The organism is Chitinophaga barathri (assembly GCF_003807585.1).
Taxonomy (GTDB): domain Bacteria; phylum Bacteroidota; class Bacteroidia; order Chitinophagales; family Chitinophagaceae; genus Chitinophaga; species Chitinophaga barathri.
In genome coordinates this window covers 115,343-173,013 of record NZ_RMBX01000007.1, presented here as the reverse complement: position 1 = coordinate 173,013, position 57,671 = coordinate 115,343, and the positions used below count along the sequence as shown (strand labels likewise).

Here is a 57,671-nt window from a genome sequence, read left to right as displayed (position 1 = left end):
CTACTGTTCCACCCGCACAGTACTACGAGGCGGTAATCGCTCCTTATAAGGGAGAACTGGAATTGTGGTATCAGCAGCATAAATCGCTTATCACCGATCTCAAGCTAATTTTCCTAACCGCCTGGGTCATCATTTTCCCCAACAGTAAGCTTCCGTACAAATTAAGAAACCTCCCTCAAAGAAAAATTTAAATGAAAAAAGCATTAATTACCGGTGTTACTGGCCAGGATGGCGCATATCTGACTGAATTGCTACTCAGTAAAGGATATGAAGTACATGGGGTAAAAAGAAGAAGTTCATTACTCAATACCAACCGCATCGATCATTTATACCAGGACCCACATGAACAAAAAGTAAATTTCAAGCTTCATTATGGCGATCTTACAGACTCCACCAACCTTATCCGTATCATTCAGGACGTTCAGCCTGATGAAATTTATAACCTCGGTGCAATGAGTCATGTGCAGGTTAGCTTTGAAGCACCTGAATATACAGCCGATGCGGATGGCATTGGTACGTTGAGGATATTGGAAGCAGTACGCCTGTTGGGGTTGACGCAAAAAACCAAAATCTATCAGGCGTCTACGTCGGAACTATACGGCCTTGTACAGGAAGTTCCGCAATCCGAAAAAACTCCTTTTTATCCCCGCTCCCCTTACGCTGTGGCAAAGTTATACGCCTATTGGATCACAGTGAATTATCGCGAAGCATATGGCATGTTTGCCTGTAACGGCATCCTGTTCAACCACGAAAGCCCTCTCCGCGGTGAAACATTCGTTACCAGGAAGATAACACGTGGTGTGGCAAAAATTGCCTTGGGACTGCAGGACAAGCTATATATGGGAAACCTGGACGCCAGACGCGACTGGGGTCATGCAAAAGATTATGTGGAAGCCATGTGGCTGATCCTCCAGCAAGACTCGCCTGAAGATTATGTAATCGCCACCGGCATAACAACACCGGTAAGGGAATTCATCAGGATGGCCTTTGCAATAGTTGGTATTGAAATTGAATTCAGCGGAACAGGCGTTGACGAAAAAGGTTTCATCAAGAGCTGCAGTGATTCTGACTTCAATGGTAAAATCGGCCAGGAAGTAGTTGGTATAGATCCACGCTATTTCAGGCCGACGGAAGTTGAACTGCTGATCGGCGATCCGTCAAAATCAAAAGCCAGGCTAAAATGGGAACCTAAATATGACCTGACTGCACTGGTAAAAGAAATGGTCGTTTCCGATGTGGAGCTTTTCAAACGTGAAAAACTGTTGAAAGAAGCCGGGTACAATGTTTTAAATCAGTATGAATAACACAGGCAAACGCCAGACAAGGATATATACGTCAGCCACAAAAAACGAATGGCTGAAATAAAGCATTTCATAAAAAATAACATCTTAAGGCTGGCAGAACATTCAACAATACCTGCTTTTCCCGATTAAGGCATACTTTTTGACGTTCCAAGCAACAAAACTCCGCTGAATGAAGCAATTTATCCTACTGGCAACAGGTTTTCTGTTTACTGTCAACGCTTTTGCGCAGGAGAAATTACCGGTAATTGTACCCTATAATGTGTATAACTACAGAGACCTTTATCTCGATTCAGTCAACAGGCATACCGCCCTTAAACCTATCCTTCACGAGGATACCAGTGCTTTATACCAAACAGACACCACCAAACGAAGCTGGTTCCACCGCAAACTTTTTAAAGAACATCTGTTCGAGTTCCGCCAGCCGGACTATAATGTCTTTATCGATTTTTTGCCGGATCTTCAGCTGGGCAAAAGCAATCAGAATAAAACACTTTGGTTGAACACCAGGGGAGCACGCGTACAAGCCAACATCGGAAAGAAATTTTACTTTGAAAGCTCTTTTTTTGAAAACCAGGGAATGTTCCCCGTTTATCTTGATAGTTTCGTTGCTCGCAAAAGGGTAATTCCCGGTCAGGGCGAAGTAAAGTTCGATCCGGGTGAAGTGCCCGGCGAAAGTTATGACTACAACTATGTAACGGCCTTTCTCTCTTATACTCCCAACCATTATTTGAATTTTACGTTAGGCTATGGCACCAACTCTTATGGCGATGGTTATCGCTCGCTCATTCTTTCTGACGTTGCCTTCAGCTATCCTTACCTGAAAATCACCGCCAACCTTGGCCAGTTTCAGTATACCTCCATGTGGTCGCAATTCATGGACCTGGCTACCAAGTCATTTGGACAGGCGTATGAAGGTATTGGCTACGACAAAAAATGGGGAGTATTCCATTTCCTCGACTGGAACGCTACTAAAAAACTCACAATAGGCCTGTTTGACGCCGTAATCTGGCCCGATGCCGATACATCAGGCCGAAAAAGAGGATTTGATTGGAGTTACATGAACCCGGTAATTTTCCTCCGTCCCGCCGAATACTCCACCGGTTCTTCAGATAATGCGTTGCTGGGAATGAATATCAAGTACAAAATTTTCTCTAAGACCACCGTTTATGGCCAAATTGTTTTTGATGAACTCAAAATAAAGGAACTGCTGAGCTCAGACGGCTGGTGGGGCAACAAATGGTCTGCGCAATTCGGTTTCCGCTCCTTCGATCTCTTTAAGATACCCAAACTGGATCTGCAGGGAGAGTTCAATGCAGTAAGGCCATATACCTATTCATATAGCAATACCAGAACAAACTACGCACATTACAACCAGTCATTGGCCCACCCGATGGGAGCCAATTTCAAAGAAATACTGGCAATCGCATCTTACACCTATAAAAGATGGTATATACGCGCTCAGCTAAACTATGCTAATTATGGGTTGGATGATCCTGCAACTGATATTAGTTATGGACAGGATATTTTTAAAAACTATATTAAGCGGCCCGGTGATTATGATATCAGATTCGGTCAGGGTGTAAAAACAGACTTTCTGTATGGACAAGGATCAATTGCCTTCATATTAAATCCAAAATATAATTTGCGGTTAGAAGCGTCCGCTGCTGCCCGCCGGGAAAAGAATTCCCTGGAAACAAACCAGGAATTCATTTTTTCACTCGGCCTGAGAAGCACCTTCCGGCAGTTTTATTATGATTTTTAAGCGCGCATCAAATCCTATAGCTTCTTCCGGCCCATAACTATTAGGTTATAAGGAGCTTCTTGCCGTACAAATAAAGTTTCGATGTTGAAGTAATCATATATTTCCTTGACCAAATGCCCGTCAAAAACATGATGATGCAGACAACGATTCTCGAAATTCCTCTTCGAACGCTCCTCGAAATCAATTTCTCTTGCTCCAGGGTCCCTGGAAAGATCGTGAAGTTTCAAAATCTCTTCCAAGTGTGTCAGATCATCCTCGCCGATATCTTTTTGAAAGTCTTCCTTGAGATGTTTCATTGTAGTTGTCGGCCGTAAGTGATCAAATGTGTAACGTTTGTCAGGAAGAATGACCAACATTGCGCCACCGGGTTTCAACACCCTATGCCACTCCTTAACTGCCTTCAGCGGGTTGGCAAAATGTTCAAGATTATGACTGCTTAATATAAAATCGTATTGATGAGGCTCTATTCTGGACAGATCATTCCCTTCGTTGATAAACTGGTAGCCCTGCTTATCTGTGGCATACCGGTACGACATCCCCTCTTCAATATTACCTTCCCATACCGTAGAATTTGAAAAATTAACTCCGTCTACCCTTTTTGCAAACTTATAAGCAGGCAAGTACCCCTTATCCTGAAATATACTGCTCGGCCCTCCAATTTCAAGACCAATTTTGTCCCGAAATAGATCAACAAAATGCATAAAAGCATCCTGGTTAGCACCTAGAACTTTTTTTTTGATCTGTTTTAATAAAAGTATGGGATGCGTAACGTAAACATGCATATAATAGAAAATTGAATTTATTAACAAATATAACATAAATAATTAGCCGATAACCACAACTTACCAAAACGCCCGCTTTCCAGCGGGCGTTTTTTATCTTAAAACCAGGGGAACCAAACAAAAGATACTTAACTGATGGATAAAGGCCGTGCAAATGGGGCAAATCACATGGGATGAAATAACCTCCCTTTCCTTCGCTCTCTTTTTCACTCACACAGGAAAGTATACACGCAATTATCAATTACGTCAGTCTCTTTTCAATAAATTCAAATGATTATTGGATAAGGTTCTCATATTCCCCGGTTGTTCATAGCGCTTACTGGTGTAACATTTTCCTTTATGAATATACGAAATAAATATTGAAAAAACCAATTTTAACAAAACAGGTTACCTTCGCACCATGCATTATGTTACAGTGGAAGGGCTTGCCAAATCGTACGGCATCACCCCCCTTTTCGAAAATATCTCCTTTCATATAGAAGAAGGCGACAAAATCGCCCTGGTGGCCCTCAACGGCACCGGCAAATCTACCCTCCTCAAGATCCTCTGTGGCAAGGAAACCGCCGACGCCGGCAAAGTATGGATTCATAAAGATGTTACGGTTGTTATGCTCGAACAGTCTTCGAACTTCAACATGAACCAGTCCGTTCTCGAAAACATCTTCGATCACGAACACCCCATCCTGAACGCCATCAAGGAATACGAGCTGCTCACAGACGATGACGCCGAACCGGACGCCACCCTGCTCACCGCCTCCATCGCCAAAATGGACGAGCTGAACGCCTGGCACTTCGACAGTAAAGTGAAACAGATCCTCGGCAAACTCAATATCCACCACCTGGACCAGCCCGTTGGAACCCTCTCCGGCGGCCAGCAGAAACGGGTGGCGCTAGCTAAAGTATTGATAGACATAGGGTTTGAACACAAACACACCCTCCTCATCATGGACGAACCGACCAACCACCTGGACGTAAGCATGATCGAATGGCTGGAAAATTACCTGGACCAGGAGAACGTAACCCTGCTGCTCGTTACCCACGACCGCTATTTCCTGGACAGCGTGTGCAACGAGATCATGGAGCTGGACAACGAACAACTGTATATCTACAAAGGCAATTACGAGAACTATCTCGAGAAAAAAGCCGCCCGCGAGGAATCCGACCGCTCCAGCACTGAAAAAGCCCGCAACCTGTACCGCAAAGAGCTGGAATGGATGCGCAAGCAGCCCAAGGCCCGTACCACCAAGTCCAAATCCCGGCAGGACGCTTTTTACGAAGTAAAAGAGCGCGCCGCCAAACGGATCGAACAGCAGCAGCTGGAGCTGAACGTGAAAATGACCCGGCTCGGCGGCAAGATCCTGGAACTGAAAAAAGTCTACAAAGCCTACGGGCCTCTGCAGATCCTTAAAGGTTTCGATTATACCTTCAAAAAAGGCGAACGCATCGGCGTAGTGGGTAAGAACGGCGTGGGAAAATCCACCTTCCTCAATATGCTCATGGGCACCGAAGCGGCGGATTCCGGGAAGATCAATGTGGGAGATACCGTCGTGTTCGGCAACTACTCCCAGCAGGGCCTGATCGTGAAGGAGGATATGCGGGTGATCGAGTTCGTAAAAAACATCGCGGAAAACTTCCCCCTGGCGGACGGTACCAAGGTGAGCGCGGCGCAGTTCCTGCAACTGTTCCTCTTCAGCCCGGAAAAACAATATACTTACATCTCCAAGCTCAGCGGCGGGGAAAAACGCAGGCTCCACCTGCTATCTATCCTCTTCCGCAACCCGAACTTCCTTATCCTCGATGAACCGACCAATGACCTGGACCTGCCCACGCTCAGCATCCTGGAAGATTTCCTGCAAGCCTACCAGGGCTGCATCGTGATCGTGAGCCACGACCGTTACTTTATGGACAAACTGGTGGATCACCTTTTTGTATTCGAAGGGGACGGCGAGGTACGCGACTTCCCGGGCAACTACTCCCAGTACCGCGAATGGGAGAAAGACCAGGAAAAACTCAAGACCATCCCCGAGCCCGTTGCCCCCAAACCCTTGGAAACGGAAGCCCCCGCAGCCCCGAAAGGCCGCAAGATGTCTTTTAAAGAGAAACGGGAACTGGAATTGCTTGAAAAGGAGATCGGATCCCTGGAGCAGGAAAAAAAGCTGCTGGAAACCCAGCTGGCCGAGGGCACCCTGCCTTACGACCAATTGCAGAAAGCCTCCAACCGCATCGGGGAGATCATGCAGCTGCTGGACGATAAAGGTATGCGTTGGCTGGAATTGAGCGAGCTTTTCTCTTGATTATTAAATGTTATCTTTGCGGGAAATTAAGAAAATCGATCAAATGAAAAAAGCATTAATCACCGGTATCACCGGGCAGGACGGTGCATATTTAACCGAATTATTGCTGAAGAAAGGCTATGAAGTTCACGGCATCAAACGCCGCGCTTCGCTTTTTAATACAGACAGAATAGATCACCTCTACCAGGACCCGCATGAGCAGAACGTCCACCTTAAACTGCATTATGGCGATCTGTCAGATTCCACCAACCTTATCCGCATAATACAGGAAGTTCAACCCGATGAAATATATAACCTGGGAGCCATGAGCCATGTCCAGGTTAGCTTCGAAGCGCCTGAATATACCGCGGATGTGGACGGCATTGGCACCCTTCGCATACTGGAAGCCGTTCGCCTGCTGGGCCTGACAAAAAAAACCAGAATATACCAGGCCTCCACGTCGGAATTATACGGGCTGGTGCAGGAAGTGCCCCAGTCAGAAAAAACACCGTTCTATCCCCGTTCCCCATATGCTGTAGCGAAAATGTACGCATTTTGGATCACCGTTAATTACCGGGAAGCTTATAACATGTTTGCCAGCAACGGCATACTCTTTAACCATGAAAGCCCTTTACGTGGAGAAACTTTCGTAACGCGCAAGATCACCCGCGGTGTAGCTAAGATCGCTCTCGGGCTACAAGATAAGTTATACATGGGCAACCTCGACGCAAAACGTGACTGGGGCCATGCTAAAGATTATGTAAAAGCTATGTGGCTCATACTCCAGCAGGATAAAGCTGAAGATTATGTGATAGCCACCGGCATCACCAATACAGTACGTGAATTTATCAGCCTCAGCTTTGCCGAAGTGGGCGTTGAATTGAGGTTTGAAGGAGAAGGCGTAAATGAAAAAGCCTTTGTTGCCAAAAGCTTCAATCCTGATTTCCCCATTCCTGTAGGCAAGGAAGTAGTGGCGATAGATCCCCGTTATTTCAGGCCTACCGAGGTAGACCTCCTTATTGGCGACCCTACCAAAGCGCAAACACAGCTTAACTGGAAGCCGGAATATGATCTTTACACGCTAGTAAAAGAAATGGTAGCGGCGGACGTGGAACTGTTCCGCCGGGAAAAACTCCTGAAAGACGCGGGATATAAAGTTTTAAACCAGTTTGAATAATCTTATGCAGTTACAGGACAGGATATATATCGCAGGCCACCGCGGCATGGTGGGCTCGGCCATCAGGAGAAGGCTGGAGAAAGAAGGGTTTACCAACTTTATCACCCGCACTTCCGCGGACCTCGATCTTCGCAACCAGGCCGCCGTGGAGGCTTTTTTCAAAGAAGAAAGACCGGACCACGTGTTCCTTGCCGCCGCGAAAGTAGGCGGCATTGTGGCGAACAATACCTACCGCGCGGAATTCATCTACGACAACCTGATGATCCAGAACAATGTGATCCATCATGCGTATATGAACGGCGTCAAAAAGCTGATGTTCCTCGGCTCTTCCTGCATCTATCCCAAACTGGCGCCGCAGCCGCTGAAAGAAGAATACCTGCTCACCGGACTGCTGGAGCCTACAAACGAACCCTACGCCATTGCCAAAATAGCCGGCATCAAACTCTGCGATGCATACCGCAGCCAGTATGGCGCTGATTTTATTTCCGTGATGCCCACGAACCTGTACGGCCCGAATGACAACTACGACCTGCAGACCTCACATGTATTGCCTGCCCTGCTGCGGAAGTTTCACGAAGCCCGGGTGAATAACACGCCCGAAGTGACCATCTGGGGCTCCGGCACGCCGCTCCGCGAGTTCCTGCACGCGGACGATATGGCGGACGCCTGTTATTTCCTCATGCAACGTTACAACGAGCCCGGCCCGATCAATATCGGCGTGGGGGAAGACATCAGTATCGCGGACCTCGCCCGCCTGATCCAAAAGATCACCGGCTACGAAGGGAAACTCACGTTCGATGCCTCCAAACCGGACGGCACGCCCCGCAAGCTGATGGATGTATCCAAACTGACGGCCCTGGGCTGGAAAGCCGGCATCCCGCTGGAGGAAGGCATCAGGAAAGTGTATGAAGAGAAATTCAGCTGATAGATACCAAAGTCCCGGTCGGTAGCCGCTTCCTTCGTTTATCATCACTCTAAAAATTCCCATGCGATTGAATTTTTATAGTAGATTTAAATGATAAACCTGACCTTAACTATATGAACCAAAATCAACGTTTCCTATCCCTCGATGTGTTTCGCGGGCTCACGGTGGCAGGCATGATCCTGGTGAACACACCCGGCAGCTGGAGCCATGTATACGGGCCTTTACTCCATGCGAAGTGGCATGGCTGCACGCCCACCGATCTCGTATTTCCCTTTTTCCTGTTCGCTGTAGGCAATGCCATGAGTTTTGCCATGAAAAAGTTTGACCAGCTGAGCAATGCGCAGGTACTGGGAAAGATACTCAAACGCACCGCCCTCATCTTTATCATCGGCCTGCTGCTGAACCTGTTCCCCTTCGTGAAATACGACGGCGATGGGAATATGGTCATGAAAAGTCTTGATACCCTCCGCATATTCGGCGTATTGCAACGCATCGCGCTTTGTTACGGCATCGGCGCGCTGCTGATCCATTACCTGAAACCAAAAGGCGCCTTTATTGCCACCTGCGTTTTATTGCTGGGTTATTGGGCTATCCTCTATTTCCTGGGCGGCAGCGATCCTTACAGCCTGGAAGGCCATATCGGCCTCCAGGTGGACCGGGCTATACTCGGTGAAAAACACATGTACCATGGCGAAGGCATCGCCTTTGATCCGGAAGGCCTGCTAAGCACTATTCCCGCAATCGGCAACGTGGTGTTCGGTTTCCTCGTGGGCCGTTTTGTGCAGCAGAACCGTCACAGCCGGAATATGCTGATGAAGCTGGTGCTGGCGGGTACGATCATGGTAGCCGTAGCGCTGCTGTGGAATACGGTTTTCCCTATCAACAAAAAGATCTGGACCAGTTCCTATGTGTTGTACACAGTAGGCATTGCCACGCTGCTGCTGTCTATATTTATCTGGCTGATCGAGCTGAAAGGGTTACGCGCGGGTACTTATTTCTTTGAAGTATTCGGTAAAAACCCGCTGTTCATTTACGTGATGAGCGGGGTGATCGTGAAGTTGTATTTCCTGTTCCGCATCGGGCCTGAAAATGAAAATCTTTACGGCTGGTTATATGGCCATGTGTTTCAGCCGGCTTTCGGGGATTATCCCGGCTCGTTGCTGTTCGGCCTGTTCCATGTGCTGATCCTCTGGCTGCTGGGCTGGTGGATGGACCGCAGGAAGATATATATCCGGGTGTAACCGGAACTTCCGTTTTGGAAAGGGCTGCTCAGTTGAGCGGCCCTTCTTGTCTGAATAGGTAGCTTTAGGATGGGCCATGCACCTTTAAAGTTTTCAGTTGAAACACTATCAGCTGCACCTGAAGCATATCAAAAGCATAGCAAGAGCATATCAAAAGCGTATCAAAAGCATACTTACCCCCACCCGCTGCCATTTTAACCGTCCCTATCAGGCAAAAATGGCAGGCTTCCCCTATTGGCCAACCTTTATGTAAAGGTGGGGAAAGGCATGGTTACTCCTACGATACTCCCAGGATACGCCTTGGATAGTGTATGGGAGTGTATGAAAACGCCACATTTGTCATGACCATGACAATTGGCTCTAAGAGTAGTCTAACAGTAGTGGTAGTGTAGTAGTAGAGTAGTCTAACAGTAGTGTAATAGTAGTAGTGGAGACACCGTCCGCCATCCGTACGATCTTCGGAAGGAAAGTACCGATCACATCCACCAGCGCGGTTTGCGCGGCCATCACTTCCGTGATGTTCTTATACGCGCCCGGCGCTTCGTCCAGGCCGCCGCCGATCAGGTGGACCTTATGATCCGCCAGTATCCTGGTCAGTTCGTGACGGGTAAAGCTCTGTGTGGCCTTGCTCCGGCTCATCTGCCGCCCTGCCCCGTGGGAAGCCGAGTCCAGGGACGCAGCTTCGCCGCGGCCACGTACGATAAAACCGGGGGCGGTCATGGAGCCGGGAATAACCCCTAATGCCCCTTTTCCGGCCGGTGTAGCCCCTTTCCGGTGCACGACCAGCTCTTCCCCTCCATGGGTCTCTTTCCAGGCGAAATTGTGGTGATTTTCCACCCTTGCCAGCAAAGTACCACCCACTGCCTTGATCAGCCTCCGGTGGATCTGGTGATGACAGGCGGAGGCGTAATCGCCCGCCAGGTTCATCGCCGTCCAGTATTCCTGGCCTTCTTCGGTATCCAGGCCCAGCCAGGCGAGGTGCTGCACTTCCCGCGGCAGCTGGCAGATCTCACGGGCCAGTTTGGTATAATGCCCCGCGATCTGCGCCCCCAGTCCACGGGAACCGGAGTGGGACAGCAGGCCCAGGTACGTACCGGTTGCCAGGCCGAATTCGTTCTGCGCATCCGTGATCTCCACCAGGCCCCATTCCACGAAGTGGTTGCCGGAGCCGGAGGTGCTCAACTGGCCCGCGGCTTTGGCGTGCAGGTGTTTCAGCAGCCCGATCTCGCTGAAGGCCGGGTGTTCCAGCACTTCATCGTCTATACGCGGCTTCCATTCCGCACCCGCGCCGAAAACAGTACCGGCTTTCAGCTCCCTTTTGAAGACTGAAGCCTGTTTTTCCAGCTGGGTATGCGGAATATCCAGGATGCTCAGGCACATCCGGCAACCGATATCCACGCCCACACCGTACGGGATCACGGCGTTTTTTACCGCCAGCACCCCGCCGATAGGCAGGCCATAGCCCTGGTGTGCGTCCGGCATCAGCGCCCCGGCTACCGTCACCGGCAGCCTCATCGCGTAATCCATCTGCCGGATGGCGCCTTCGTCGATGAACTCTTTTCCGTATACCCGGTAAGGCACCGCCTCCGCATTGATCGCGATCTCTGTGGGCTCTTCCACGATCAGTTTTCCCGCGATCTTCGAAAGCTGTTCGTCTTCCGTAAAGGAAGCCGGGGCTTCCAGTACCTGGTGCAGGAGGGCCAGTGCGGCTTCCTGCGTATAATGTTTGTAATGTTGTTCCATCACGGTGATGGCTACGCTGATCACCGGCCCCTCAGGGTAACCGATGTTCCGCAGGTCCTTGCCCCGTAATTTTAGTTTTGCCATTGGTCTAGGATTGCAGTGCAGCCCGGAATCCAATCGGCTGCACCTTTTTTACTTCAAATGTTCGTTCGTGCTGATTGGCGATTTCAGCGATGCTCATCGGCCGGCTGATCGCCGTATCGAAACCAAGGTGTGCGCTCAGCTGCTGTGCCTTTTGCACGGACAGCTCCCTGAATTCATACTGGGCTATCAGCCTTCCTTTACGCAATAATGCGCTGTCGATCTTAGAGAGGGCGCCGTTAAAGGTACAGATTACCTGTACGTTCAAACAGTCTGCCAACAATCCGTCGGACAGGTTGAGCAGGTTGGAAACGGAGGAGTTTTCCGACTGCTCCCTGTCTGCCAGGATGTTCTCCGCGTCTTCGATCACGAGCACGCTGTTGGGGTAACTCATCAGCAATTCAATGAATGAAGGGCCGGTTATTTCCTGTGCCACTGTGGGCGGAAGAAAAAGGATACGCTTTTTCAGCCGGCCGGTAAGGTGGCGCAGGTAGGTGGTCTTGCCCGTACCGGGCTTTCCGTGCAGCAACACCAGGCCCTTATCCTTGCTGGTGTTGAGGCGTTTGAGGATGAGCCTGTCGATGTCCGCAAAATCCGGTTCATAATACAGGCCCAGGTCCAGTTTCGTCCGTTTGATCTCCATGCTGCGCAGGGTCATGCTACCTTTGTTCTGCACCACGAGGTTTATTTCGTGGGCTTTCCGTTTTTGTCCTTGCCGGAAAGGCTGCAGGCCGGCGGTAAGTTCTTCCACCAGGGGAAGGTCATTTTCGCTGTGCAGTATTTCAATGAAGTTTTCGGCGAGTACCAGCATCACGGGTACATTTTTAAGGATGATGATGATGCGGTCGTATTCATACTTTTTATCAGAGCGGTCGTAATCCCTGTAGGTATAAATATCCTCGATCCATTCAGCGCGGTTTTCTTTGATCCAGCTAAATGCTTTCCTGAAATCCACCTGGTACATCGAGCTTACGCTCGGCATCTTCTGGTGGGTCTGGAGGTAAAGGGCATGTGCGTCTATATAAAAGTCATCGCACAGGTTCGCGTGTGCTACGATTTTTTGTAACTCTTTGTTTTCCACTGTCTGGAATTTTTTAATCGTCCAATGAACACATCCATTGCAGGGTGTTCTTTGGGACCTGGTTTTTTAATTGCATCTGCTGGCGGCGGGAAGGGCATTTAAATCTCCTCCTGTGGCCAAGCAGTTTATGCAAAACATGGCGGAAATGATTGCGCTCAAGATAGTTATCTATCCATGCCTTGCGCGCTTCCAGCGCTGTGCTTTCCACTTTTGCTTCCGTGATCATATTGGGCGTCACTTTCAATACAAAACGCCATTTCTCGCGGAATACATACACAAACCTTCCGCCCGCACCATCTTTAAAACGTTCTTCGAGGCAAAACTCTTTCAGTTCCGCTTCACTGAACTTGTATTTGTGAATGGTCCAATGGTAAGGGTCCGGGTATGCAAGCGGTTTTTCTATTTTCACTTTCCGGCCTTTTATCCTTTTGGTGGTTGTAAATTTCCGGCTGTGGTGATAATCGCACACATTGAGCTTGTCCAGTATTCCCTGGTAGAAAGCGGCCTTTGTACCCGCGGCCACATCGGCGCGCAGCACAAAGGTCCGCTTCCAGCCACGCATGATCGGCGGATCCAGGGGTACATAACCCATATTATGTTGGAGTGTGGAGATCGTACTTAGTTCCCGTTCAAGTCCCAGCAGTTGTTTCTCCCGGTCTTCCCGCAGCGCGCGTTTTTTTGCCCGCGGGGACCGTATGCGCAAGGATAGCAAGTAATCCTTTTCCTGCGCCGTTGTCATATAATCCATCATACCTGATGTTGTAGTGAGCTGATAAGACCGCCAGGCGGTCGTTTCTATCTGGCTGGTATGTGGATGTTAAACTCTTTTTCATTGTTGGCATGTTTAAAATAAAGAGATAAAAAAAAGCTCTCCCGCAGTGGGAGAGCCGGGTTGACTCTTTACCTCTTGCGTAATTAAAAATTCATATCAGCACCGCGCTTTCCTCAAAATTTTCCTTCAACTCCCTCATCTGCGCCTGGTGGCGTTCTATATGTCTTGTCAGGAAAAAGATATACTGGTATATATCCAGTTTCCCAAGATTGTTGACGGTCATTTCGGTTTTCACCAGCCTGCCTTCTCCGTTTTTAAGCAGGCTCAGGTTGTACATGCACTGTGCAAACTGTTGTTTGAGAAGGGTTCTTACTTCTTCCAGGCTCCTTTTGCCGCTTGGCTCCAGGTGCTCGGGGTTCACCCATCCGAATGATTTGCTGCTCACTATTTCTATCTGCCGGAATTTATCTTCATAATCATGCGGCGGCATGATTATCAGCCCTTCCAGCTTACGGTCCAGCGCCCTCCGGGTGCTTTTATTAATAGTGAGTAATAAAAAATAATTGGTAAGGCTGATATGCTCCAGTACCTCACGGATGTTCCACTGATCCCTTCCGGGTTTAAAATGGAGCAACACGTTATCTTCTTTGAACCACTGGTCCAGTTCCCGGAAGTTGTTTATCAGGGCCTCTCTTACGAATTGTACTACGTTTCTCATCGCTCTAATTTTTGGGGCAATCACTTTTGCATAAAAGCCATTACCAGGTGTTTGTGTTCGGTTTGTATATAGATGTCTCGTTTGTCATTTTTCCATATTTCATTAAAAAAGCCCGGCCTGCTTTTGCGTAGCGGACCGGGCTATATTCCTGATTTAAAACGTTCTTTTTTCGTTTATATCAAAACATACCTTCTCCGCCGGGACCATACCTTATAGTACTCCCCTGACGCTTTTGCCATGCATCGCTCTCCAGACACTGTTATTAGCAATTCTTTATTCATCAGCACCATAAAAAAAGGGCCCCGCTTCGTCTGCGGGACCCTTCTGTTATATCTTTTGGATAACTTTTGTCTTGTTAATTCCAGTTATAACCTGCCCGCATGAAATCTCCCGCTTGCTTGTGCATGCGCTTTGAGACCTTCATCTTATATGTACAATTGCGAGACATTATTACTACTGTTTGTTTACGCAACAAAGATAATTTTTATTTTTTTCCTTACATAATTTTTCTCATTAAAAAATTGTTTCCGACATAAAATTCTTTGAATTATGCCTTCCTGAGCAGGATCTTCTGCTGCTGGAATGCCTCAGCCGCATCCACCATTTCCAGCAACTGTGGCCACTTTGCGGCCGGCGCAAAGGCATTTTTATAGATCTTTTTTACAGACACGGTCAGTTTGCCTTCCGCCTGCTTCGTCGTCACTACAAAGCTTCCGCATTCATTATCAATGCTCCTCGCCAGCTTGTCCGCCCCTTCCAGCGTGTATCCGGCGGGTATCCGGAACTCCAGGTTGTACTCAAAAGAACGGGCAAAAGGCATGTACACATCCGCCTTCCGCTCCCGCTGAGACGGCTTGATGCTCATCTGTGGCCCTATCAGCCGGCCCGCGTCTATTATATAATTGCTCCCGGCCTTTTTAATATATCCGTTCATGGTAAAGGCCATGTTGTACGATATCTCGGGTTCGTTGTGCCGCAGGCCCATCTTCAGCACACTGAATTTGTCCAGGCTCTCGGGCTGGTTGTCAAACTGCGTTTTTACCTCGTCCAGGAAGGATTCTTTCACGTCTTTCCTCGCTTTCTCAAAGGCATTGCGGTATTCATCCGCCAGGGAACGGTTCCTTTTACTGTCCGCAAACTCGTCCATAAATGATTGTTTGATCCCCAGCGCCTGGCGCTCCGCGTCATAGTAGTCTTCGTACAGGAGCAGCTTTTGCTGGAGCGGCTGCTTAAAGTGCCCGGTGGCGCTGGAAGTACGGTCTATCTTCAATTGCTGGAGATCGTCCTGCCCGAAACTGATCAGCAGGTTCTCTACCTGCCGGTTCTGCTTCGCCTCGCTGTAAGGTATCTCTACGTTGCCTTTGATGCTTTCGTCCCTGGGCCCGCCCGTTACCAGCGGGGCTTTCTGGCCTTCAAACTCGGCCGGGATATATTCCGTATTGGAAAAGATGCCTTCCGCGCTCATGTACACCGGCTTTTTACCCACAGTTTTGAGCATCACCCGGAAATCGTCCGTCTCAAATACCTCGTTCTGCGAAGGCCCGTAACGGGGAGTGGCCAGCACAAAATCCGCGTCGATATCATTTTTCACCAGCATATAGTTCACATACCGTAGGAAGTTCCGCTCGCTCAGGCCCGCCCAGTTGCGGCGCTGGTCCACTACGATCTCGTCCTGCGGGTTCACCCGGTAAAGGCCCATATACCGGATCAGGTAATATATATAATGCGTCAGTTCTTCGTCCGAGGCGTTTTTATTAGTCTTTTTGAATTGTTTTACGTTGTCCCATACCTCGCCCAGGAAGGGCAGGGTGCCGGAGGATGTGGCGTTGCGCATGGCCACCAGTTCCGCTACGGCTTCATCGCGGGTCTTGAGGGCGTTGGGATTACTATAGATGGTGCCTTCCTTGCGGCGGCCCAGCTTTTCCCGGCGGGCGCCCACCCGCAGGTGCAGGCGCACCATGGGGATCTGCCTGAAAGGGTTCATCCAGAGCTTTACAGGCTGCGGCGGTACGTTTTTCACGAGCATGTCCAGCTGCATCATATGGTCCGCTATCTTCTGCTTGAAGTTCGGCGCCCCGTTCATACACCGGTATTCCAGGGCAAACACCTCTTCCCAGGCGGATACATGCACGGAATATTCCATCACCGGCTCCTCGTCTCCCAGTACAAACAGCTCTTCTGTATAGGCATTGGCGTGGTTGATAAATCTTTCCTCGCGTACAAAGTATTCGATCATATCGCCCACCTGCAGGTCCGGGATGGCCAGCTTGCGGGTCTTATGGCTCCGGCGGTTCACTTCGGTCACCACCGCTTCGTCCGAGTATATTTCGCGGGTGCCGCCGTCTTTTTTAAAGATGCGGGCGCCCATGTAGGTCACTTTGGTCATTTTATCGAACGGCTCCAGGGCGTACCAACTGCTGAGCGATTCGTACTGTTTGAAGGAAAACTCGGAATATTCTTCCAAGGCGGCCTTATCATTGATAGCTACCAGCACCCTGATGGAGCGATGTAGCTCCCTGTCTTTGTCCGGCGTAGTGAGCTCAATGTGTTTTGCCAGTACCACGGCGGATTCTTTGGCGTACTCCGCGGGCACGGTGCGGTTTTTAAAACCGGCCTGCTTCCAGCTCCAGATCTCCTCTTTTACTTCAGCCAGGCGCTTTTTGTATTTCACCTCGGCTTTGGCATCCCAGGGCTCCACTTTCCTTTCTTGCGCCATCATGCCTGTAATCAGCAGCAGCAGGCAGATCAGTATGGCGATATAGGTTTTCATAGGTGGTCTATTTTTTGGTAAGGGTTATTTGTTCCAGGTAAGTTTGACGTAGTTTTTTGATATCGTTGTTCCAGCCGGAAAACTCTTTTTTTTCCAGGTGGGTATTTTTGATGGTGATCTCTTTGCGGTACACTACTTTGTCCGCCTGCTGTTCGTACACCGCTTTGAAGGCATACTTGGGATGATCGATGTTCACCGCGGGTGGAAGCGATTTTACTTTGTAACCCGCGGGAATGGCCAGCGTGGTTTCCTGTACCAGTTGTCTTTTGAAGCTCAGCCACAGGTCATGCTCACGCAGCGTGGTATCGATGTTCCCGTCTTCCATTTCTTTGCGGAAATCCAGCTCGATGTACAGCTCGTCACCAAAATTGTTCACGGCGTCTTTGTGCTGGAGATCGTACTGAATGGTCATGTCTTTGCTCCAGTCGTGCAGGTCGGAGGTTTTTACGGAGGAGATGGCGTAGGCACGGTTCTCTTTTGTGAGGAACTGCTGCAATGCTTCTTCCAGTTTATCTTTTTTCACCTGGTGCGCCTGCGTGAGGATATATTCTGTGCATTCGCCGGTATAACGGTGGTCTACTGAACCTACGAGGTTATTGCCTTCCACATGCAGGATTCTTTTTTCCACCTGCCGGTTCTGTTCGAAGGTACGGGCGGGCACTTTGGAAAGCGTGTACTGGTCACCGTTTTCGATCAGCACCTGGCGGCCCTGTATACGTTCGGCATATTGGTCAAACCCGATATAGGTTTCCGTGGCGTCCAGGAAATATTGTTTGCCTTTGAGGTTCACGGCGCAGATCATATGATTGTCCACGGAGAGCGTGGGCGTGGAATAGTCGTAGGCGATGTGACGGGTACCTATCCAGCAAAGGCGCGCATCGAGGCCGAGGGCGTTGAGCATTTCCTTGGTGAGGTTGGCCATGCCTTTGCAGTCGCCGTATTTCTTCTGTAGTACATCCTGGGCTTTAGCAGGGCGGAAACCGGCTATACCGTCTTCGAAAGCGATATAACGGATGTTTTCCTGCACCCAGGTATACACGGCTTTTATTTTTTCGAGATCGTCTTTTTTGTCTTTGGTGATGTCCAGTGCGGTGGTTTTGATAGCGGCCGGATCGTTGCCGATCTCTTTTACAAGACTGCGGTACCAGGTATAGAGATCGTTCACATTGCCGAAGTAGGTGATCTTACCGGCGGGCGTTTCAGCGGCATGGCTCACTACCAGCAGGTGCGGGTACAGGTAGCTGGGGCCTGGCGCGTTCTGCTCCGATTTGGATGGTTTGATGCTTTTGGCGGTGTAGGTATAAACGTCCGCGTTATTTTTTTCGTCGTAGGTTTTGGAAGACTGCACGCCAGCTTTGCCAAAGTTCATTTCTTTGATCTCCAGCTTCATCCAGCGGGGCACTACGAGGGTTATTTCTTTTTGTTCCTGGAAAAATTCTTCCTGGAAAAACACGGTGGTGAAATAACGCGGGTCCAGCACGGTCTTTTGCAGCTCCACTTTGCTTTCGGTGCCTTTTTTCTCCAGCGGCAGCATAAAGCCGCATATGCGCGCATCTGAGTAAAAGAAACCTTCCACGGAGTAATAGTCATGCTCGACCTTTACTTTCATCCTGTCCCCGTTCACATAGGCTTTTACTTCATCCACACGGCTATAGTCGTCATAAAATTCTACAACGGGAATAGAACCGCGGTATTCGTCGCAGCGATAAAATGTGGTGAAGGATTGTTTAACCCAAACGGGGTGTTTATCATCGCCTTTAACGAATTCATAGCGTTCTTTTCTTTCGCGTATGACGATGTTTTTGTTTTCTTCGGTAAAAGGGGATGCCTCATGGAGAAAAGGAGTTCTGGCGGGAACGGAAACCTGTTGGTTCAAACCACCACCTGAAAACATCCGCGCGGCAACGACGCTTCCAGCCTTAGCAAGCGGAACAATACGCTTATGCTCAGCCTTTTCCGGCTTTTTTATTCCCCCAAAGGCCAAGGCCGGCAAGGTCAAACCGCAAAGGATTACATTGAGGTACAGGCAATTACGACTGTATGGCATAGATTATAGGTATAAGGAACATAAAGATACAAATAAAGATTATATGTTACTTCTTCATGTCCACCTAAAAATTCCACCTTTTTATTTTATCAGAACAATTTCAACTGACTGTTAGGCCGTTGGAACAGTTCCGTATTAAACTCGAACTTCTCCTGGTTTATGCCTAACCGCTTGGTTTGCAGTCTGAATTGTTGGCGGATGAGTTCCGCGATATTGCCTTCTCCCCGCATTCTCCTCCCGAAATCGCTGTCGTTCACTTTTCCGCCGTGCATGCTTTCCACCAGGTGCCATACTTTATCGGCCCTGTCCGGGAAGTTTTTATACAACCAGTCGTTAAAAATGATCTTCACCGCATCATTTAATCTTACCACCGTATATCCCGCAAACTTCGCCCCGTTTTCCGAAGCCTGTTCCAGCAGCCGTGGTATCTCATGATCGTTCAGCCCCGGGATGATCGGCGCCGTCATAACCCCTACGGGAATGCCCAGTTCAGACAGTTCCCGCACCACTTTCAGGCGCTGCGCCGCGGTAGCGGTGCGCGGTTCCATCTTCTGCCGCAGGTCTTCCTGCAAAGTAGTAAGCGATACGTACACGCATACCAGGTTATGCTCCGCCATCTTCTGAAGGATATATTTATCCCGTAGCACCAGCGCGTTTTTTGTTATGATCCCTACCGGCTGACGGTACTCCCAGGCCACTTCCAGCAGCTGGCGGGTGAGCCACATCTTTCTTTCAAGCGGTTGGTAACAATCGGTATTTCCGGAGAGGGAAATGGGTTTGGGCACCCAGTTTTTGTTGTTGAGGAATTTTTTGAGCAGCTCCGGCGCATTGTTTTTGGCAATGATCTTTCTTTCAAAATCAAGACCGGCGCTAAAGCCCCAGTACTGGTGGGTGTTGCGCGCGTAACAGTAGATACAGCCATGCTCGCAGCCCTGGTAGGGATTCATAGAGTACCACATGCCTACATCGGGACTTTCCACCTTGTTTACAAGGGTTTTGGAATGTTCCTCGAAGATCTGCGTGGGAACATCGGCCTGCCACCATTCGTCAATACCCTCAGGGTGTTCCTGGGCGTATTCGGCGGCCAGGTACTTGTTCTTAGGGTTTACCTGTGCGCCGCGACCTTTATAGTAAGGGTTTCCGGATGCGTTGTCGCTGAAAGGGAGCGTCATTTGCACTAATTATTTTAGTAAAAATACTAAATATATTAGTATTGCCAAATTTTTAAATGATCTCCATCTGTTTCATCAGGAAAGTCGCGTTTTTGTTCCGCGCTATACCCGGCCGCATACGGTAGTCGAAGTGAAGATGGCCGTTGTCCAGGCTGCTTTCGAAACAATAATTGCGGATCTGCTCTGGATATTCCTGCTCCAGCGTGCCCAGCTCCAGGTCATGGGTCGCGATCATACCAAGGCAGCGGTATTGGAGGAAATGCCGGATCAGTTCACGGGAGCCGGCCAGCTTGTCTTCGGAGTTCGTGCCTTTCAGTATTTCATCGAGGATGATAAATACCTGCTGCCCGCTTTTTAATACCTGGATGATATGTTGCAACCGCAGCAGTTCCGCCTGGAAATAAGACGTATGCCGTGCAATGGAATCCTTGATCCGCATGGACGTCATGATCCTGAGCGGGTTGCAGGTGAACGATTCCGCGCATACCGGGGCGCCGGTCATGGCCAGCAGCCAGTTGGTGCCCACGCTCCGCAGGAAAGTACTTTTGCCGGACATGTTCGAGCCGGTGATGATGTGAAACTGCTCCCCGCTTCCGATGCTGCAATCATTCACCACGCATTCCCCTTCCGGTATCAGCGGATGGCCCACTGCTTTGCCTGAAACACCCGGCTGTTCGCCGATTTTAGGGTATGTATAGGTTGGGTGATTAAACGCAAAGGTCGCCAGGCTGTTCGCCGTCTCCACCTGCGCGATCACTTCCAGCCATTCTTCCATATCCAGCCGGTGCTCCGACTTCCAGCGCTCCAGCCTGAAAATGCAATGTATTTCGTACAGGATAACGGAATTGAGCACAAGGCCCACAAGCAAGTTCAGCCGCTGGTCCAGCAGGTTGCTGATCGCCGCAAGTTTATGTAACGATTTATCCGCTTCCGCGGCCGTATGCTGCCGCGCTTCCAGCCATGGTACGCCTTTCCAGTCCTCCTGTTTGATCATCCGCAGCAACACCGCGAATTTCTTCAGCAACTGCTCTTTGTTGGACAACAAAATATGCTGCCCGTTCACCTTCTTTACATTCCCGAGCAATATCATCCAGTTCACAAACATGCCCAGTAGCATCGGCACATAGTTACCGCTGTAGATGTAATAACCAATAGCGGCAAGCACCAGCGCAGGCATCACGTAAGCAGCTATCCGCAAAGTCTTTCGTTGTAAAAACTGCAGGGGCGCCTCCTTCCATAAACGAATCTCTTTTACATCGTTCACGCCTTCCTTCGCCAGCTGTGCATGTGCGGTGAACAGCTGCCGGAATTCCAGCTGGCCGCCCAGCTTTTGCACGGCCGCCTGCATGGCTTTTATATCCGCGCTGTTTTGCAGCGGTCTTTGCAGCCATCCCGCCAGGAAATGTTTGCCGGTAAGGGTACCCGTACGGTTCAGGTATTGAAAAAGAGAAGAAGGGCCAAATACATCGAGGTCGCTGGTGAAATCATGCTGGTCGTTGATGAACTCTTCTCCGTTCTCAAAATCAGCCACATGATCCGTTACTACCCGCAGCTCTTTCTGGTTCAGCGAAAGCAGCGCCTGCAACAATGCCTGGTGGTCTTTGACGCGCTGGTACCGCACCAGGCTCCATACAAAACCGGCCAATAAGACCATCCCGCCCAGCAACCATCCCACCTGGAAATTGTGCCTGAAATATTGCACGCCCAAAAATAGGATACCCGCGAAACACAGGAGCCTGGATAGGCTCAGCTGTTTAAGGTAACGATCCGTTTGCCCCAACTGCCGGGTAAAATCATCGGTTCTTTGCTGATAAGTGGTTGCCGCTTGCATATCGGAAAGATACGTGAAATGGAAAAACGGTCGCATGAATTTTCCTATGGCTTGATAAAAAGCGGTATCAAATGCGCGCCTCCTCAAACCCGGCGTCACTTTTGAAAGGCTTACACTACCTGAAAACAAAAGGGCCGGCCTTGCAGCCAGCCCTTCCCTATGAAGCATGCTATTTTACATATTCCTGCGGTACTGCCCGCCCACTTCATAAAGGGCATGCGTGATCTGCCCGAGGCTGCAATATTTCACCGTTTCCATCAGCTCTTCAAACAGGTTGCCGTTTTGCACCGCCACCGCCTGCAAGGCTTTCAGTTTCTCCGCGCGCTGGTCCGCATGCCTTTCCTGGAACGCCTGGAGCGCATTGATCTGGAATTCTTTTTCCTCTTTCGTGGAACGGATCACTTCCGCCGGGATGACGGTGGGGGAACCGTTTTTGTTGAGGAAAGTATTCACGCCAATGATCGGGAACTCGCCGGAATGTTTCAGCGATTCGTAATACAGGCTTTCTTCCTGGATCTTGTTGCGCTGGTACATCCTTTCCATGGCGCCTAATACGCCGCCGCGCTCCGTGATACGGTTAAATTCTGTCAGCACGGCCTCTTCCACCAGGTCCGTCAGTTCGTCGATGAAGAAGCTGCCCTGGTTGGGGTTTTCATTCTTCGCCGTACCCAGCTCCCTGTTGATGATCAGCTGGATGGCCATCGCCCGGCGCACGCTTTCTTCCGTGGGAGTAGTGATGGCTTCATCGTATGCATTGGTGTGAAGGGAGTTGCAGTTGTCGTAAATGGCATACAGCGCCTGCAGCGTGGTGCGGATATCGTTGAAGTCGATTTCCTGCGCGTGCAGGCTGCGGCCCGATGTCTGAATATGATATTTCAGTTTCTGCGAGCGGTCGTTGCCTTTGTATTTGTTTTTGATGGCCTTTGCCCAGATGATCCTTGCCACGCGGCCTATCACCGCATATTCGGGGTCCATGCCGTTGCTGAAGAAAAAGGACAGGTTCGGTGCGAAGTCATCGATGTGCATGCCGCGGCTCAGGTAATACTCCACGTAAGTGAAACCGTTCGCCAGCGTAAAGGCCAGCTGCGTGATAGGATTGGCGCCCGCTTCAGCAATATGATAACCTGAAATGCTTACCGAATAAAAGTTGCGCACCTTTCGGTTGATGAAATATTCCTGTACATCGCCCATCAGCTTCAGCGCAAATTCCGTGGAGAAGATGCAGGTATTCTGCGCCTGGTCTTCCTTCAGGATGTCCGCCTGTACGGTACCGCGCACGGTGCTGAGCGCATAGGCTTTGATCTTTTCATATACTTCCGGCTCCAGCACATCGCTGCCGGAAACGCCCAGCAGACGGAGGCCCAGCCCGTTATTGCCATGCGGCAGGCCACCGCTGTAATGCGGCAGCGGGTGGTCTTTGAATTTCTTTTTGATGATAGCGCTCACCTTTTCTTCCAGCCCGTTCTGCGCAATGTATTTCTCACATTCCTGGTCTATGGCGGCATTCATAAAAAACGCCAGCAGGATGGGCGCGGGCCCATTGATGGTCATGGATACAGACGTTTTCGGATCGCAGAGATCGAAGCCGCTGTAGAGCTTTTTGGCATCGTCCACTGTAGCGATGCTCACGCCCGAGTTACCGATCTTGCCGTAAATATCCGGGCGGTACGCGGGGTCCTCGCCATAAAGCGTCACACTGTCAAATGCCGTGGAAAGCCGCTTGGCTGGCTGATCCACGGATACGTAGTGAAAACGTTTATTGGTCCTTTCCGGGCCGCCTTCTCCCGCGAACATACGTGTGGGGTCTTCGCCTTCGCGTTTCAGGGGGAACACGCCGGCCGCGTAAGGGAATTCACCCGGCAGGTTTTCCAGCAGCTGCCAGCGCAGGATGTCGCCCCAGTCTTTGTACTGCGGCAGCGATACCTTCGGTATGCGGGTGTGGGAAAGACTTTCGGAGAACAAAGGCAGTTTGATGGTTTTATCTCTTACCTGGAAAGCGTAATGATCCGCTTTGTATTTTTCCTGCAAAGCGGGCCAGCCGGTGATCAGTATTTTATTCTCCGGTGTGAGCTGTGTTTGCAGATGCTGGCTGATGTTCTTCAGCTCATCGGCATGTTTGAAACCGGGCACCTGCAGCACGCCTTCCACCTGGTACCATTGCGTGGCAATGGCGCATTGTTCGTTCACCCACGCACGGTAGTCTGTTATGCTGGTCACGATCTCGGAAAGGTAACGGACACGAGCGGGAGGGATAATGAGCGATTTGGTGGAAGTGGCGGTCACCGGTTTGTCCGGCTTATCGTCCCCGAAAAGCACTTCTGTTTTTTCCGCGATGAGGTGCATCAGGCGGCCAAACAACTGGTTCACGCCAGGATCGTTGAACTGCGAAGCGATGGTGCCTACCACCGGCAGGTCTTCATCTTTCGCTTCCCAGAGGCCGTTATTGCGTTTGTATTGTTTGCGTACGTCGTGCAGGGCATCCAGCGCGCCGGCTTTATCGAATTTATTGATGGCGATCAGGTCCGCATAATCCAGCATGTTGATCTTTTCCAACTGCGAAGCGGCGCCGTATTCGGGCGTCATCACATACAGGGACACATCGCAGTAATCCACGATGGCGGTATCGCTCTGGCCGATGCCGGAGGTTTCGAGGATGATAAAATCAAACTTCGCGGCTTTACAGATATCGATCGCTTCCTGGATGTGGAGGCTGATGGCTTTGTCGCTTTCGCGCGTGGCCAGCGAGCGCATGTACGCCCTCGGGTGATGGATACTGTTCATGCGGATGCGGTCCCCGAGCAGGGCGCCGCCTGTTTTCTTTTTGGAGGGGTCCACTGAGATCACGGCAATAGTGCGGTTGTCGTATTCGTTGAGGAACCTGCGTACCAGCTCGTCCGTCACACTGCTTTTACCCGCGCCGCCGGTACCGGTGATGCCGAGTACAGGCGCTTTATGGGCAGCCATGATCTTCAGGTCTTCCAGCTGTCCGTTCATCGCAAAGTTCTCTGCGTAGGTAATGGCTTTGGCTATTTCCGGTGAATCGTCCTGCGTGAGTTTGCCGGGGTTCAGCAGCCACTCGCCCTGCTTCACCGTTTCAAAATCACACTGCCTGATCACATCTTCTATCATCCCGCCCAGGCCGAATTTACGGCCATCGTCCGGGGAATAGATGCGGGTGATGCCATAGGCATGCAGCTCTTCTATTTCAGACGGGAGGATGGTGCCGCCGCCGCCGCCGAATATGCGGATATGGCCGCAGCCGCGCTCTTTCAGCAGGTCATACATGTATTTAAAAAACTCGATGTGCCCGCCCTGGTAAGAGGTAACGGCAATCCCCTGCGCATCTTCCTGCACGGCGCAGTCTACAATTTCAGCCGCGGAGCGGTTATGACCGAGGTGGATTACTTCGGCGCCGGTGCTTTGCATAATACGGCGCATGATGTTGATGGCCGCGTCGTGACCGTCAAAAAGGGCGGCCGCTGTTACAATACGGACCTTGTTTTGTGGTGTATAAGACATGTTTTTCAGCTGCTTAACGCCATACGCATGGATATGGCGGACAAGCATGCAAGATACGAAAATAGCACTGCTGGCGGCGGCCGGGAGGATATTTGAATCGGTGCAAGTTATAATGCGATTCGTTTGAAATTCTTTAACTGCAACCGGTTCTTTATGGATATTTGGAAAGAAAAATGGGAACGACCCAATAGATCGTTCCCATTAAGATAAAGACAGATGGTGTCTAGGTCATAACGTGGAATTTGATAAAATGCGATGTATAAAGTTATGTAAAGCCATTTGTGGCAAAATGGCAAATATGTATGCGTATACTGGGTTTTCTGTTCCTTAAAATTCTTGAATGTTGCGATTAGATGTCTGGTCTCTGGCTACTAATAATATACCCCGAAAATGCTAGTGTGTATATCTTACACAATCTTAATTAATATTTTGTTAAAAAACAATTTTTTCCCGCTACTTGTTGAAAATATACTTAAATAAGGAGTCCCCGCCTGTATTGGGCATGCACGCGGTAAACCTCATACGGCAAAGCAGTTAGGCGTTTAGTAATGGTTGATTGAACAGGTTAAAATCCTATCAAAAACCCAGGCTTTTTTTGTGCTGGAGGTTATACTTATCCTGGTTAAACTTATACAGGCGGGCCGGGCGGTGCCTTACATCCTGCTCTTCTTCGTTCAGGTCAATGAGATAGTCCATGGCGAAGAACTTCTTCCGGAAGTTCCTCCTGTCCAGCTTTACGTCCAGGATGGCTTCGTAGAGGTTTTGCAGATCGCGGAGGGAAAACTTCTTGGGCAGCAGGTTAAAACCCACCGGCTGGTCCAGTACCTTATGCTGAAGCCGCTGGTAACAGGTATCCAGGATGTCCTTATGGTCAAAAGCCATCTGCCGGATGTCTTTTACGGCATGCCAGTGCAGTTCGTTGTGATGGGTTTTTAATTCGGCATGCTGGATGTTCACCAGGGAATAATAGGCAATGGTCACCACTCTTCCGGCAGGATGCCGGTTGAGCCCGCCAAAGGCCTGCACCTGTTCCATAAATACGTCTTCCAGCCCGGTACGCTCCCGCAACACGCGGTAGGCCGCGGTTTCAAGGTCCTCGTCCGGGTGTACGATATCTCCCAGCAATGACCATTTCCCTTTGTATTCTTTCAGATCGGATTCTATCAGCAATACCTTCAGCTCGTTTTCATCGAACCCGAAAATGACACAGTCTATGGAAATAGCCGCTTTAAAATAATCCTTGATCTCGGTGAGATGGGTGTTGATGTTTTTGGTGTACATACTTGCATATCGTGGAATGTCAGGAAAAAGGCTGCTGCTGTCCGCGCTAAAGTCCTGCCCTGTGGTGCGCCTGTCCGTAAATATAAGTTGCTAAAACTTTAGTTGCTAAAATTTTCTCTGCCGGCACCTTCATGATGTCCTGGTCCAGTATCACGAAATCCGCCAACTTGCCGGGTTCCAGGCTGCCTTTCCTGTTTTCTTCAAAGGATGCCTTTGCCGCCCAGATGGTCATGCCCTTCAGGGCATCTTCCCGGCTGAGGGCATTTTCCGGCTGAAATCCGCCTTCGGGAAAGCCTGCCTGGTCTTTCCTGGCCACAGCGGCGTAAAACGTACGCAGGGGATCGATGTGCTCCACCGGAAAGTCCGTGCCCAGCGGTATCCAGCCATTCTGCCTCAGCAGGTCCTGGAAAGCATAGGCGTATTTCACCCGTTGCGGGCCCAGGCGGTCTTCGGCCCAGTACATGTCCGACGTGGCATGTGTGGGCTGCACGGAAGGCACGATATTGTTTTCGCCGAACCAGTGAAAGTCGATGGAATCCACCACCTGTGCGTGTTCTATCCGCCAGCGTTTATCATTTTTACCCTTGAGCACGTCGGCGTATATCTTCAGGATCGTACTGTTTGCGGAGTCGCCGATGGCATGCGTGCACATCTGGATGTCGGATTTAGCCAGCAGCGTGGCTTTTTCGGCAAAATAAGCGGCATCTTTCAGCAGGAAGCCTTTCCATCCCGGCCGGTCCGTATAATCATGTTTCAGGCAGGCGCCGCGGGAGCCCGAAGCCCCGTCCCCGTAGAACTTAATGCTGCGTACCAGCAGGCGGTCCTTTTCGTATATCCCGTTTTTCAGCAACCAGCTGATGTTCTCTTCATTGTCGCTCAGCATCACGTTCAGGCGCAGGTGCAGTTTGTTTTGTGCAAAAAGCGTGTCGAACAGGCGCACTTCAGGCAGGTTCAGCCCGCAGTCTGTAATGCTGGTAATGCCGGCAGCGATACAATTACGTTCAGCCGCTTCCAGTGAGGCGATGATCTCTGCCAGGGGCGCTTCCGGTATTTTGGAAGACACCAGTTCGTCCGCATTGTCCACCAGTATCCCGGTGAGTTTGCCGTTGCGGGTTTCCACCGTGCCGCCGGTGAGCGTTTGCCCGGCCTTTACGCCCGCCGCATCCAGCGCGGCCTGGTTGGCAATGGAGGCATGCCCGTCCACGCGCTCAAGAAGAACGGGCGTATGGGGGAACAGGCTGTCCAGCTTCGACTTGTCAGGAAAGGTTTTTACCTCCCAGTCATTCTGGTCCCAGCCCCGGCCCAGCACCCACGCGGACGGGTGTTTGGCCGCGAAGTCCCGAACACGGCCCACCACTTCGTCCCAGCTTTTGGCGCCTACAAGGTCCACCCGGCGCAATGAATTTGCGTAACCGAAGAAGTGGGCATGGGCATCGTTAAAGCCGGGGAACACGGCCGCCCCTTTGGCGTCCACTACGGAATCCGCTTCGAACTTCCCCTGTATCAGCTCGTTTGTACCAATGGCCATCACCTTCCCGTCCTTCACGGCCATAGCGGCAGCCACCGTATTCAGCGAATCGGCGGTGTAGATCACGGCATGATGAACGATCAGATCGGCTTTTTCTTTCCGGGCACAGGCGGATAAGAGTGTAACAAAAAGGGCAACATAAAGGCTTTGTTTCATAACAGGAAATTTGTACGTGCGTGGCAACTAAAGATTAAATTTACGGCAGACTTTTGACTTTATTCATACACGATGTATACGAAAGACACTGAAAGATCACTGGCCACGCTGGCCAAATCATTGTTGTCCGGCAAAACGCCGGGCTCGCCTGAAGAAACCGCCGCATCGCTGCGCCAGGTGATCCGCCACAGCGACTGGCGGTATTATATCCAGGACGATCCCGTGCTGAGCGACCAGGAATATGACCAGCTTTTTTCACAGCTGAAGAAGCTGGAAGAAACGCATCCCGAACTTGTTTCGGCGGATTCCCCCACCCAGCGTGTAGCCCAGGGGCTCACCAAAGTATTCCCCACCGTGCAGCACCTGGTGCCTATGCTCAGCCTCGAAAACTCTTACGATGCGGACGACCTGATAGACTGGGACCGCAAAGCCCGCGAGATCAGCGGACTGGCAGAGATCGAATATTGTATAGAACCGAAGTTCGACGGCGCGAGCATTTCCCTCATTTATGAAAACGATCTGCTGGCCCGCGGCGCCACCAGGGGAGACGGTGTGCAGGGAGACGAGATCACCACAAACATCCGGCAGATACGCTCCATTCCTTTGTCCGCAAAGTTTTCCGACTACGGCATCCAGCAGATAGAACTGCGGGGCGAAGTGCTGATCAACAAAACCACCTTTGCCAAACTGAACGAACAACGCGCGGCGGAAAACCTTCCCCCGCTTGCCAATCCGCGCAATGCGGCCTCCGGATCGCTGCGTATCGTGGACCCGAAAGAAGTAGCCAAACGCGGGCTGGAAGCGTTCCTGTACAACATGAGTTATCATACCATGAACGACGGCATTGCCGAACCACCCGCCATACAAACGCACAGCAATACCCTGGCCATGCTCTGGCAGCTGGGCTTCAGAAGCCCCGCGCGTGAGATGAAAGTAGTGAAAGGCATCCAGGCGGTGATAGATCATTGCCTCGATTTCGAAACCAAACGCGATGATCTTCCGTACGAGATAGACGGCATGGTGATCAAAGTGAACGATTACGAATTGCAGGACAGGATGGGCATGACCACGCATCACCCCCGCTGGGCGATCGCGTTTAAATTCAAAGCCCGCCAGGCCACCAGCATCCTCCGCGATGTGGAATTCCAGGTGGGGCGTACCGGCTCCATCACTCCCGTGGGCAAGATAGACCCTGTGCCCATCGGTGGCGTGATCGTAGGCTCCCTGAGCCTTTTTAACGAAGATGTGATCAAAGAAAAAGACCTCCGGCTGGGTGACCGCGTACTGGTGGAAAGAGCCGGAGACGTGATCCCCTATATCGTAAAATCCATTGCGGACCTGCGTACGGGCGAGGAAAAAGATATCGTGTTCCCGAAGAACTGTCCCGTGTGTAAAGATCCCCTGTTCAAGCCGGAAGGCGAGAGCGTATGGCGTTGTGTAAACATCAACTGCGAAGCGCAGGTGGTGGAAAGAATGATCCATTTTGTGAGCAAAGACGCGATGGACATCCGCAGCCTGGGAGAAAGCAACGTACGGAAGTTCTGGTCACTCAGTCTTCTGAAAGATGTGCCGGGCATTTACACCCTTGATTTTGAAGCCATCAGCAAGCTGGAAGGTTTTGGGCCTAAGTCCATTTCCAATTTACAGTCCGCTATAGAAACCTCTCGCAGCCAGCCGTTGCACAGGCTGATCTTCGGGCTGGGCATACGATATGTAGGAGAAACCACCGCAAAAACGCTGGCCAATTCCACGGAACACCTGCTGAAACTTGCGGATTATACGGAAGAACAATTGCTGGCGCTGGAAGATATCGGGCCGAAAGTGGCGGGCTCGGTAAGACAGTTTTTCCTCAACCAGGACAACATTCACATGCTGCAAAAGCTGGAGGAGCTTGGCCTGAACCTCAAAGGCAACACGGGCTCCCGCTCCGCGGAAGGCACACTCAGCGGGCAGACTTTCCTGTTCACCGGTACCCTTCACAAGCTCAAACGCAGCGATGCGGAAGCCATGGTGGAGCAGCAGGGCGGCAAAATCCTCAGCGGCGTGAGCAGCAAACTGAACTACCTGATCGTGGGAGATGATGCCGGCAGCAAACTCGAAAAAGCAAAAAAGATCAATACCGTCAAGATATTGAGCGAAGATGAATTCATAAACATGGTGCAATAATGAACGATGAGTATTTCATGCAGCAGGCGCTGAAAGAAGCCCGCAAAGCGCAGGAGAAAGGAGAAGTGCCCATCGGGGCGGTAGTGGTGATGAACGACCAGGTGATAGGCCGCGGCTTTAACCAGGTAGAAATGCTCAACGACTGCACCGCACACGCCGAAATGATCGCGCTCACCTCCGCGTTTAATACGCTCGGCTCCAAATACCTGATGGAAGCTACGCTGTACGTGACGCTGGAGCCTTGTGTGATGTGCGCCGGCGCTTTGTACTGGAGCAAGATCGGCCGCATCGTATATGCGGCGCCGGATGAAAAGAACGGCTACCGCCGGGTGACTGGCGCCGTTTCCCCATTCCACCCCAAAACGAAACTGGAAAGCGGGCTTTGCGGAGAAGAAAGTCTTCAGCTGGTGAAATCATTTTTCCAGGCGAGAAGGAAATAAACAAAAGTAACCGGCATAAAAAAAGGGCGAAGCGTGTGCTTTGCCCTTTTCATTTATCGGTATTTCAGATGTTATCCCTGTTTTTTCACTTCCATCAGCTGGTTCAGGCTCATAAGCTGTTTCATGGATTTCTCCATGCCTTCAGAGGAACCGTCCAGGAAGATCACATTGCCTTTTGAATTTTCGGAGAAGTGTTTGATACCTTCCACCCACATGCTGAACAGGATCACGGACGTATCCAGGTTCGCCTGCTGCATTTCTTTGGCAGCCATGGTCATACCTTTGGCCACTTCTTCACGGAAGAGCGCGACGCCCTGGCCACGCAGCTGTGCGGCTTGTCTTTCCGCTTCCGCCGCAATCTTGATGGCATTACCATCCGCTTCGGCCGCTTTGGTTTTGGTGATCAGGAGCGCCTGGCCTTCGTTTTCGGCCGCGGCCTTCAGGTTGTTCGAAGCCACCACCTGCGCCATAGAGCGCATAATGGCATCGTCGAAAGTGATATCGTTCATCTGGAGGTCCTGCAGGTGAAAACCCCATTGTTCCAGCCCGTTATCGATCTGTTCCTTTACGTGTTCGGTGATGTCTTTGCGGAGGCCCAGCACTTCAGACTGCCTTTTGGTGGCCACAAACCCCCTGATAGAACCTTCGATGGTGCGGATGAGGGCCTGCATGAAGCTGCGTTCGTCCATGAACTTAAAGGCCACGTTTTTGATGGTTTCCTCCTCCTGGTTCAGTACCGAGTACAGAAGCATGGCTTTGAAGTACACATTCGCCTGGTCCACGGTAATGGCCTGGAATTCCAGTTCCACGGAGCGGTTCTGGATAGAGATGCGTTTGAACACCTTTTCGATGATCGGGATCTTGAAGTTAAGACCGGGAAACAGGATGCGGTTGTATTTACCGAAGATAGTAGTAACGCCAATAGTACCCTGTTGCACCGTTACGAACGATGAAAGGGCGATCAGGACGACTAGTGCGATAATAACATACAAAAAAATGTTATCCATAGTGTAAAGGATTTGAGTTATAAATGTAATCAAAATCCTTCACTACAGATATTAATTTGCAGGATAAGCGGGTTTCCAAACTTGCGGATGTAAAGACCGGATCGCAAGGTTTTGGTGGCTAACAAACAATGGATGAATCGTGTGGGTTAAACACGACAACAATGCATGAAAGATGAAACAAAGTGTTATATCTTTTGACAAGTACGGAAGTAAATGAATACGTCATCCAGCTCAATTGTTTTCAATTGATAGGCCAATTGGGTTTTCAGGTCCTCCGTCTCTTCTTTGATTTTCTTGTACTGGTCCTTTAATGCTTGATACCTGGCAAGTATTTCTTCAGGTGTGGCGGATTGATCCAACGCCAGGATATCATACGCCTTGTCTTCGGTTATCATAGTGATAAGTATTACCTCAAAAAACTATCCAAATGAACTCCGTTCTTAATTCAGGCTACTAAATTACTGGAGTTTAGAACGCCGGAAAATACCCAAGCTTGGGTATTTTTCCCATGGAATTGCGGATCACACAAGCGTTGTAGCGCTTTTATAAATTAGAAATAGGGAATATGTATCCTGATAATCAATATGCGGAAAAATCATAATGAGTGTGGGTTATTGTAAACCAATCTGTTTGGCGAGGGCCACCAGTTCCGGGGTGTTTCTAACTTTCAGCTTAAGCCTGATGTTTTTTCTATGGGTCTCAATGGTATACCTGCTGAGGTTCAGCTTCTCTGCGATTTCTTTATTGTTATGGCCTCTGGCGGCCAGTGTAAATATGTCCTTTTCGCGGGCGGTGAGCTTATTAAGGACATCTTCGTTCCGCCTGCGCAGCACTACCCGCAAGGCTTCGCTGATCTGGTTGCCGGTGTCTATCGCATTGGAAAAGTCCAGGAACACGCATACCACGTCCACTACATTCCCCTGCTGATCAAATGTAAAAGGTACACCTAAGCCGACGACCCAAAACCATTCATTGCTGCCACGCCTCCGTACGCGCATTACACCGCCGAACATTCCTTTTTTGTCCCTGAACGACTGCTGCGAAATAGTGAGAATACTGGCGTCTTCGGGGTGGGTTACCTGCCTGAAAAACTCAACGCCCAGTGTAATGATCTCCTCCCGGGAATAGCCGAGGGTCTCTGTCAAACGCCCGTTGCACCAGTTGATAGCCTTTTTGGAGTTGTTGGACGTATATAACATTGCGGGAACCTTGTCTATAATGGCCTCCAAATGTTCAAGCCGGCTCCTCAATTGCGCATTCTCCGATACAAGCGCATCATGAGAGTCGCGGTTTTCTGTGCCCATGTCCTGCATATTAATGTTTTAAACAAACAATAGTGAAAACTAACGATGAATACTATACGAATATAAATAATTGCGAAACAAAGGTTATAACACCTTTATGTAAATATAAAAGAAAAAGCCATATATCCAAACGCCGTTAACACTGCTTTTCCCTCAATAACAAAGCACTTCACAAAGGGTTCGATGAACTGCCGGAGAAAGGGTTTGACAATTCCCCTATTAGGCAGTAAATTTGGTCCTCTAATTGAAATACAATTCTTAAACCCATAAAAATTGAATTATGGCTTTTACACTTCCTGCATTGCCGTATGCTTCCGATGCGCTTGAACCGCACTTCGACAAGCTGACAATGGAAATTCACCACGGCAAGCACCACCAGGCTTATGTAGACAATCTGAACAAGGCTATCGCCGGAACAGAGAATGAGAATAAATCCCTGGAAGACCTGGTAGCCAAAGCCGGCTCCATCAGCCCCGCGGTTCGCAACAACGGCGGTGGTCACTGGAACCACTCTTTCTTCTGGACCAGCCTCGGCCCCAACGCCGGCGGCGCTCCCTCCGGTAAACTGGGTGATGCGATCAACAGTGCTTTCGGTTCTTTTGATGCATTCAAGGAAAAATTCAACGCTGCCGGCGTTTCCCGCTTCGGTTCAGGCTGGGCCTGGCTGATCGTGAAAGACGGTAAGCTTGAGATCACTTCCACGCCTAACCAGGACAATCCCCTGATGGACGTTGCCGAAGTGAAAGGTACCCCCATCCTGGGCGTAGACGTTTGGGAACATGCCTATTACCTCAAATACCAGAACCGCCGCGCTGAATACCTCGCCGCTTTCTGGAACGTGGTAAATTGGGATGCTGTTAGCAAAAGGTTCTAACAGCCTTATGGCTTACAATAAAAAAGGGTCAGCAGATGATGCTGACCCTTTTTTTATACTCGTATTTTCCCCTACAGGGATTTGATCTTCATGTTCCTGAACCAGATCTCGCTGCCATGGTCCTGTACGCAGATGTGGCCTTTTTTAGCGGAGCCATAACCTTTGTAGTCCTTCCATTTGCCGGTCTTTTTGGCCTTTTCCCACTCGGGTGTCCACATTTGCGTGTCCACCACTTTCTCACCGTTCAGCCAATGCTCCACGTGTCCTTTGTTCACCACGATGCGGGTATGGTTCCACTCGCCGATAGGCTTCGCAGCCAGTTTGGACGGCGGGTTCATCGCATAGTTCGCGCCTGACTTCTGCCAGTCTTCCAGCTTTTCGGGGAAGTTCTCATCATCGATCAGCTGGTACTCAGGGCCGCTCATGTAGGGTGCCTTAAACTCTTCGGTCACCAGGTAGAGGATGCCGCTGTTGCCCTGCGGGGCCAGCTTCCAGTCTGTTTCCAGCTCAAAGTTCTCGTACTCGTCGTTGGACAGCAGGTCGCCGCGCATGTCGCTTTTATCTGTGGTGCTGCCGGTGCAATGTAAAGTACCGTCTACTACGCCCCAGGTATTGGAAGGTTTGTTTTGGTATATCCTCCACCCGTCAAGGTTTGAGCCGTTGAACAGGAGTTTCCAGCCTGCTGCTGTTTCTTCCGTGGTCAGCACATTGGCTTGTGGCGCTGTGGCTGTTTTGTTTTCGCTGCCGATGGCAATCGAATCCTTTTTCTCTTCTTTCGGAGCGCCACCGCCGCAGGATGCCAGGGCGAGCGTAGCTGCTGCAAACGCAGGTAATATTAATTTTTGCATACTATCTGTTGTTTACTTGTTGACGGTTTTCAGGTTCTTCGGGTCCCAGTACATGATCTTGTTCTGGAAATAACTGTCGTTGCAAAGCAATGCGGGAGCCGCCGCGCGGAAGCCGAACAGTGCGTCTTCATTCACTTTCCCTTTGGTGCGCATCGCGTTGAACAGGTTGTAGAAGTGATCAAAATGTGCGCCTTTGTAGCCTTTGTCTGCCACGTATTCCATATGATCGGGCGGCAGCATGTGCGCTCTTTCATACACGTATTGTTTGCCGCTGTCCTGTGCTTTTTTGGTTTGCAGCAACGGATCGTCTGTTGCGGCGTAGGCTTTATTCCGGTAGAGGGTCACTTTGTCCCACTCTACGGTCATGGAGCCTTCGCTGCCCACCATACGCAGGTAGTTGGTACCACCGGTGCCGTCCACAAAGTTCACACGGAGGGACAGGTTAAACGCGGGATGAATGTCCGTCTGCGGGTAGTCGAACATACCGAGCATCACGTCCGGTACTTCACGGCCGTCTTTCCAGTAACGCAGGCCACCGGTGGCCATGATCTTTTCAGGGCCGATGGAGCCGGTTACGAGATGAAGGCTGGAGAACAGGTGTACGAAAAGGTCGCCGGATACGCCGGTGCCGTAATCTTTATAATTCCTCCAGCGGAAAAAACGCAGGGGATCAAATGCACGTTTGGTATTGTTTGCCAGGAACGCGTCCCAGCCTACAGTTGAAGGCGAAGCATCAGCAGGGATGGGGTACTGCCATGCGCCGAAGGGGGACATACGCGCCCAGAAACCTTCCGCATAGTTCAGCTGGCCAATGGCCCCGTCTTTCAGCAACTGGCGGGCTTTTTCGTTGCCCAGTGAGCTTACGCCCTGGCTGCCTACTTCGTATACAACTTTGTTTTTGTTCTGCGCTTCTACTACTGCATGGCCTTCCGTCACGTCGTGCACCATCGGTTTTTCGCAATACACGCTTTTGCCGGCGTTCATGGCAGCCACGGAAATATCCTTGTGCCAGCTGTCAGGCGTGGCGATGATCACCGCGTCAATGTCTTTACGGGCCAGTATTTCCTTATAATCACGGGTGGTGTAAATGTCGCTGCCGTATTTCTTTTTGGCATCGGCAAGGCGGCCGTCGTACAGGTCGCAGGCTGCGATGAGCTTCACGCCGGGCACGGTGATAGCAGTATCCGCATCAGCATTGCCCATGCCGCCGGCCCCGATCAGCGCGATCTGGATATTGTCGTTTGCGCTGTAATGATCTTTCTGCCTGGAAAGCTGTTCCAGGCTGCGTTTCCTGTCTGCCGCGGTGATGATGTTCGGAATCAGTGACGCACCTACAACCCCTTTTGCCAGTTTGTTGATAAAACCGCGGCGGGAGTTGCCATTAGATTGATTACTCATGTGCTGTTAGCTTTTATAGTTATTGTGAACGTGGGTTACCTCAAACCTTTAATTTAACGATTAATTTCAGCAAATCCAATCTCCACGCTTATTTGAGATGTAATACCGCAGTCATGGGCAAATGGTCCGACGCGTATTTTTCCTGGATAACGTTGTGGCTCACCGTTTCGAACTTACCCTGGCTAAAGGCAATGAAATCGATGCAGCGGCGCGGGTTTTCAACGGGAATGGTGAACCCGCAGTTTGTACAGCTGCGGGTGAAATGCTGATCAAGTGTATTGATGACACTGCTGTTTTCCGGCGCATTCAGGTCGCCGGCTATGATCACCGGGTATTGTTGTTTTTTCAGTATTTCCATGATCTCCCTGATCTGAACAGTGCGGTTGGTGTCTCCGCGCTGCGCGTCCAGATGGGTACAGGCCATCAGCACCTTGCGGTTGCCGGGCAGCTGGAGCAATGCGGTAGCCAGTACGCGCGGCTCGCCATTAGTACCGGCAACGGTGGTGAGCGGGTACCTGTTTGTTTCGAGGATAGGATAGCGGCTCAGGATAGCAACGCCATATTCACCGCCGCCATAATCGATGCCTTTTGCAAAAAATGATTTCATGCCGCTGAGCCTGGCCAGCTCTTCTGACTGGTGGAGACTTTTGCCGGAGCGGTCCGTATGTACGTCCACTTCCTGCAGTGCAACGATGTCCGGTTTGGTATCGCTGATCACCTTCGCGATCGCGGGAATGTCTATCTTATCAGGGGTAGACGGTGGATTGGCGTGATGGATATTATAACACAGCACGTTGATATCTGCCTGTTTTGCGTTGTCAGTAACGGCTTTCTGGCTTGAACAGGCGGCGAATGCCAACAGGAAACATGCTGTTGCGTAATGGATTGCTTTCATACAGTTACTTTGAGTAGAACCGTAAAAAAACAAAAAACAATTTAACCATGCAATGTTTACCGCATGGCTAAATTGTTATTTCGATATTTTAAAGGTGGGATCAGTTGGTTTTCCCCAGCAGCTGCTGATACCTGGCAGGGTTGCCAATCAGCGCCACGGCCTCTTCCACGTCCTTATCCCAGCTCAGGCTTTTCTCGATCCTGCCCAGTTGCGGATAATAACGGTTCATGATCTCTTCTTCCAGCAGGTGACGGATCTCGGTTTTGTTTTTCAGCAGGTCCTGTTTTTTGTCATGTTTCATTTTCTGCTGAAGCGCCTCGAATTCCTTTGCCAGGCCGTCGTAGTATTTCTCACGGCTGGCTGTACTGCGGAAACTTTCCAGGGCTTCTTCGCTCCGGGTTTTATAGCTGTAGTCCTTGCCGTCCAGGAACTTCACGAAGTCTTCAAACTCCGCGTCGGTCAGGGCAAATTCGGATGCAGCTTTCACATCGGGGTGGGAATAATAGTATTGGGTGGCGTAATCGAAGATGTATTGTTTGCGCAGCAGGGTGATAGCCACCTGGCTAAGCATCATATTATCCACTTTGGCATCGGGCTCAATGCCGCCGCCGTCTTTAACGGGCCTGCCGCCTGCCGTCACAAAGGAGCGGCGCAGGGAATCGGGCACGTAATCGGCTTCGCCATCCTCGTTGCGGTGGCTGTAATCTATTGCCTGGATGCAGCGGCCGCTGGGCGTGTAATAACGCGCGGTGGTCACTTTCAGCTTGGCGTTGTAAGGCAGCGGGCGCGTGGTCTGCACCAGGCCCTTGCCATAAGAGCGCTGCCCCACTACGAGGCCGCGGTCCAGGTCCTGCACGGCGCCCGCGACGATTTCAGCGGCCGAAGCGGAGGAGCGGCTGGTGAGCACTACCAGTGGGATGTTCAAATCCACGGGGCTTTGGCCGGTACGGTATTCCCTGTCCCAGCTTTTTACTTTACCGCGGGTGCTTACGATGAGTTTGTTTTTTTCGATGAAAATATTGGAAAGGGACACCGCTTCTTCCAGCAATCCGCCGGGGTTGCCGCGGAGGTCCAGTACCAGGCCTTTGATCTGCGGATTGGTTTGTTTCAGCTTCTCAAAAGACGCCTGCACCTGTTCGGCGCTGTTTTCGGTGAACTGAGTCATTTTGATGAAACCCACGTCTTTCCGGATGAAGCCGGTGAAACTCACCGGTTTCACATTGATATCTTCGCGAACGATCTTGTAGGTTTTTTCCGCGCTGGTGATCGGGTGGCGGAGCACGATGGTAAGGGTGGTGCCGGGGTTGCCTTTCAGGTAACGGCTCACTTCATCCTGTTCCATGTTTTTCGCGCTTTTGCCGTCCAGGGACACGATGATGTCCCCAGCTTTTACACCGGCTTTGGCCATGGGGCTGCCTTCGTACACGTCAGTGATGGAGGTCCATTCGCCTTCCGTATAGATGGAGGTGCCTACCCCGCCGTAGCGGCCGGTGGCCATAAACCGGAGTTCATCCAATTCCTCTTCCGGCACAAAGTCCGTATAGGGGTCCGTTTCTTCCAGCATGGCTTCTATGCCTCTCTGCATGAGTTTTTCGGGCGGCAGGTCTTCCACGTAATAAGTGTTCAGCTCACGGTAAAAGGCGGCAAATATGTCCAGGTTTTTTGCGATCAGGAAGTATTTGTCGTTGGTGCGGAACGCGGCAAACACGAGGCAGAGGCCCAGCAGTGAAAACAGTACGATCTTTTTGGAAATCCGCATGTGGCAAGATTAAAATGTGATGAGGGATGTGGTTCAGGGAACCGGGTCGTAACCATGGCCGCCCCAGGGGTGGCAGCTCAGGATGCGCCTGATGGTAAGCCAGCCTCCTTTGACGGCGCCGTGTTTTTTAAAGGCTTCCAGGCCGTATTGCGAGCAGGTAGGTGTGTACCTGCATCTCGATCCCAGCCATGGGCTGATACACCATTGATAGAACCTGATGAGTATGATAAACGGGATACTGAGTATTTGCATCAATCGTTTCATCCGTGCACAATGTCTTTTTTAGAGGTCGGATGGAAGCCTACTTTCATCCGCACGTAATGTCTTTTTAGAGATCGGATGGAAGTCACCTTTCATCCGCGCACAATGTCTTTTAAATAACCTTTATTCTTTCTTACCGGCTTCCTTGACCAGCTTCTCTAAAATTACCGAAAATTTGCGGCTAAGGGTATCGAAATCGGCTATTTTTTTGTCGGTATAAATGAAAAATACGGCGAGTTGGAGGCCGCTGTCGCGGAGTGCGGTATGGAAGGGTTGTTTTTGAAGACGGTAAGCCTCGCGGCCGAGCCTTTTAATGCGGTTGCGGTCCACTGCATGGGGGAATTTTCGGGACGACACACTGAAGCCGGCCTGTACAGGATATTTGTCCGTATGCAGGCTGGCGTGCATATAGATCACGCGGTAGGGGAAAATAGAAAACGCTTTTCCTTCCCGAAAAAGCGTTTCAATCATTTTCCTGCTCTTTAACTTTTCCTCCTTGTTAAAAGAATAAGTTTTTATGGCAATATGAGTTTATTAGCGGATTATTTCAGCTTGCTCTCGTCAGATACGGTCAGTTTTTTCCTGCCTTTAGCTCTGCGGGATGCCAATACTTTACGTCCGTTGGCAGTTTCCATTCTCTTTCTGAAACCGTGTACGCTCTTTCTGCGTCTGTTGTGCGGTTGAAAAGTACGTTTCATCTGTTAATAATTTTTTTCTTTTGCCAGATGGGACCTCGCAAACTCGGTCTCATTGTGCGTTTTTTTTAATTTCCTTGTACTTAAAACTTAATACCATCCCCGTTCTTGAGAAGGCAGACTGTGATCAGCCCCGTTTCAAACGGAAGGCAAAGGTAGCGTAAATAATTAAAAATGAAAAGAGATACGCTAAAAAATTCGCTTCTCACTATAAAAAAACCCCGGGATTACTCCCGGGGTATTATAAATCAGTCAGTTAGAGCTTATTTAGCTGCTGCGGGAGCTGCGGTTGCAGCCACGCCCAGTTTGGTTTTAACAGCCGCCAGGATGTCGTCGCCTGCGGGAGAAACCAGCAGGGAGCCGCTTGAGCTGTCAATTACGTAAGTATAACCTTTTTCTTTAGCCACGTCTTCGATCGCTTTGCGGGCTTTATCGTATACGGGTTTCAGCAGTTCGTTCTGCTTCTGGCCGATCTTTTCACGCGCTACGGTTTCATACTCCTGGATGCGTTTCTGCGCGTCCTGGATCTCTTTCACTTTCACTTGTTTCATGGCATCGCTGTCTGTTGGGGAGGATTTGTCAAAATCAGCCATTTTTTTGTTGTATTCTGCTACCAGAGCGCCGCTTTCCTTTTCCAGGCCTGCCGCGTAGGTTTCGATATCTGTCTGAGCTTTTTTAGTTTCCGGCATGGCCTCGATCAAAGCCTGTGCGTTGATGTGCGCGATTTTGGCTTGTGCGCTGGCCTTCACACTGCATAATCCGGAAAACGCTACAATTGCAATAATTACATACTTCTTCATGATGATGTTGTTCTGAGTTTAAAAGAAATTTTAAAATAGTTATAGGTCAAAGTATAAGGGCTATTTTTTCACCCCCAGGGATGCCAATATTTCCTCGCTTTTGTCCAGCTTCGGATCGGAGAAGATCACGGTGATACCACCGGACTTATCCAGTACAAAGTCATACATCCTGCTGGCGGCCAGCTTCTGTACGGCATTGTAGATCTTGTCCTGTATGGGTTTTACCAGTTCTTCCCTTTTCTTGAAAAGATCGCCTTCGTAGCCGAAACGCTGCTTCTGCAGGTCTTTGGCTTCTTTCTCACGGGCAATGATCTCATCTTCACGTTTGCGTTTCAGGTCATCCGTGAGCATTACCTGTTCCGCCTGGTAAGACTTGTACATCTTATCTACTTCCTGGAATTTTGCGTCTATTTCTTTCTGCCATTGCTCTGCAACCGCATCCAGCTTCTTCTGTGCGTCTTTATAATCAGGGATGCTTTCCAGTATGTATTTCGTATCGATCACGCAATAACGCTGAGCCAGGGCGCCAAACACGGTGCCCAATACTAAAGCCGCGGTAATGAATAATTTTTTCATCTGTACATATTTTTGTTGGTCAGGTTGAACCTCGGTGGTTCAGGAATAAAGCCTGATTTGCGGATCAGGCCTCGCAATATATAATAAATATTTTATTCCGGTTCAAAGCCAAGCATGAATGTGAATTTCGCTGCGTCTTTCATGCCTCCCCCGGGTCTGATCCTATCCAATCCTATGCCATAGTCGAAACCAAGCAGGCCGAACATCGGCAGGTAGAACCTGGCGCCCACGCCCACAGAGCGTCTCAGCCTGAACGGATCGTATTCTTTAAAGTCCCTGTAACCGTTCGCCGCTTCCAGGAATATCAGGCCGAAAATTGTCGAGCTCGGGTTCAGACTGAAGGGATAACGCAGTTCCACCACATATTTATTAAACATAGTGAAGCCGGAATATCCCGGAGGAGGCCCGCTGCTTTCCGGGTTCAGTTTCGGGTTCGAGGTGTAATACACCGGGTAACCGCGCTGGGAAATGATGTCCCTGTCGTATACCGCGAAGTTACTCAGACCGTCACCGCCCAGCTCAAATCTGCCGAAGGGAGAAAGCGTAGTGCGGTTGTTGTAGCGGCCGAGGTAACCGAATTTCGCGGCCACCTTCAGTACCAGCGATTTGTGGTCGCTGCCCGCAGGGCGGCTCAGCGGTACGTACCACTCGGCGTTCAAACGGTATTTCTGGTATTCAATGAACTTGAACTGTTCCTGTATCGTTTCGCTCTTGTAGTCCTTGTCAGGATTAAGAACGGAATAAGGCGGCGTGAATTGCCCGTACAGCATAAAGCTGGAACCGCTGCGCGGGAAGATCTGCTGGTCCACGGATGAACGGGCCAGCGTCAGCCTCAAGCTAAGGTTATTCGCCACACCGTTATCAAAACCTTCCAGGCCGAAATAGTTGAAGTCTTTCAGTTTGTAACGCTGATAGTTCACCGTGTACATCAGGGAGAAGAAGTCATCCGGCCACCTCAGCTGTTTACCGAGGGACACGGAGCCGCCCAATACCCTGAAATATGCACCGGGGTTGGGTACCGGCTGATTATAATATTCCGCGAACGCGTTCGGGTTCTGGTAAGTGCTGTAGAAGCTCACGGAGAACGGGTTCCTTTTCTTACCGCCAAGCCAGGGCTCGGTGAAAGAGAAGTTGTAAGAGCGGTAAGCCTTACCGTTCGAAGAGATCCTTACGCTGAGCTTCTGCCCGTCGCCGCTTGGCAGCGGGTCCCAGGTTTCTTTACGGAAGATGTTGCGGAGAGAGAAGTTGTTGAACGTTACGCCGAGGGTACCGGTAAGACCAATGTAACCACCCCAGCCTGCTGACAGTTCCAGCTGGTCGTTCGCTCTTTCTTCCACTTTATAATCGATGTCCACGGTGCCTTCCTGCATGTTGGGCACGGGGTTGATGCCGATGGTTTCAGGATTGAAGAAACCGAGCTGGGAGATCTCACGCTGGGACCTGATCAGGTTCTGGCGGCTGAACCATTCGCCCGGGAGGGTTCTCAGTTCGCGGCGCACCACGTGCTCGTTGGTTTTTTCGTTGCCTGCAATGCGTATATCCTTGATAGTTGCCTGCGGGCCTTCCTGGATGCGGATTTCGTAGTCGATGGTATCTCCGCGGATGCCGATCTCCACAGGGTCTACCTGGAAGAACAGGTAACCGTCGTCCATGTACAGCGATCCGATATCGCCGCCTTCAGGGCCGGGAGGGTTGCCAAGACGTTTGTTCAGCAGTTCCAGGTTGTACACGTCGCCTTTTTTGATGCCGAGGCCACGGGACAGTACGGTGTCGCTGTAAATGGTGTTACCTCTCCAGAGAATATTACCGAAGTAATATTTCCGTCCTTCATCCAGCCTCAGCTCGATGTTCAGGTTGCCTTTGGCGGAAGAATACAAAGTATCTTCCACGATCTGCATGTCGCGGAAACCTTTGGAGTTGTAGTATGCAATGAGTTTTTCCTTTCCTTCTTCGTACTTCAGCTCGTTGAACTTGGAATTGGCGAAGAAGTTCGGGCGGAGATAGGGATTGAGTTTTTGTAAGGTGCGGGTAGCGGAAAGATAACCCATCGTCTGCCAGTAATCGTCTGTAGTAGCCATGCTGTCCACCCAGGCGTCCGCCATTTCAGGATACAGCGTCATGCGCGGCGTTTCCTTGGGGTCCTTCATTTTTTTCTTCAGGGTATTGTCCGCCAGCCAGTAGTTACCTACCATGTGAATGTCGTTCACTTTCACTTTATGGCCTTTCTCTACCCAGAAGATAACAGAAGCGGAGTTGATCGCGGGCGGCGGGTCTTTTTTCACTTCCATGCGTACGGTTACGTTGCGGTAACCTTTTTCAGCGAAGTGTTTTTTCACCACGGCCAGGGTGTTTTGTTCGAGGGCGTCCGTTACCACGCTGCCTTTGCGGAGGCCGGCTTTGGTCACGAACTCTTCTCCTTCGGTCTTTTTCACTCCTTTAAAAGTGAAGCTGGACATACGGGGTTTTTCCACCAGTTCAATTTCCAGCCATATCTTGTTACCTTCTATTTTGGTGATATAGATAGCGATGTTTGAGAAAAGGCGTTGCCCCCAGAGGTTCTGGATGGCTTTGGCAAAGTGGTCTCCGGGGAGCACTACTTTATCGCCAACGGCAAGGCCGGAGAGAGACAGCAGTAATGATTTATCGAGGAACTCAGTACCGGTTACGGCTATATCGGCAATTTCGAATTGCTGCGGGTTGCCGAGGGTAAAGGGACTCATATCCGTTGCCGGTCTGCCGGGCGGCGGAGGGGGCAAGGTATCCCTTTGCTGGGCACGCACAGATATTCCCGCGCTGCAACATAAAACTACGGCCAGTAGGCTTTTAGGAAACAATTTCTTCATTCTGCTGTATTTGTTCGCTTGTTTTGCCGAATCGACGTTCTCTGGTTTGATAATTTAAGATGGCTTCGTATAGATTCTCTTTGCGGAAATCAGGCCAGCGGGTGTTGGTGAAATAAAGCTCCGCGTAGGCCAGTTGGTACAATAGGAAGTTGCTTATACGGTGTTCGCCGCTGGTCCGGATCATCAGTTCCGGATCTGGCAGTTTGGCGGTACATAGGTATTTTTCCCAGATCTCGGGCGTCACCTCGTCGGGATTCAGCTTGCCTGCCTGTGCATCTTTCGCAATGCTTCGCACGGCCTGCAATATCTCCCAGCGGGCGCTGTAGCTCAGCGCCATGACGAGACCGAGGCCGGTATTAGCCGCCGTCATCTCTTTGGCTTCCTCCAGCTCCTGGCGGCAGTGCGGAGGCAGCATCGTCATATCGCCTATGACGTGCAGCCGGATATTATTTTTGTTGAGGGTGCTCACTTCACTCCGGATAGTGGTCACCAGCAGCTCCATTATTCCGTTCACTTCATACACCGGCCGATCCCAGTTCTCAGTAGAAAAGGCGTATAAGGTCAGGTATCCGATGCCCAGTTCGGCACAGCCTTCCACTATATCGCGCACACTTTCCACTCCCTGATGATGCCCGTAAAGCCGGTCCTGCCCCCGTTCCTTGGCCCATCGGCCATTACCATCCATGATGATGGCAATGTGGCGAGGCAGTCGTTGCAGGTCTAATTGATCCTTCAAACTCATGACTATTTCAGGCGTGTTAAAACAGTTTTACTAAAAGTGTGCAAAGATACAAAAATAACTTTATGGCCTTTCCTGCAAAGGCTGCGGGGCTGTTTTAACGTAGTTTTAACGGGAAAGGCGGCTGGGAGCGCATTTTGGCCGCTCAGAATTTACAGCGGTAAGAGGTGAAAAGGATGCCCAGGGTCAGCTCTACGGTGGCAAACTGGTCTTTGTCCCGGCTGTTCCCCCGCTGCCGCCCCGGCTCGCCGATCGGTACGGTACCGGTGGCGTAAGAACGGTCCTGCAGTACGGCGGCAATCGTGGCTGAACCGTCCGCTTTGGTGGGGAATGCGGACAAACCCACGTAAGTGGTGCTCACATCGTCCAGGTAATCCGTCTGGGCAAAGCGGAAAAGGACTTCCAGGCCCAGGTTCAAACGGCTGGTAAGACTGTATTTCAGCCCTCCGCCGATCAGGTAGGAATAGGAAAACAGGCTGTATGGCTTGCGTTCCGGGTATAAGCCCTGCCCCTCGGTGTGCATGGGCTGGAGAAAGTATTTATTGCCTTCCAGGTAGGCATAGGGGTTAAAATGGAAGATGGACGCCCCCAGGGTGAGATACGGGCTGAACCGGTAATCTTCGCTGCCAGGCTCAAAACGGAAGAAGTTAAAATCCCCCTGGATGGCCAGCTCGAACAAATTTGTGTTAAAACTCAGGTTGCGCCGCTGCTGGTAACTGGTGGAGCTGTACACATCGGAATAACCGAGGTTCATGTACCTGAACTGGGCCCTGGCGCCTACGTAATCATTGAAATATTTACGGTAATAGATGCCCACCGTCGGTTTGACGGCTTTCAGCCCTCCATGGGTGTTCAGGTCCCCGAAATAATGGGCACCCCCTGCAGTAAAACCCAATTCCCCGACATAACTCAGTTCCTGCTGGGCCACGGCCCTGTTCAGCAGGGAACCGGCCAGCAAACAGCCGGCAACTCCCAGGATCCTTAAATGAATACGCGTAAGCAGCATAAATATCAGTAAGAACGTAAATTAAAGCATTTTCGTATGGAAAATAAGGGTAATGATACGCTATTTCCGCCTGTTATTACGGGTATCTATGCCCCATAACAGTTTGTTTCTCAACGTGTGAAGGAAGTTGCTCTCGTTCAGGCGCAGCAGGTTGATATTAAAATCTTCTTTTTTCACCGCCAGCTGAATGCGGTTGTCTATCACCTCCATCCGGCTGTCCAGCGTGCAGATGAACTGGTCGCTGCGGCCTTCCACTTCAAAGGAGATCACATTATCATCAGGCACTACGATGGGACGTACGTTCAGGTTATGCGGGGCCACCGGGGTGATCACAAAGTTCGCTGCTTCGGGGAACACGATCGGGCCGCCGCAGCTGAGGGAATAACCGGTGGAGCCGGTGGGTGTGGCCACGATCAGGCCGTCCGCCCAGTATGTATTCAGAAACTCCCCGTTCAGGTAGGTATGGATCTTTACCATGGCGGAGGTGTCTTTTTTGTGGATGGTGAATTCGTTCAGGGCGTAAGGCACGTCGCCAAAGAGGGGCGAGCTGGCGTCCAGGTGGAGAAGGGTACGTTTGTCCACCACGTAATTCCGGCTCACGAGGGAGTTCACCACTTCGTGTATCTCATCCCGCCCGATGCTGGCGAGAAAGCCGAGGCGGCCGAAGTTCACGCCCATCACCGGGATGTTCTTTTCGCGGATGTAGCTCACGGTATCCAGCAGGGTGCCGTCTCCCCCCAGGCTTACCAGGAATTCGATGCGCCCGTCCAGGTCTTCTGCTTTTGAAAAGGTATCGGTTTCCGCGGGAAAACGGATATGCTGGCGGATCTCTTTGAAAAAAGGCTCGTATACCACCGGAGTGATCTCCTGGCCGCCCAGTTCATCCAGCAACAGTTGTATATCTTCCAGGTCTTCTTTAACAAAGCCGCGGCTGTAAAGGGCTACATGCATTTACATATCCAGTTTAGCGTGTAAAAATAGTCCTTTTTCTCCCATTTGATTGATGCTGTATTCAAAGCGGATACAGGTATCGTAAAAAGAAACCACGTCCAGGCCCAGCCCCGCCGTATACAGCATCTTGTTATTCAGGCTGCCGTGCAGGCTTTGCCGGCTGTAGCCGTAGCCCATATCGCCGTAGGCTTTCGCCAGTACACGGATGGGCAGGTTGCTGAACTTTTTCGGCACGATGGGCAGGTGTACTTTGAAATTAAGCAATTCCCGGCGCAGCGTGCTTTTCAGGATAAAAAAAGCCGTCCCGTCCACCACGTAATATTCCAGCCCGCGCAGGTAATCGTCCCCGTAACCCATCGCCCTCACGCCGATATATGGCTGTTTATCAGGCAGTTTGGTCTGTCCCATGACGCTCAGGGCGCCATAGGTTTTTTTGGCCAGCTGCCAGTAACGCGCCGCTTTGATGCGCATACGCACAAAATCCAGGTCGCTAAGGCCCGCCAGGCCTACTTTTGACAGCTCACCCGTGAAAGACCGCCCAACCAGCGGGTACTGCCAGCTGTCCGCCTGGATAAACTGCAGGCGGTAGCCCAGCTCCAGGTACCGGATGTCCGTACGGCCGCCGCCGAGGTAATCAGGGTTCAGCCGGGCCACGGTATCGTTCACGGATTCGTTGTAATAACCGATATACAGCTGGTGTTTGGTGGAAATCGCTTTGCGGTAGGTGTAGGTGGCGCTGGCGGAGAACTGGCGCCGCAGGAAGTCATCTTCCCGGTAAAATTGCTGTTTGTTATAATCGGATATGAAATTGATCTCCCGGTTCCGGCTGTAGGACACTACAAACCCCACCCCGTGCCGCAGTTTTTTATCGATGTAGGGCAGGTTGTAACCCAGCAGGAACTTTTGGGTATACCCCACGGTCACATCGCCGTATAGATCGTCGTTGCGGCCGGTCAGGTTGTCCTGGAACACTTTCAGGCCTACGTTCACCCGGTCCAGGCTGTGGTTTTTCTCCACCCACCACTGGTTGAAGTTGCGGTCCGCCAGTTTGAAGATAGGAAAGGCGAGTAGGTACCAGCGTTCCCAGACTTCAAATGAAAGGTCCGCCGCGTTGCCGTTCCAGTTTCTCACATTGGCTACCACGTTGAGGAAAAGCGAGGTATTGAGGAGCTGTTTGCGGTTGGTCTCCAGCGTTTCAGCGAGCGTGCGCAGTCGGATGGTGTCCCCGGCCCTCACTCCCAGTTCACGCAGTACGATGGAAGTACGGGTACGTTTATTACCCGCCACCTCGATGTTCCGCACTACGATGTAGGCAGTGTCCGTCACGGCGCCAATGACCGGCTGCTGAGCGGGAGGCTGGGGCAAACTGTCCTTTATGAGTTTTTGCACAGTTTCCTTGAGCGGCTCCGGCACAGTATCCCGCCGCGGCATAACAACACCGTCCGCCGCAGGGGACGGAAAAACCTTAGCCTGGCCGTTTGCCGCCTGCACTCCAAACAGGCACAGCCACAAGCCGGTGATATAATAAACAGTGCGCAAATAAAACATTTTGGAAACTACATGCTGATGTAATTCATGAGCAGGTCATAGTTCTTCTTGAGCAGGTCCTCTTCCAGCTCTTCACTGAACATGTATTTGATGGTGTAATTAAATCTCTCGAAGGTAGCTACCAGGCCCTGCATGTCCTGCCGGTTGGTTTTCAGCAGCACTTCCAGCTTGGCCGTGCCGGGATTATTGATAGTATTAACGCTGAGGAGGGTTACTTCATTGCTTTCCGCGATGCGGGCTATTTCGCTGAGGCTGTAGTCTCTCGGCTCCACTTCCAGCACCAGCAGGCCTCCGGGCTCCTTTACGCCGTTGTATTGCGCGAGGATGGCCAGCAGGTTGTCTTTGGTGATAAGGCCCTGGTATTCACCCTCCCGGGTGATCACGGGCAATACGGAGAGTTTGAGATCGTAGAACAGTTTCAGCGCTTCGTAAAAGTGGGCGCCTTCCATAACGGCCGGCTTAAAAGGGCTGACTGGAGCGGTTTCAAGCAGCAGGTCCGGGTCTTCCCAGTCCAGTATCTGGTCTTCCTCTACCAGGCTCAGGTATTTATTATCCACTACCAGCGGCAGCTGCGTCAGATGAAATTCATTCATAAGGCGTAATGCTTTTGCACCGGTATCCATCGGGTGGAGTACCGGCACAACGGTAGAGATGAGTTCCTGTGCCAACATATTCGTTCGTGTTTCAGTTACAATAATAGCAAAGAATATTCCAATACCGCCAACCAGGAGTATTAAAAATTACATAAACACGGAGCAATGGCGCGGCAGCCGGGATGAGCGGTTAGCCCGCATTGGCCCCCACGGCCTTGTTATTCAGCCTTTTCAGGAAGTCGTGCATGATGACATTAAATTCTCCGGGAACCTCCATCATGGGCGCATGGCCGCATTTGTCGATGAAATGGAGCTCTGAGTTAGGTATAAGGCGGTGGAACTCTTCTCCCACCATGGGCGGAGTAACGGTATCGTTATTGCCCCATATGAGCAGGGTAGGTGTTTGAATGGTTTTCAGCTCGTCTCCCAGGTTGTGACGGATGGCGGATTTGGCAAGTGTGATGATCTTGATCACTTTCAGCCTGTTGCTCGTGATCTCGAACACCTCGTCTACCAGTTCCTTTGTGGCCATCGCCGGATCGTAGAAGGTAAGCTCGGTTTTCCTGCGGATATATTCGTAATCCCCGCGTTTGGGATAGGTTTCGCCCATCCCGTTCTCAAACAGGCCGGAGCTGCCGGTCAGTATAAGGGATTTCACGTTTTCCGGGTGTTTCAGGATATACACCAGCGCAACATGCCCTCCAAGGGAGTTGCCCATCAGGTGAACGTCTTTATATTCGCGGGTTTCAAGGAATTTGTGCACGTATTTGGCCAGACCGGCTACGGAGGTTTCCAGGATATTCAGATCAAACAGGGGCAGCATCGGAATCACCACTTTGTTGTACTGCTTAAAATAATCGAGCAGCCCGCTGAAATTACTCAGGGCGCCGAATAAGCCGTGCAGCAAGATCACCGGTTCTCCCTCTCCTTCTTCGATGTACCTGAATTTGCCCTGTGTTTTGATTTCGTAATTCATTACCTATGCTTGAAGTCAATTTTGCGCTAAAATAATTCTTTTTCTTAATTCAAATACTCCCCGTAATGAGGCTATTTTACCGGAATTTCCCTGGCTGCATGTTCAAAAAATCCTTCCAGCGAGGCGAACATATCCCGGAATATCGGGATCACGCTGCCCATTCTCTCTATTACCCAGGGTCCCACAGGTTCAATATAAGGATATACGGCGGATTGCAGCTTGGTTTCCGGGCTCAGCCAGTACACCTGGTTCGCCAGCCACAGCATAACGCTGAACACTACCGTGAATATTAACGCATATAAAATAATCCCTCCCAGGCGGTTCAGCCATCCCAACATGGACCATTGCACTACTTTCTCCAGTGCCGTGGCTCCCAGGCGTATCAGGATCACCACGCCCAGGAAGATGGTCATAAAACATACCACCGGCCACCAGCGGCCCTGCATCCCCGATTGCTCCAGGTATGCGGCCAGTACGGCGGAAAGCTTCAGCGCGGCGGCCAGCCCCACTATGGAGGCTATCAGCGAAAACACCGCGATGATCAGGCCCCGTGAAAAGCCCCTGTAAACGGCAAATGCCATAATGATCGCAAAAACAACGTCTATGGCCAAGTGCCTGCTTATTTGGTCAGTAATTCCTTTACGAGGGCGGAGATCATTTTACCATCCGCTTTGCCTGCCAGCTGTTTCGTAGCCGCGCCCATCACTTTGCCCATATCCGCGGGGGATGAGGCACCGGTAGCGGCGATAATACCTTCCACTGCGGCGCGCAGCTCGGCTTCGTCCATCTGTTTGGGCAGGTAACGTTCTATCACCGCCAGTTCTTCTTCTTCTTTTTTTGCAAGATCCTCACGGTTCTGCTGGCGGAAGATATCAAGCGAATCTTTTCTTTGTTTGGCCAGCTTTTGCAGCAGCTTCAGTTCGTCCGCCTCGGTAAGGTCACCGGTACTGCCTTCTGCCGTTTTAGCCACCAGTACCGCTGCCTTGATGGCCCGCAGAGCGCGAAGTTCCGCTTCTGCTTTAGCCAGCATGGCGGTTTTGATGGCGCCGTTGATATTTAATTCCAATGACATATTTCCTGTTATTTAAGTCTTATTTGTTCTGTTCCTGTTCCTGCTGGCTCTTCAGTTTTTCCTCGAATTTTTTATAGAAGTCTGTGGCAAATGCACGCAGGTCGTTCGCCTGGTCGCCCCAGGGCGTTGCGCGCTGGTAGGTATCCGCCATGGTCATAAAGGTCTGGTAAAAGAAATCGGCCATTTCGTCCACCATCATTTCTTTTGTCCACAGGTCTATGCGCAGGGCGGTTTTATCCGCTCCGTCCCAGAAAGCCACCATCATGGCTTTGGCTTTGTTCATCCTGTCTGCGGTGCTGTCTGTAGCAGTCCATTCAATGGTTTCGGGCACTTTGTTTTCGTCCAGCCCCACCTGTATCGTTATGGTAGATTTCTTTGACATACGTTGTTTTGATTAGAAGATGCAAAAATAAGCATTTCATTTTTAGGCGGTAATGATCTGCCCCAGCTGACCCGCGGCATCGTCCCAGCTGGGTATGCGGCCGATATGGTCCAGCAGGCGGCTGCGCAGCAGCTCATCCTTGTAAAGGGCGCTCATTTTTTCGGACAGGTCCGTCACATCGCCGGGAACGGCGTTCAGCGCCGCATCTCCTCCCGCTTCCGTGGAGGCTCCGGCAAATATCACGATCCCGGGCACCTGGCAACGCTGTGCCTGCAATACGGGCACCGCCAGGCCATCGGCCCCCGCGGTGTGCACCAGGGCGTAAGCACCGCCTATCAGCCTCGCCAGGTCTTCTTCCCCGGCCTCCTGCATCCAGATCACGTCTTCCCTGAACTTGTAGGTCTGCAAAGCTTCCGCAATATCCTCTCCTTCGGGTGTAAGATCACCGGCCAGCACCAGCTTAATACCTGAGCGAAGGCGTTTTTTCAACATGGAAAAGGCTTTCAGCAGGGGAATGATATTGTTGTCCGGGTGAATGGCCCCTACGGCTATAAAATATTCCATACCACCGGCAAATTCATGTTTCACCTGCTCCCGCTCTTCCCAGTTCAGGGCTATAAATATCTCGGAAACACCCGGGGATAACATGTTAAATTTTTGTTCCAGCCCTCCATAACGGCCTCCGATCTGCTCTTTCATGAATTCAGAGAACACGGAGATGGACCTGAACCGGCGGATATTTTCCGAGGTGGGGGGCCTGTCCGGCAACGATGCTTTGCGGATAAGCAACAGATGGGCCTGCACTTCCTGCGGGAATGGCAGCACATCGTCTATACACAGCAGGCGGTCTATCCTGTATTTTTTCAGCAGCCGGTTCCATTGGTAACGGCGCCAGAGGTACTGCCCGATCTTCCCCCCGGCAAACGGCTTCAGCACAGCCACCTCGCAATTGGGGGGCAGCGCGGGCACGGGTGCCCACGGCCGGTCTGTAATAAAAACAAACTCCGCATCCGGGTGCAGGCGGCACAACCGGTTCATCAGTTCAGTAGGCACATTGCCCGTATTCGCAGCACTGTCCTGCATTAACGGGTGGGCATTTACGGCTATTCGCATGATTCAAATCTGTTCCAACAATGCACAAACCTAAATAAAAAAAGGGTGTTCGTATTGGAATCACCCTTTTATATAAAAAGAATGTATTTGTCAGACGGCTTTGTTCAACACCCCGAAACGGAAGGTCTTTGTATTGGTAGGATCATTTTTGGAGGTGACAACCACCACAATGCTGGCCACTTTCAGGCTGGGCAGATTGATCAGGCTGATATCCACGGTATTGCCCGTAACGGTCAGCGGCGCGTTCTGCGGGATGGGCACGTCGGCAGGGTCCAGCGCGGTAACGGTAATAGTCACCCCGTCTTTAGGCAGCGGTGTTGAAGTGATGTTTACTTTCACGGTGAGCGATGCGCCGGCGGTGGCGTTATTGTCCTGGTTCAGCTTGATGTCCGGCATTACCACCACCAGTTCCGCTTCTTTAGGCGGCGGCGGTACGGGATCTCCATCCCCATCGCCTTTTTTCTTCTTTTTGCAGGCAACTGCGGCTACGGTAAAAACGCAGAGGAGAATGATCAGGTATTTCTTGTAGGGCATAGCAGATGTGGTTAAAACTAGCTAAAATTAGAAATAATTCTAATGCTATTCAAATTTTTCCTTTTACGTCCATTGCGTCACGCAAACCGTTGCCTAACAGGTTGAAGGCCAATACCAGCAGCATGATGGCAAACCCCGGCGCCAGGGCCAGCAAAGGGTTGTGGGTAATGATAAAATTGTAGTTCTCCTTGATCATAAGCCCCCACGAAGGCTGCGGAGGCTGCACGCCCACGCCCAGGAAACTCAGGCCCGCTTCCACCACGATGGCCGTGGCAAAATTGCTGGCGGCCACTACCATCACCGGGCCGAGGATATTCGGTAAAATGTGCCGCACCACTGTGCGCACATGCCCGTAACCCAATGCCCGCGTGGCTTCCACAAATTGCAGCTCTCTCAGGCTCATTACTTGCCCGCGGATGATCCTGGCCACGCTCACCCACATGGTAAGCCCCACGGCAATGAACACCTGCCAGAAACCCTTGCCCAGGGCCAGCGTGATGGCAAACACCAGCAGCAGCGTGGGCACGCTCCATATCACATTGATGAGCCACATCACCGCCTCGTCTGTGGCCCCGCGGAAATAACCCGCCACGGCCCCCAGGAAGATGCCAATAGTAAGTGAAATGAGCACGGCAATGCAGCCCACGCTCAGGCTTACGCGGGTGCCCACCAGCAGCCTGCTCAGGATGTCGCGGCCGAATTTATCCGTGCCCAGCCGGTAATGCCGCAGCAGGATGCGCTCCTGTGCAATCGCCTGCCGCGCCGCTTTTATATCGTGGATAACTGAATCTTTCCCATACAGCACCTGCGCCAGCGGATAGGTCTTTGGCGCGGTGGTGGCCTCGTCCACATACTGCTGCGCATATATGGAATCTCCTTTGAATTCCCAGGCGGTGACAGGTACCCAGGCAGCCCCGGATTCCTGCCCGTACACCAGGCGGTGCAGCCAGCTGCGCCGCGGCGCGGGATTGGCGGAGGGAATCACCAGCATATGCATCTTAAAACCCGGCTTCTGCCCGCTGATCTCAAGGATCATACGGTTCGCATACGGGGTATGGTCCGGGCTCAGGAAATATGCAAAAATGCCCGCCAGCAGGGCCAGTGTTATCACCACCATTCCCGCCATCGCGCCTTTGTTGCGTTTCAGCCGCTTCCATGCCTGTTGTGAAAAAGATGCCATCGGCTCCAAGTTAAAGCAAAGCGGGGATTATTCCACCACCATACCTGTTCAAATATTTTCATTTATACATAACCGTTATACGTAATCGCTTACTTATTATTCAACGGCAACATATCACACGAAATTCAACGCTCTCCAACCGCGCTACATCGATTTACGCAACAAAAAAAGCCTTAAATTTTAATAAGATGAAGGTCAGTTTAAGACAAGTTTATGAGTGTTATCCCGTTTAAGACAAAATACCTGGTGAAAGGCAGTTTAAGACAAATGATCCACTCAAATCCGGTTAGCGAAGCAATGCCAAACGTTCAGTTTAAGACAAGCTTATGAGAGTCCCGATTCTAATGACACAGTTAGTTTAAGACACATGCGGGAAGCAATTTCCCGCCCAAGACACAGTACCCATATTGTTCAGCTTAACACAGATGCAGGATGAAAAATTCCTTCCACGGCCGCGTACCCGCCGCATTCCATTGACAATTCATGTAACCATTAATAATTAATCATTAAACGACGCATTTATGCTTACACTCCAATTGCCGCAGATTTTCTGCCCCTTCCCGTCTATGCTCAATCCCTTCGCCAAAGAAGCTGAAAAACACACCGCGGAATGGGTGAGCCGCTTCGATCTCGTCAAATCAGAAAAAGCCTGGGAACGTTTCCGCAGGGCAAAGTTCGCCATGTTGTCTTCCCGCGCCTTTCCCACGGCCGGAAGATATGAGCTTTGCATCGCCGCGGAGTTCAACACCTGGCTGTTCCTGCTGGATGATAAAAACGACGAGTCCATGTTCGGCAAGCTCGACTTCCTGCAGATGGTACACTCTTTTGTAAGCATGATCCTTCAGAACAACCGCGTGGTGGCACCGGATGAAGGCATGCCGCTGGCGCTCAGTTTCGAAGACCTCTGGAAACGTATGAAACGCATCAGCAGCCCGGCCTGGCAGAAACGTTTCGTGCAGAGCATGACCGACTATCTGGATGCCTGCCTCTGGGAAGTAGAAAACCGTATCCGTCACCAGGCCCCCACCGTGGCGGATTACATAGAGAAACGCCCTTACACCGGTGCACTGTTTGCGGACATCGAGCTGATCGAAGTGCTGGAAAACATTTACCTGCCGGACGAAGTGCGGCTGCACGAAATGGTAAAACAATTGTCGCTGGCCTGCAACAACGTGGTGTGTTGGGCCAACGATCTTTTTTCTTTCGACAAGGAACGCCGCCAGGGCGACGTGCACAACCTGGTAGTGGTATTAAAAGAAGAACGTAAGCTCAGCCTGGAAGACGCCGTGGCCGAAGCCGCCCGTATGCACGACGCGGAAGTACGCCGGTTCATCACGCTCAGTGAATCATTGCCGTCTTTCGGCGCGGAAGTGAATGAAGAACTGCAAAGGTATGTGACCGTGCTGATGGCCTGGATGCGCGCAAACCTGGACTGGAGCTTCCAGGACACGGCGCGTTACCGGATGAACATCACGGAAACGGCCGCGGGCAACTGGCTGATATCAAGGTTGTAATTTGTAAGAAAACGTATCCAGACCGGAAGGGGCGGTTATTTTACCAGCCGCCCTTTCCATTCGTATGTCCCGAACTTTCCCAGCCAGCCAGCCATTACCACGTATACGATGTGGAACAGTTGCCCGGGAATGAACCATGGCAGCAGTGAGCCTTTTTTGAAAAAACCCGCCACCGGCACTAAAAATATCAGTTCCACAACGATCTTGTAAACCATCAGCCAGCCGAACCAGCTCCAGAGCTGCGGGCTGAAAACGGCTACGATGGCCATCAGCGAAAGCATCACGTTCCAGAGGTACACCAGCACGAGCACGCGGGTAATGCGTTTGTCCTCGTATTTATCCGCTTTGGACGACCAGCGGATGCGCTGGTTCATAAACCCTTTCACCGTTTCCACCGGCAGGGTGCGTACAACGGCGTCGCGGCTTTTGAGGTACATCACGCCATCGGGGTATGCGTGGTAGATCTTGTACATCAGCAGCATATCGTCGCCGGAAGCGATCATGTCTATACCCGTGAATCCGCCTACTTCTTCGAACGCCGTTTTTTCATACGCAAGGTTCGCCCCGTTGCACATCGTGCCCGTTTGCAGGTAAGCCACCGCGCCGGTGATGCCCTGCATGGTCATAAAATCGAGGGACTGGAGTTTCTGAAAAAAGTCTTCCTCACGGTGATACGCCACAGGAGCGGCGATGAAGCGGGGGCGGTATGTTTCATAAAACTTCACGATGGATTCAAGCCATTTGGGCCCCATCACACAATCCGCGTCCGTGGTCACGATGAGATGGCCGGTAGCCTCACCGATAGCAAGCTCTATGGCTTTTTTCTTGTACGAGTTGAGACGCTGATGATGGCTGATGCGGTCGCTCATGCGGATGAGGCGCACGTTTGTAGCAGGGAAATACCTGACGGTATCCGCAGTGCCGTCGTTCGAAAAATCGTCCACCACGATCACTTCAAAAAGATTGGCCGGGTAACTCTGCTGCTGCAGGGCTTCCAGCAGGACGGGTAAATTTTTTTCCTCATCCCTTGCCGGGATGATGACGGATACTTTCGTATTGAAGGTATATGCGTGAGCGGCAGGATCAAATTTTTTTAATCTGCACCAGCCGTAGGTGTACGACAGCATTAATATCCCATACAAAAACGCGAGGCCGAGAGTGGCGATCAATAAAGCATTCATGCTTACTAGCTCCTGATATTTTTTCTGATGATGAATCCTAATTCTTCAGAGATCAGCTGATGCCCTTTATCAAGCACCAGCATCTTACAGGGAAAGGCACCATCCGCAAAACGCTCCCCGAAAGCAGGAGGAATTACCCGGTCGTACCGCCCGAAAATCAAAATGGTATCTATGTTGTAACGCGCCATCAGGCGTTTGCAGCGTCGCCGCGATGGCATTAGTTTTCTCATAACGGTCCATACATTATAAACCAGCTGGCGTTTTTCTACTTTATCCATACTATAGAACGCAAACTTGTAGACGCTTTCATTCAGCAAACCCCATCTCCGCCAGAGGGTAAGCAGCCGGAAGAACAGGCCCGGGTGGTGAGTATTGTACAAAAAGATACGGTTGCCAATTGTCGTTTGTGTGGCAAACATATGCCAAGGGTTATTTCTTAAACCATCCGGAGCGGCCATGACCAGGTGAATGATCCGGGCCGCCATTTCTTCCACGATACACAAAGCCAGTCGCCCACCCATACTATAACCCATAAGGGAGAACGTTTGTTTGCCGAACTTTTCCAATATTTTTTCAACCAGCGCCGTAAGGTCGCTTTTTTCAAACACTCTTCCCTCGTTCCATACTGTTTTGCCGTGAAAGGGCATATCTAACGCAACGATAGTGAATATATTGCCTAAAGCCGCCTCCATCGCGCCAAAGTGCGACCCGCTCTCACCAAAACCATGGAAACATATCAGCAATTCACTCCCCGAACCGGTTACAATGCCGGAGAACTCACTGTTCTGATATGTGAGGGAAATGTCCACTTTGCTTTTCAATAAGATGGGCGAATTTAAAACTAATTGCCCCGG

The 57,671-nt window shown here is 50.9% G+C and carries 50 protein-coding genes (2 of these 50 running past the window's edge); 11 read left to right on the top strand and 39 right to left on the bottom strand.

The window, feature by feature from the left end:
• The 3 genes from EG028_RS14155 to EG028_RS14145 form a co-directional block, all read left to right on the top strand.
• Nucleotides 1-191 carry the 3' portion of a sugar transferase gene (locus EG028_RS14155; protein ID WP_120517205.1) on the top strand. The gene continues 469 nt to the left of window position 1, outside the view, so the window shows 191 of its 660 coding nt (coding positions 470-660); its start codon lies beyond the left edge, outside the window; it ends in the stop codon at nucleotides 189-191.
• Entirely contained in the window at nucleotides 192-1,304 is a 1,113-nt protein-coding gene (gene gmd / locus EG028_RS14150) for a GDP-mannose 4,6-dehydratase (protein WP_120517206.1), read from the top strand.
• Nucleotides 1,305-1,752: 448 nt separating this feature from the next.
• Nucleotides 1,753-3,066, top strand: a complete 1,314-nt coding sequence (locus EG028_RS14145; RefSeq protein ID WP_123864671.1) for a hypothetical protein — start codon at nucleotides 1,753-1,755, stop codon at nucleotides 3,064-3,066.
• A 14-nt stretch (nucleotides 3,067-3,080) separates the two neighbouring features.
• Here EG028_RS14145 and EG028_RS14140 read toward each other — a convergent pair whose 3' ends face one another.
• The gene (locus tag EG028_RS14140; protein ID WP_162946519.1) at nucleotides 3,081-3,848 is read right to left on the bottom strand and encodes a methyltransferase domain-containing protein; all 768 of its coding nucleotides are present in this window, start codon (nucleotides 3,846-3,848) and stop codon (nucleotides 3,081-3,083) included.
• A gap of 400 nt (nucleotides 3,849-4,248) precedes the next feature.
• Here EG028_RS14140 and EG028_RS14135 point away from each other — a divergent pair, with 400 nt between their 5' ends.
• From EG028_RS14135 to EG028_RS14120, 4 genes are all read left to right on the top strand, one after another.
• Nucleotides 4,249-6,141, top strand: coding sequence for an ABC-F family ATP-binding cassette domain-containing protein (locus EG028_RS14135; RefSeq protein WP_120517209.1), 1,893 nt, complete (start codon nucleotides 4,249-4,251; stop codon nucleotides 6,139-6,141).
• Nucleotides 6,142-6,184: 43 nt separating this feature from the next.
• On the top strand, nucleotides 6,185-7,297 hold the full coding sequence (gene gmd / locus EG028_RS14130; protein ID WP_120517210.1) for a GDP-mannose 4,6-dehydratase: 1,113 nt from the start codon (nucleotides 6,185-6,187) through the stop codon (nucleotides 7,295-7,297).
• 4 nt (nucleotides 7,298-7,301) lie between these two features.
• The gene (gene fcl, locus EG028_RS14125) at nucleotides 7,302-8,222 is read left to right on the top strand and encodes a GDP-L-fucose synthase (RefSeq protein WP_120517211.1); all 921 of its coding nucleotides are present in this window, start codon (nucleotides 7,302-7,304) and stop codon (nucleotides 8,220-8,222) included.
• Between the two features lie 113 nt (nucleotides 8,223-8,335).
• Nucleotides 8,336-9,463, top strand: coding sequence for an acyltransferase family protein (locus EG028_RS14120; RefSeq protein WP_120517212.1), 1,128 nt, complete (start codon nucleotides 8,336-8,338; stop codon nucleotides 9,461-9,463).
• 360 nt (nucleotides 9,464-9,823) lie between these two features.
• Here the strand turns inward: EG028_RS14120 and EG028_RS14115 are convergent, their stop codons facing one another.
• The 11 genes from EG028_RS14115 to EG028_RS14065 all read right to left on the bottom strand — a co-directional run bounded on the left by EG028_RS14115 (nucleotide 9,824) and on the right by EG028_RS14065 (nucleotide 28,162).
• On the bottom strand, nucleotides 9,824-11,290 hold the full coding sequence (locus tag EG028_RS14115; RefSeq protein ID WP_120517213.1) for an RtcB family protein: 1,467 nt from the start codon (nucleotides 11,288-11,290) through the stop codon (nucleotides 9,824-9,826).
• A gap of 4 nt (nucleotides 11,291-11,294) precedes the next feature.
• Entirely contained in the window at nucleotides 11,295-12,368 is a 1,074-nt protein-coding gene (locus tag EG028_RS14110; protein ID WP_120517214.1) for an AAA family ATPase, read from the bottom strand.
• A 13-nt stretch (nucleotides 12,369-12,381) separates the two neighbouring features.
• On the bottom strand, nucleotides 12,382-13,119 hold the full coding sequence (locus tag EG028_RS14105) for a hypothetical protein (protein ID WP_120517215.1): 738 nt from the start codon (nucleotides 13,117-13,119) through the stop codon (nucleotides 12,382-12,384).
• Between the two features lie 172 nt (nucleotides 13,120-13,291).
• On the bottom strand, nucleotides 13,292-13,858 hold the full coding sequence (locus EG028_RS14100) for a DinB family protein (protein ID WP_120517216.1): 567 nt from the start codon (nucleotides 13,856-13,858) through the stop codon (nucleotides 13,292-13,294).
• A gap of 547 nt (nucleotides 13,859-14,405) precedes the next feature.
• Entirely contained in the window at nucleotides 14,406-16,628 is a 2,223-nt protein-coding gene (locus tag EG028_RS14095; protein ID WP_120517217.1) for a DUF3857 domain-containing protein, read from the bottom strand.
• Between the two features lie 7 nt (nucleotides 16,629-16,635).
• Nucleotides 16,636-18,504, bottom strand: coding sequence for a transglutaminase-like domain-containing protein (locus EG028_RS14090; RefSeq protein ID WP_162946521.1), 1,869 nt, complete (start codon nucleotides 18,502-18,504; stop codon nucleotides 16,636-16,638).
• A gap of 260 nt (nucleotides 18,505-18,764) precedes the next feature.
• Nucleotides 18,765-19,847, bottom strand: a complete 1,083-nt coding sequence (locus tag EG028_RS14085) for a PA0069 family radical SAM protein (RefSeq protein WP_120517219.1) — start codon at nucleotides 19,845-19,847, stop codon at nucleotides 18,765-18,767.
• A 52-nt stretch (nucleotides 19,848-19,899) separates the two neighbouring features.
• On the bottom strand, nucleotides 19,900-21,678 hold the full coding sequence (locus tag EG028_RS14080; protein ID WP_162946523.1) for a MutS-related protein: 1,779 nt from the start codon (nucleotides 21,676-21,678) through the stop codon (nucleotides 19,900-19,902).
• 174 nt (nucleotides 21,679-21,852) lie between these two features.
• Nucleotides 21,853-25,197 carry a methylmalonyl-CoA mutase family protein gene (locus EG028_RS14075; protein ID WP_120517357.1) on the bottom strand — a complete coding sequence of 1,115 codons (3,345 nt, stop codon included), beginning with the start codon at nucleotides 25,195-25,197 and terminating at the stop codon, nucleotides 21,853-21,855.
• A 576-nt stretch (nucleotides 25,198-25,773) separates the two neighbouring features.
• Nucleotides 25,774-26,478: an NrtR DNA-binding winged helix domain-containing protein gene (locus EG028_RS14070; protein ID WP_120517221.1), complete on the bottom strand. Its 705-nt coding sequence runs from the start codon at nucleotides 26,476-26,478 to the stop codon at nucleotides 25,774-25,776.
• 46 nt (nucleotides 26,479-26,524) lie between these two features.
• The gene (locus tag EG028_RS14065) at nucleotides 26,525-28,162 is read right to left on the bottom strand and encodes an amidohydrolase (protein ID WP_120517222.1); all 1,638 of its coding nucleotides are present in this window, start codon (nucleotides 28,160-28,162) and stop codon (nucleotides 26,525-26,527) included.
• 72 nt (nucleotides 28,163-28,234) lie between these two features.
• Here EG028_RS14065 and ligA point away from each other — a divergent pair, with 72 nt between their 5' ends.
• Nucleotides 28,235-30,328 (top strand): NAD-dependent DNA ligase LigA, encoded by a 2,094-nt coding sequence (gene ligA / locus EG028_RS14060; protein WP_120517223.1) that lies wholly within the window; start codon nucleotides 28,235-28,237, stop codon nucleotides 30,326-30,328.
• Complete coding sequence (locus EG028_RS14055) at nucleotides 30,328-30,768, top strand: nucleoside deaminase (RefSeq protein WP_120517224.1); 441 nt, start codon at nucleotides 30,328-30,330, stop codon at nucleotides 30,766-30,768. The genes ligA and EG028_RS14055 overlap by 1 nt, the downstream gene beginning before the upstream one ends.
• Nucleotides 30,769-30,839: 71 nt before the next feature.
• Here EG028_RS14055 and EG028_RS14050 read toward each other — a convergent pair whose 3' ends face one another.
• From EG028_RS14050 to EG028_RS14040, 3 genes are all read right to left on the bottom strand, one after another.
• Entirely contained in the window at nucleotides 30,840-31,775 is a 936-nt protein-coding gene (locus EG028_RS14050) for an SPFH domain-containing protein (RefSeq protein ID WP_120517225.1), read from the bottom strand.
• A gap of 185 nt (nucleotides 31,776-31,960) precedes the next feature.
• Nucleotides 31,961-32,170 (bottom strand): hypothetical protein, encoded by a 210-nt coding sequence (locus EG028_RS14045; protein WP_120517226.1) that lies wholly within the window; start codon nucleotides 32,168-32,170, stop codon nucleotides 31,961-31,963.
• A 216-nt stretch (nucleotides 32,171-32,386) separates the two neighbouring features.
• Nucleotides 32,387-33,079 (bottom strand): LuxR C-terminal-related transcriptional regulator, encoded by a 693-nt coding sequence (locus EG028_RS14040; RefSeq protein ID WP_162946525.1) that lies wholly within the window; start codon nucleotides 33,077-33,079, stop codon nucleotides 32,387-32,389.
• A 280-nt stretch (nucleotides 33,080-33,359) separates the two neighbouring features.
• On the opposite strand from EG028_RS14040, the gene EG028_RS14035 reads away from it, so the two are divergent.
• Entirely contained in the window at nucleotides 33,360-33,953 is a 594-nt protein-coding gene (locus EG028_RS14035; protein ID WP_120517228.1) for a superoxide dismutase, read from the top strand.
• A 71-nt stretch (nucleotides 33,954-34,024) separates the two neighbouring features.
• On the opposite strand, the gene EG028_RS14030 is transcribed toward EG028_RS14035, so the two are convergent.
• The 22 genes from EG028_RS14030 to EG028_RS13925 form a co-directional block, all read right to left on the bottom strand.
• Nucleotides 34,025-34,801, bottom strand: a complete 777-nt coding sequence (locus tag EG028_RS14030; RefSeq protein WP_120517229.1) for a 3-keto-disaccharide hydrolase — start codon at nucleotides 34,799-34,801, stop codon at nucleotides 34,025-34,027.
• A gap of 12 nt (nucleotides 34,802-34,813) precedes the next feature.
• Complete coding sequence (locus tag EG028_RS14025; protein ID WP_120517230.1) at nucleotides 34,814-36,199, bottom strand: Gfo/Idh/MocA family protein; 1,386 nt, start codon at nucleotides 36,197-36,199, stop codon at nucleotides 34,814-34,816.
• A gap of 88 nt (nucleotides 36,200-36,287) precedes the next feature.
• Nucleotides 36,288-37,094: an endonuclease/exonuclease/phosphatase family protein gene (locus EG028_RS14020; protein WP_206614453.1), complete on the bottom strand. Its 807-nt coding sequence runs from the start codon at nucleotides 37,092-37,094 to the stop codon at nucleotides 36,288-36,290.
• A gap of 100 nt (nucleotides 37,095-37,194) precedes the next feature.
• Complete coding sequence (locus tag EG028_RS14015; RefSeq protein WP_120517231.1) at nucleotides 37,195-38,853, bottom strand: S41 family peptidase; 1,659 nt, start codon at nucleotides 38,851-38,853, stop codon at nucleotides 37,195-37,197.
• Between the two features lie 33 nt (nucleotides 38,854-38,886).
• A complete protein-coding gene (gene yidD, locus EG028_RS14010) occupies nucleotides 38,887-39,117 on the bottom strand; it encodes a membrane protein insertion efficiency factor YidD (protein ID WP_120517232.1) in 231 nt (76 codons plus the stop codon).
• 120 nt (nucleotides 39,118-39,237) lie between these two features.
• Complete coding sequence (locus tag EG028_RS14005) at nucleotides 39,238-39,633, bottom strand: ribonuclease P protein component (protein WP_262707116.1); 396 nt, start codon at nucleotides 39,631-39,633, stop codon at nucleotides 39,238-39,240.
• Between the two features lie 23 nt (nucleotides 39,634-39,656).
• Nucleotides 39,657-39,812: a 50S ribosomal protein L34 gene (gene rpmH / locus EG028_RS14000; RefSeq protein ID WP_120517234.1), complete on the bottom strand. Its 156-nt coding sequence runs from the start codon at nucleotides 39,810-39,812 to the stop codon at nucleotides 39,657-39,659.
• A gap of 260 nt (nucleotides 39,813-40,072) precedes the next feature.
• The gene (locus EG028_RS13995; RefSeq protein ID WP_120517235.1) at nucleotides 40,073-40,609 is read right to left on the bottom strand and encodes an OmpH family outer membrane protein; all 537 of its coding nucleotides are present in this window, start codon (nucleotides 40,607-40,609) and stop codon (nucleotides 40,073-40,075) included.
• 60 nt (nucleotides 40,610-40,669) lie between these two features.
• The gene (locus tag EG028_RS13990) at nucleotides 40,670-41,185 is read right to left on the bottom strand and encodes an OmpH family outer membrane protein (RefSeq protein WP_120517236.1); all 516 of its coding nucleotides are present in this window, start codon (nucleotides 41,183-41,185) and stop codon (nucleotides 40,670-40,672) included.
• Between the two features lie 92 nt (nucleotides 41,186-41,277).
• Nucleotides 41,278-43,905 carry a BamA/OMP85 family outer membrane protein gene (locus EG028_RS13985; RefSeq protein ID WP_241559133.1) on the bottom strand — a complete coding sequence of 876 codons (2,628 nt, stop codon included), beginning with the start codon at nucleotides 43,903-43,905 and terminating at the stop codon, nucleotides 41,278-41,280.
• Between the two features lie 103 nt (nucleotides 43,906-44,008).
• Nucleotides 44,009-44,770: an isoprenyl transferase gene (locus tag EG028_RS13980; RefSeq protein WP_120517238.1), complete on the bottom strand. Its 762-nt coding sequence runs from the start codon at nucleotides 44,768-44,770 to the stop codon at nucleotides 44,009-44,011.
• A gap of 142 nt (nucleotides 44,771-44,912) precedes the next feature.
• On the bottom strand, nucleotides 44,913-45,773 hold the full coding sequence (gene porG / locus EG028_RS13975) for a type IX secretion system protein PorG (RefSeq protein ID WP_120517239.1): 861 nt from the start codon (nucleotides 45,771-45,773) through the stop codon (nucleotides 44,913-44,915).
• A 60-nt stretch (nucleotides 45,774-45,833) separates the two neighbouring features.
• The gene (locus EG028_RS13970) at nucleotides 45,834-46,724 is read right to left on the bottom strand and encodes an NAD kinase (RefSeq protein WP_120517240.1); all 891 of its coding nucleotides are present in this window, start codon (nucleotides 46,722-46,724) and stop codon (nucleotides 45,834-45,836) included.
• Nucleotides 46,725-48,263 (bottom strand): POTRA domain-containing protein, encoded by a 1,539-nt coding sequence (locus EG028_RS13965; RefSeq protein WP_162946527.1) that lies wholly within the window; start codon nucleotides 48,261-48,263, stop codon nucleotides 46,725-46,727.
• Nucleotides 48,264-48,280: 17 nt separating this feature from the next.
• Nucleotides 48,281-48,943 carry a CBS domain-containing protein gene (locus EG028_RS13960; RefSeq protein ID WP_120517242.1) on the bottom strand — a complete coding sequence of 221 codons (663 nt, stop codon included), beginning with the start codon at nucleotides 48,941-48,943 and terminating at the stop codon, nucleotides 48,281-48,283.
• 112 nt (nucleotides 48,944-49,055) lie between these two features.
• Nucleotides 49,056-49,841, bottom strand: a complete 786-nt coding sequence (locus EG028_RS13955; protein WP_120517243.1) for an alpha/beta fold hydrolase — start codon at nucleotides 49,839-49,841, stop codon at nucleotides 49,056-49,058.
• A gap of 71 nt (nucleotides 49,842-49,912) precedes the next feature.
• Complete coding sequence (locus tag EG028_RS13950) at nucleotides 49,913-50,452, bottom strand: CvpA family protein (RefSeq protein WP_123864670.1); 540 nt, start codon at nucleotides 50,450-50,452, stop codon at nucleotides 49,913-49,915.
• A gap of 8 nt (nucleotides 50,453-50,460) precedes the next feature.
• Entirely contained in the window at nucleotides 50,461-50,913 is a 453-nt protein-coding gene (locus tag EG028_RS13945) for a GatB/YqeY domain-containing protein (protein ID WP_120517245.1), read from the bottom strand.
• A 19-nt stretch (nucleotides 50,914-50,932) separates the two neighbouring features.
• Nucleotides 50,933-51,295 (bottom strand): gliding motility protein GldC, encoded by a 363-nt coding sequence (gene gldC, locus EG028_RS13940; RefSeq protein WP_120517246.1) that lies wholly within the window; start codon nucleotides 51,293-51,295, stop codon nucleotides 50,933-50,935.
• Nucleotides 51,296-51,337: 42 nt separating this feature from the next.
• On the bottom strand, nucleotides 51,338-52,408 hold the full coding sequence (locus EG028_RS13935; protein ID WP_120517247.1) for a glycosyltransferase: 1,071 nt from the start codon (nucleotides 52,406-52,408) through the stop codon (nucleotides 51,338-51,340).
• A gap of 90 nt (nucleotides 52,409-52,498) precedes the next feature.
• Nucleotides 52,499-52,942 carry a hypothetical protein gene (locus tag EG028_RS13930; protein WP_120517248.1) on the bottom strand — a complete coding sequence of 148 codons (444 nt, stop codon included), beginning with the start codon at nucleotides 52,940-52,942 and terminating at the stop codon, nucleotides 52,499-52,501.
• Between the two features lie 49 nt (nucleotides 52,943-52,991).
• Nucleotides 52,992-54,122: an ABC transporter permease gene (locus EG028_RS13925; RefSeq protein ID WP_120517249.1), complete on the bottom strand. Its 1,131-nt coding sequence runs from the start codon at nucleotides 54,120-54,122 to the stop codon at nucleotides 52,992-52,994.
• A gap of 521 nt (nucleotides 54,123-54,643) precedes the next feature.
• On the opposite strand from EG028_RS13925, the gene EG028_RS13920 reads away from it, so the two are divergent.
• Nucleotides 54,644-55,636 carry a terpene synthase family protein gene (locus EG028_RS13920; RefSeq protein ID WP_123864669.1) on the top strand — a complete coding sequence of 331 codons (993 nt, stop codon included), beginning with the start codon at nucleotides 54,644-54,646 and terminating at the stop codon, nucleotides 55,634-55,636.
• Nucleotides 55,637-55,671: 35 nt separating this feature from the next.
• Here the strand turns inward: EG028_RS13920 and EG028_RS13915 are convergent, their stop codons facing one another.
• Nucleotides 55,672-56,817: a glycosyltransferase gene (locus EG028_RS13915; protein WP_120517251.1), complete on the bottom strand. Its 1,146-nt coding sequence runs from the start codon at nucleotides 56,815-56,817 to the stop codon at nucleotides 55,672-55,674.
• A gap of 5 nt (nucleotides 56,818-56,822) precedes the next feature.
• Nucleotides 56,823-57,671: the 3' portion of an alpha/beta fold hydrolase gene (locus EG028_RS13910; protein ID WP_120517252.1), read on the bottom strand. Its footprint extends 6 nt past the window's final position; 849 of the gene's 855 nt are visible here — the last part of the coding sequence; its start codon lies beyond the right edge, outside the window; its stop codon occupies nucleotides 56,823-56,825.

Coding starts and splice junctions, on each gene's coding strand:
- gmd (WP_120517210.1), top strand. CDS start 6,185: ATGAAAAAAGCATTAATCACCGGTATCACCGGGCAGGACGGTGCATAT.
- EG028_RS13995 (WP_120517235.1), bottom strand. CDS start 40,609: ATGAAGAAGTATGTAATTATTGCAATTGTAGCGTTTTCCGGATTATGC.
- EG028_RS14070 (WP_120517221.1), bottom strand. CDS start 26,478: ATGTACACCAAAAACATCAACACCCATCTCACCGAGATCAAGGATTAT.
- EG028_RS13970 (WP_120517240.1), bottom strand. CDS start 46,724: ATGCATGTAGCCCTTTACAGCCGCGGCTTTGTTAAAGAAGACCTGGAA.
- EG028_RS13920 (WP_123864669.1), top strand. CDS start 54,644: ATGCTTACACTCCAATTGCCGCAGATTTTCTGCCCCTTCCCGTCTATG.
- rpmH (WP_120517234.1), bottom strand. CDS start 39,812: ATGAAACGTACTTTTCAACCGCACAACAGACGCAGAAAGAGCGTACAC.
- EG028_RS14030 (WP_120517229.1), bottom strand. CDS start 34,801: ATGCAAAAATTAATATTACCTGCGTTTGCAGCAGCTACGCTCGCCCTG.
- gmd (WP_120517206.1), top strand. CDS start 192: ATGAAAAAAGCATTAATTACCGGTGTTACTGGCCAGGATGGCGCATAT.
- EG028_RS14120 (WP_120517212.1), top strand. CDS start 8,336: ATGAACCAAAATCAACGTTTCCTATCCCTCGATGTGTTTCGCGGGCTC.
- EG028_RS14025 (WP_120517230.1), bottom strand. CDS start 36,199: ATGAGTAATCAATCTAATGGCAACTCCCGCCGCGGTTTTATCAACAAA.
- EG028_RS14045 (WP_120517226.1), bottom strand. CDS start 32,170: ATGATAACCGAAGACAAGGCGTATGATATCCTGGCGTTGGATCAATCC.
- EG028_RS13990 (WP_120517236.1), bottom strand. CDS start 41,185: ATGAAAAAATTATTCATTACCGCGGCTTTAGTATTGGGCACCGTGTTT.
- porG (WP_120517239.1), bottom strand. CDS start 45,773: ATGCTGCTTACGCGTATTCATTTAAGGATCCTGGGAGTTGCCGGCTGT.
- EG028_RS13935 (WP_120517247.1), bottom strand. CDS start 52,408: ATGCGAATAGCCGTAAATGCCCACCCGTTAATGCAGGACAGTGCTGCG.
- EG028_RS14015 (WP_120517231.1), bottom strand. CDS start 38,853: ATGCGGATTTCCAAAAAGATCGTACTGTTTTCACTGCTGGGCCTCTGC.
- EG028_RS14075 (WP_120517357.1), bottom strand. CDS start 25,197: ATGTCTTATACACCACAAAACAAGGTCCGTATTGTAACAGCGGCCGCC.
- ligA (WP_120517223.1), top strand. CDS start 28,235: ATGTATACGAAAGACACTGAAAGATCACTGGCCACGCTGGCCAAATCA.
- EG028_RS13915 (WP_120517251.1), bottom strand. CDS start 56,817: ATGAATGCTTTATTGATCGCCACTCTCGGCCTCGCGTTTTTGTATGGG.
- fcl (WP_120517211.1), top strand. CDS start 7,302: ATGCAGTTACAGGACAGGATATATATCGCAGGCCACCGCGGCATGGTG.
- EG028_RS14050 (WP_120517225.1), bottom strand. CDS start 31,775: ATGGATAACATTTTTTTGTATGTTATTATCGCACTAGTCGTCCTGATC.
- EG028_RS14035 (WP_120517228.1), top strand. CDS start 33,360: ATGGCTTTTACACTTCCTGCATTGCCGTATGCTTCCGATGCGCTTGAA.
- gldC (WP_120517246.1), bottom strand. CDS start 51,295: ATGTCAAAGAAATCTACCATAACGATACAGGTGGGGCTGGACGAAAAC.
- EG028_RS14115 (WP_120517213.1), bottom strand. CDS start 11,290: ATGGCAAAACTAAAATTACGGGGCAAGGACCTGCGGAACATCGGTTAC.
- EG028_RS14140 (WP_162946519.1), bottom strand. CDS start 3,848: ATGCATGTTTACGTTACGCATCCCATACTTTTATTAAAACAGATCAAA.
- EG028_RS14135 (WP_120517209.1), top strand. CDS start 4,249: ATGCATTATGTTACAGTGGAAGGGCTTGCCAAATCGTACGGCATCACC.
- EG028_RS14055 (WP_120517224.1), top strand. CDS start 30,328: ATGAACGATGAGTATTTCATGCAGCAGGCGCTGAAAGAAGCCCGCAAA.
- EG028_RS14065 (WP_120517222.1), bottom strand. CDS start 28,162: ATGAAACAAAGCCTTTATGTTGCCCTTTTTGTTACACTCTTATCCGCC.
- EG028_RS14020 (WP_206614453.1), bottom strand. CDS start 37,094: ATGAAAGCAATCCATTACGCAACAGCATGTTTCCTGTTGGCATTCGCC.
- EG028_RS14080 (WP_162946523.1), bottom strand. CDS start 21,678: ATGCAAGCGGCAACCACTTATCAGCAAAGAACCGATGATTTTACCCGG.
- EG028_RS14105 (WP_120517215.1), bottom strand. CDS start 13,119: ATGATGGATTATATGACAACGGCGCAGGAAAAGGATTACTTGCTATCC.
- EG028_RS13960 (WP_120517242.1), bottom strand. CDS start 48,943: ATGTTGGCACAGGAACTCATCTCTACCGTTGTGCCGGTACTCCACCCG.
- EG028_RS14100 (WP_120517216.1), bottom strand. CDS start 13,858: ATGAGAAACGTAGTACAATTCGTAAGAGAGGCCCTGATAAACAACTTC.
- EG028_RS14095 (WP_120517217.1), bottom strand. CDS start 16,628: ATGAAAACCTATATCGCCATACTGATCTGCCTGCTGCTGCTGATTACA.
- EG028_RS13980 (WP_120517238.1), bottom strand. CDS start 44,770: ATGAGTTTGAAGGATCAATTAGACCTGCAACGACTGCCTCGCCACATT.
- EG028_RS13985 (WP_241559133.1), bottom strand. CDS start 43,905: ATGAGTCCCTTTACCCTCGGCAACCCGCAGCAATTCGAAATTGCCGAT.
- EG028_RS13930 (WP_120517248.1), bottom strand. CDS start 52,942: ATGCCCTACAAGAAATACCTGATCATTCTCCTCTGCGTTTTTACCGTA.
- EG028_RS13955 (WP_120517243.1), bottom strand. CDS start 49,841: ATGAATTACGAAATCAAAACACAGGGCAAATTCAGGTACATCGAAGAA.
- EG028_RS14040 (WP_162946525.1), bottom strand. CDS start 33,079: ATGGGCACAGAAAACCGCGACTCTCATGATGCGCTTGTATCGGAGAAT.
- yidD (WP_120517232.1), bottom strand. CDS start 39,117: ATGAAACGATTGATGCAAATACTCAGTATCCCGTTTATCATACTCATC.
- EG028_RS13945 (WP_120517245.1), bottom strand. CDS start 50,913: ATGTCATTGGAATTAAATATCAACGGCGCCATCAAAACCGCCATGCTG.
- EG028_RS14085 (WP_120517219.1), bottom strand. CDS start 19,847: ATGACGCTCCCTTTCAGCGACAACGCATCCGGAAACCCTTACTATAAA.
- EG028_RS13925 (WP_120517249.1), bottom strand. CDS start 54,122: ATGGCATCTTTTTCACAACAGGCATGGAAGCGGCTGAAACGCAACAAA.